The organism is Variovorax sp. UMC13 (assembly GCF_014170375.1).
Lineage (GTDB): Bacteria > Pseudomonadota > Gammaproteobacteria > Burkholderiales > Burkholderiaceae_C > Variovorax.
Window position 1 is genome coordinate 1 of record NZ_LZZW01000010.1, and the last position, 55,426, is coordinate 55,426.

At 71.4% G+C, this 55,426-nt stretch carries 56 protein-coding genes and 1 pseudogene (1 of these 57 cut by a window edge); 31 read left to right on the forward strand and 26 right to left on the reverse strand.

Annotation, left to right across the window (positions count from 1 at the left end; translation table 11 throughout):
* Positions 1-49 precede the first annotated feature (49 nt).
* Both A9977_RS04905 and A9977_RS04910 read left to right on the forward strand, forming a co-directional pair.
* Entirely contained in the window at positions 50-622 is a 573-nt protein-coding gene (locus tag A9977_RS04905; RefSeq protein WP_183023770.1) for a phosphatase PAP2 family protein, read from the forward strand.
* Between the two features lie 132 nt (positions 623-754).
* Positions 755-1,219, forward strand: coding sequence for a winged helix-turn-helix transcriptional regulator (locus A9977_RS04910; protein ID WP_183023771.1), 465 nt, complete (start codon positions 755-757; stop codon positions 1,217-1,219).
* Positions 1,220-1,240: 21 nt separating this feature from the next.
* On the opposite strand, the gene A9977_RS04915 is transcribed toward A9977_RS04910, so the two are convergent.
* A complete protein-coding gene (locus tag A9977_RS04915) occupies positions 1,241-2,593 on the reverse strand; it encodes an aspartate aminotransferase family protein (protein ID WP_183023772.1) in 1,353 nt (450 codons plus the stop codon).
* Positions 2,594-2,699: 106 nt separating this feature from the next.
* Between A9977_RS04915 and A9977_RS04920 the strand changes: the two genes are divergently transcribed.
* Positions 2,700-3,641 carry a LysR family transcriptional regulator gene (locus tag A9977_RS04920; RefSeq protein ID WP_183023773.1) on the forward strand — a complete coding sequence of 314 codons (942 nt, stop codon included), beginning with the start codon at positions 2,700-2,702 and terminating at the stop codon, positions 3,639-3,641.
* Positions 3,642-3,659: 18 nt separating this feature from the next.
* Here A9977_RS04920 and alr read toward each other — a convergent pair whose 3' ends face one another.
* From alr to A9977_RS04970, 10 genes are all read right to left on the reverse strand, one after another.
* Positions 3,660-4,745 carry an alanine racemase gene (gene alr, locus A9977_RS04925; protein ID WP_183023774.1) on the reverse strand — a complete coding sequence of 362 codons (1,086 nt, stop codon included), beginning with the start codon at positions 4,743-4,745 and terminating at the stop codon, positions 3,660-3,662.
* Entirely contained in the window at positions 4,742-6,052 is a 1,311-nt protein-coding gene (locus A9977_RS04930) for a D-amino acid dehydrogenase (RefSeq protein ID WP_183023775.1), read from the reverse strand. Before A9977_RS04930 ends, alr begins: the two co-directional genes overlap by 4 nt.
* A 151-nt stretch (positions 6,053-6,203) precedes the next feature.
* Complete coding sequence (locus tag A9977_RS04935; protein ID WP_183023776.1) at positions 6,204-7,265, reverse strand: amidohydrolase family protein; 1,062 nt, start codon at positions 7,263-7,265, stop codon at positions 6,204-6,206.
* Position 7,266: 1 nt separating this feature from the next.
* A complete protein-coding gene (locus A9977_RS04940; RefSeq protein ID WP_183023777.1) occupies positions 7,267-8,073 on the reverse strand; it encodes a cyclase family protein in 807 nt (268 codons plus the stop codon).
* Between the two features lie 46 nt (positions 8,074-8,119).
* On the reverse strand, positions 8,120-8,878 hold the full coding sequence (locus A9977_RS04945) for an ABC transporter permease (RefSeq protein WP_183023778.1): 759 nt from the start codon (positions 8,876-8,878) through the stop codon (positions 8,120-8,122).
* Entirely contained in the window at positions 8,875-9,672 is a 798-nt protein-coding gene (locus tag A9977_RS04950) for an ABC transporter permease (RefSeq protein WP_183023779.1), read from the reverse strand. Before A9977_RS04950 ends, A9977_RS04945 begins: the two co-directional genes overlap by 4 nt.
* 86 nt (positions 9,673-9,758) lie before the next feature.
* Positions 9,759-10,484 (reverse strand): ABC transporter ATP-binding protein, encoded by a 726-nt coding sequence (locus A9977_RS04955; RefSeq protein WP_310936087.1) that lies wholly within the window; start codon positions 10,482-10,484, stop codon positions 9,759-9,761.
* A complete protein-coding gene (locus A9977_RS04960; RefSeq protein WP_183023780.1) occupies positions 10,481-11,416 on the reverse strand; it encodes an ABC transporter substrate-binding protein in 936 nt (311 codons plus the stop codon). The genes A9977_RS04955 and A9977_RS04960 overlap by 4 nt, the downstream gene beginning before the upstream one ends.
* Before the next feature lie 41 nt (positions 11,417-11,457).
* Complete coding sequence (locus A9977_RS04965; protein ID WP_183023781.1) at positions 11,458-12,468, reverse strand: fumarylacetoacetate hydrolase family protein; 1,011 nt, start codon at positions 12,466-12,468, stop codon at positions 11,458-11,460.
* Entirely contained in the window at positions 12,465-13,490 is a 1,026-nt protein-coding gene (locus tag A9977_RS04970; protein ID WP_183023782.1) for an SMP-30/gluconolactonase/LRE family protein, read from the reverse strand. Before A9977_RS04970 ends, A9977_RS04965 begins: the two co-directional genes overlap by 4 nt.
* 223 nt (positions 13,491-13,713) lie before the next feature.
* On the opposite strand from A9977_RS04970, the gene A9977_RS04975 reads away from it, so the two are divergent.
* The 4 genes from A9977_RS04975 to A9977_RS04990 all read left to right on the forward strand — a co-directional run bounded on the left by A9977_RS04975 (position 13,714) and on the right by A9977_RS04990 (position 17,769).
* Complete coding sequence (locus tag A9977_RS04975) at positions 13,714-14,631, forward strand: LysR family transcriptional regulator (protein ID WP_183023783.1); 918 nt, start codon at positions 13,714-13,716, stop codon at positions 14,629-14,631.
* 167 nt (positions 14,632-14,798) lie between these two features.
* Positions 14,799-16,148 (forward strand): fumarylacetoacetase, encoded by a 1,350-nt coding sequence (fahA, locus tag A9977_RS04980; protein ID WP_183023784.1) that lies wholly within the window; start codon positions 14,799-14,801, stop codon positions 16,146-16,148.
* A 45-nt stretch (positions 16,149-16,193) separates the two neighbouring features.
* A complete protein-coding gene (locus tag A9977_RS04985) occupies positions 16,194-16,778 on the forward strand; it encodes a cupin domain-containing protein (protein WP_183023785.1) in 585 nt (194 codons plus the stop codon).
* A 40-nt stretch (positions 16,779-16,818) separates the two neighbouring features.
* Complete coding sequence (locus A9977_RS04990) at positions 16,819-17,769, forward strand: tripartite tricarboxylate transporter substrate binding protein (protein ID WP_183023786.1); 951 nt, start codon at positions 16,819-16,821, stop codon at positions 17,767-17,769.
* 1 nt (position 17,770) lies between these two features.
* Here the strand turns inward: A9977_RS04990 and A9977_RS04995 are convergent, their stop codons facing one another.
* A complete protein-coding gene (locus A9977_RS04995) occupies positions 17,771-18,676 on the reverse strand; it encodes a LysR family transcriptional regulator (RefSeq protein WP_183023787.1) in 906 nt (301 codons plus the stop codon).
* Complete coding sequence (locus A9977_RS05000; RefSeq protein WP_183023788.1) at positions 18,673-19,587, reverse strand: LysR family transcriptional regulator; 915 nt, start codon at positions 19,585-19,587, stop codon at positions 18,673-18,675. Before A9977_RS05000 ends, A9977_RS04995 begins: the two co-directional genes overlap by 4 nt.
* 107 nt (positions 19,588-19,694) lie before the next feature.
* Between A9977_RS05000 and mhpD the strand changes: the two genes are divergently transcribed.
* The 8 genes from mhpD to dmpG are packed head-to-tail and all read left to right on the forward strand — an operon-like array spanning position 19,695 to position 25,971.
* Entirely contained in the window at positions 19,695-20,504 is an 810-nt protein-coding gene (mhpD, locus tag A9977_RS05005; protein ID WP_183023789.1) for a 2-keto-4-pentenoate hydratase, read from the forward strand.
* Complete coding sequence (locus tag A9977_RS05010) at positions 20,501-21,286, forward strand: 2-keto-4-pentenoate hydratase (RefSeq protein ID WP_183023790.1); 786 nt, start codon at positions 20,501-20,503, stop codon at positions 21,284-21,286. Before mhpD ends, A9977_RS05010 begins: the two co-directional genes overlap by 4 nt.
* Before the next feature lie 43 nt (positions 21,287-21,329).
* Positions 21,330-21,794, forward strand: coding sequence for a carboxymuconolactone decarboxylase family protein (locus A9977_RS05015; protein ID WP_183023791.1), 465 nt, complete (start codon positions 21,330-21,332; stop codon positions 21,792-21,794).
* Positions 21,791-22,687, forward strand: a complete 897-nt coding sequence (locus A9977_RS05020) for an amidohydrolase family protein (protein ID WP_183023792.1) — start codon at positions 21,791-21,793, stop codon at positions 22,685-22,687. Before A9977_RS05015 ends, A9977_RS05020 begins: the two co-directional genes overlap by 4 nt.
* A 31-nt stretch (positions 22,688-22,718) precedes the next feature.
* Complete coding sequence (locus A9977_RS05025) at positions 22,719-23,699, forward strand: tripartite tricarboxylate transporter substrate binding protein (RefSeq protein WP_259651822.1); 981 nt, start codon at positions 22,719-22,721, stop codon at positions 23,697-23,699.
* 54 nt (positions 23,700-23,753) lie between these two features.
* Positions 23,754-23,978 (forward strand): tautomerase family protein, encoded by a 225-nt coding sequence (locus A9977_RS05030; RefSeq protein ID WP_183023793.1) that lies wholly within the window; start codon positions 23,754-23,756, stop codon positions 23,976-23,978.
* Entirely contained in the window at positions 23,975-24,934 is a 960-nt protein-coding gene (locus A9977_RS05035) for an acetaldehyde dehydrogenase (acetylating) (RefSeq protein WP_183023794.1), read from the forward strand. Before A9977_RS05030 ends, A9977_RS05035 begins: the two co-directional genes overlap by 4 nt.
* Positions 24,931-25,971 carry a 4-hydroxy-2-oxovalerate aldolase gene (gene dmpG / locus A9977_RS05040; protein WP_183023795.1) on the forward strand — a complete coding sequence of 347 codons (1,041 nt, stop codon included), beginning with the start codon at positions 24,931-24,933 and terminating at the stop codon, positions 25,969-25,971. Before A9977_RS05035 ends, dmpG begins: the two co-directional genes overlap by 4 nt.
* A gap of 93 nt (positions 25,972-26,064) precedes the next feature.
* Here the strand turns inward: dmpG and fahA (A9977_RS05045) are convergent.
* The 3 genes and pseudogenes from fahA (A9977_RS05045) to A9977_RS05055 all read right to left on the reverse strand — a co-directional run.
* A pseudogene (fahA, locus tag A9977_RS05045) lies at positions 26,065-27,339 on the reverse strand (fumarylacetoacetase); the annotation flags it as partial.
* A 62-nt stretch (positions 27,340-27,401) separates the two neighbouring features.
* Complete coding sequence (locus A9977_RS05050; protein WP_183023796.1) at positions 27,402-27,956, reverse strand: carboxymuconolactone decarboxylase family protein; 555 nt, start codon at positions 27,954-27,956, stop codon at positions 27,402-27,404.
* Positions 27,957-28,169: 213 nt separating this feature from the next.
* Positions 28,170-29,108, reverse strand: coding sequence for a LysR family transcriptional regulator (locus A9977_RS05055; RefSeq protein WP_183023797.1), 939 nt, complete (start codon positions 29,106-29,108; stop codon positions 28,170-28,172).
* Positions 29,109-29,377: 269 nt separating this feature from the next.
* Here A9977_RS05055 and A9977_RS05060 point away from each other — a divergent pair, with 269 nt between their 5' ends.
* Entirely contained in the window at positions 29,378-30,346 is a 969-nt protein-coding gene (locus A9977_RS05060) for a tripartite tricarboxylate transporter substrate binding protein (RefSeq protein WP_183023798.1), read from the forward strand.
* Between the two features lie 31 nt (positions 30,347-30,377).
* The gene (locus A9977_RS05065) at positions 30,378-31,223 is read left to right on the forward strand and encodes an amidohydrolase (RefSeq protein WP_183023799.1); all 846 of its coding nucleotides are present in this window, start codon (positions 30,378-30,380) and stop codon (positions 31,221-31,223) included.
* Positions 31,224-31,234: 11 nt separating this feature from the next.
* Here A9977_RS05065 and A9977_RS05070 read toward each other — a convergent pair whose 3' ends face one another.
* Together A9977_RS05070 and A9977_RS05075 are read right to left on the reverse strand one after the other, a co-directional pair.
* A complete protein-coding gene (locus tag A9977_RS05070) occupies positions 31,235-31,996 on the reverse strand; it encodes an enoyl-CoA hydratase/isomerase family protein (protein ID WP_183023800.1) in 762 nt (253 codons plus the stop codon).
* Positions 31,993-32,568 carry a cupin domain-containing protein gene (locus A9977_RS05075; RefSeq protein ID WP_183023801.1) on the reverse strand — a complete coding sequence of 192 codons (576 nt, stop codon included), beginning with the start codon at positions 32,566-32,568 and terminating at the stop codon, positions 31,993-31,995. Before A9977_RS05075 ends, A9977_RS05070 begins: the two co-directional genes overlap by 4 nt.
* 145 nt (positions 32,569-32,713) lie before the next feature.
* Between A9977_RS05075 and A9977_RS05080 the strand changes: the two genes are divergently transcribed.
* Positions 32,714-33,517, forward strand: coding sequence for an alpha/beta fold hydrolase (locus A9977_RS05080; RefSeq protein ID WP_183023802.1), 804 nt, complete (start codon positions 32,714-32,716; stop codon positions 33,515-33,517).
* Between the two features lie 265 nt (positions 33,518-33,782).
* Positions 33,783-34,793 carry a porin gene (locus tag A9977_RS05085; RefSeq protein WP_183023803.1) on the forward strand — a complete coding sequence of 337 codons (1,011 nt, stop codon included), beginning with the start codon at positions 33,783-33,785 and terminating at the stop codon, positions 34,791-34,793.
* 12 nt (positions 34,794-34,805) lie between these two features.
* On the opposite strand, the gene A9977_RS05090 is transcribed toward A9977_RS05085, so the two are convergent.
* Complete coding sequence (locus tag A9977_RS05090) at positions 34,806-35,459, reverse strand: GntR family transcriptional regulator (RefSeq protein WP_183023804.1); 654 nt, start codon at positions 35,457-35,459, stop codon at positions 34,806-34,808.
* Positions 35,460-35,622: 163 nt separating this feature from the next.
* Between A9977_RS05090 and A9977_RS05095 the strand changes: the two genes are divergently transcribed.
* The 11 genes from A9977_RS05095 (at position 35,623) to A9977_RS05145 (ending at position 46,435) form a co-directional block, all read left to right on the forward strand.
* Complete coding sequence (locus A9977_RS05095; protein WP_183023805.1) at positions 35,623-36,519, forward strand: alpha/beta hydrolase; 897 nt, start codon at positions 35,623-35,625, stop codon at positions 36,517-36,519.
* A gap of 41 nt (positions 36,520-36,560) precedes the next feature.
* The gene (locus A9977_RS05100) at positions 36,561-38,111 is read left to right on the forward strand and encodes an ABC transporter substrate-binding protein (RefSeq protein WP_183023806.1); all 1,551 of its coding nucleotides are present in this window, start codon (positions 36,561-36,563) and stop codon (positions 38,109-38,111) included.
* 31 nt (positions 38,112-38,142) lie between these two features.
* On the forward strand, positions 38,143-39,087 hold the full coding sequence (locus A9977_RS05105; RefSeq protein WP_183023807.1) for an ABC transporter permease: 945 nt from the start codon (positions 38,143-38,145) through the stop codon (positions 39,085-39,087).
* Complete coding sequence (locus A9977_RS05110; RefSeq protein WP_183023808.1) at positions 39,084-39,899, forward strand: ABC transporter permease; 816 nt, start codon at positions 39,084-39,086, stop codon at positions 39,897-39,899. Before A9977_RS05105 ends, A9977_RS05110 begins: the two co-directional genes overlap by 4 nt.
* Before the next feature lie 3 nt (positions 39,900-39,902).
* Entirely contained in the window at positions 39,903-41,528 is a 1,626-nt protein-coding gene (locus tag A9977_RS05115) for an ABC transporter ATP-binding protein (protein WP_183023809.1), read from the forward strand.
* A gap of 27 nt (positions 41,529-41,555) precedes the next feature.
* The gene (locus A9977_RS05120; RefSeq protein ID WP_183023810.1) at positions 41,556-41,993 is read left to right on the forward strand and encodes a cytidine deaminase; all 438 of its coding nucleotides are present in this window, start codon (positions 41,556-41,558) and stop codon (positions 41,991-41,993) included.
* A gap of 31 nt (positions 41,994-42,024) precedes the next feature.
* Positions 42,025-42,801 (forward strand): deoxyribose-phosphate aldolase, encoded by a 777-nt coding sequence (gene deoC / locus A9977_RS05125; protein WP_183023811.1) that lies wholly within the window; start codon positions 42,025-42,027, stop codon positions 42,799-42,801.
* A complete protein-coding gene (gene deoA / locus A9977_RS05130; RefSeq protein WP_183023812.1) occupies positions 42,801-44,147 on the forward strand; it encodes a thymidine phosphorylase in 1,347 nt (448 codons plus the stop codon). The genes deoC and deoA overlap by 1 nt, the downstream gene beginning before the upstream one ends.
* A gap of 4 nt (positions 44,148-44,151) precedes the next feature.
* Positions 44,152-45,360, forward strand: coding sequence for a phosphopentomutase (locus A9977_RS05135; RefSeq protein ID WP_183023813.1), 1,209 nt, complete (start codon positions 44,152-44,154; stop codon positions 45,358-45,360).
* A 111-nt stretch (positions 45,361-45,471) separates the two neighbouring features.
* Entirely contained in the window at positions 45,472-45,705 is a 234-nt protein-coding gene (locus A9977_RS05140) for a hypothetical protein (RefSeq protein WP_183023814.1), read from the forward strand.
* 7 nt (positions 45,706-45,712) lie between these two features.
* On the forward strand, positions 45,713-46,435 hold the full coding sequence (locus tag A9977_RS05145; RefSeq protein WP_183023815.1) for a GAF domain-containing protein: 723 nt from the start codon (positions 45,713-45,715) through the stop codon (positions 46,433-46,435).
* Between the two features lie 13 nt (positions 46,436-46,448).
* On the opposite strand, the gene A9977_RS05150 is transcribed toward A9977_RS05145, so the two are convergent.
* From A9977_RS05150 to A9977_RS05175, 6 genes are all read right to left on the reverse strand, one after another.
* Positions 46,449-47,462 carry a M48 family metallopeptidase gene (locus A9977_RS05150; protein WP_183023816.1) on the reverse strand — a complete coding sequence of 338 codons (1,014 nt, stop codon included), beginning with the start codon at positions 47,460-47,462 and terminating at the stop codon, positions 46,449-46,451.
* A 137-nt stretch (positions 47,463-47,599) separates the two neighbouring features.
* The gene (locus A9977_RS05155; protein WP_310936088.1) at positions 47,600-48,799 is read right to left on the reverse strand and encodes an MFS transporter; all 1,200 of its coding nucleotides are present in this window, start codon (positions 48,797-48,799) and stop codon (positions 47,600-47,602) included.
* A complete protein-coding gene (locus tag A9977_RS05160) occupies positions 48,796-49,623 on the reverse strand; it encodes an enoyl-CoA hydratase/isomerase family protein (RefSeq protein ID WP_183023817.1) in 828 nt (275 codons plus the stop codon). Before A9977_RS05160 ends, A9977_RS05155 begins: the two co-directional genes overlap by 4 nt.
* A gap of 35 nt (positions 49,624-49,658) precedes the next feature.
* On the reverse strand, positions 49,659-51,167 hold the full coding sequence (locus tag A9977_RS05165; RefSeq protein WP_183023818.1) for a class I adenylate-forming enzyme family protein: 1,509 nt from the start codon (positions 51,165-51,167) through the stop codon (positions 49,659-49,661).
* A 43-nt stretch (positions 51,168-51,210) separates the two neighbouring features.
* Positions 51,211-52,206, reverse strand: a complete 996-nt coding sequence (locus A9977_RS05170; protein ID WP_183023819.1) for an MDR family oxidoreductase — start codon at positions 52,204-52,206, stop codon at positions 51,211-51,213.
* Positions 52,207-52,260: 54 nt separating this feature from the next.
* Positions 52,261-53,664 carry a TIGR00366 family protein gene (locus A9977_RS05175; protein ID WP_183023820.1) on the reverse strand — a complete coding sequence of 468 codons (1,404 nt, stop codon included), beginning with the start codon at positions 53,662-53,664 and terminating at the stop codon, positions 52,261-52,263.
* 249 nt (positions 53,665-53,913) lie between these two features.
* Between A9977_RS05175 and A9977_RS05180 the strand changes: the two genes are divergently transcribed.
* A complete protein-coding gene (locus A9977_RS05180) occupies positions 53,914-54,534 on the forward strand; it encodes a TetR/AcrR family transcriptional regulator (protein WP_183023821.1) in 621 nt (206 codons plus the stop codon).
* 57 nt (positions 54,535-54,591) lie between these two features.
* Here the strand turns inward: A9977_RS05180 and A9977_RS05185 are convergent, their stop codons facing one another.
* On the reverse strand, positions 54,592-55,426 hold the 3' portion of the coding sequence (locus A9977_RS05185; protein ID WP_183023822.1) for an aldehyde dehydrogenase (NADP(+)). The gene runs 758 nt beyond the window's last position; only the last 835 of its 1,593 coding nucleotides appear in the window; the start codon falls outside the window, past its right edge; the stop codon is at positions 54,592-54,594.

Consider the following 55,426-nt stretch of genomic DNA (forward strand, 5'->3'; position numbering starts at 1 on the left):
CTTCCCCGCTGCGCATCGCGCAGCAGGTCCACCCGCCTTTTGCCCCGCCATGCACGCGCTCAACATCCAATGGCTGCAGTGGATCGCCGCTGGCGACGAGCCCGCCGCATGGCCGCTGCTCATCGCCTGGCTGTCGGCGCAGTGGGGCACCTGGGTCTGCGCCGCCGGCCTGGCCTGGGTCGTTTGGAAGCGGCGCCCCGACCGCTTCTTCCTGGCCGTCGTCGTGGCCGGCGCGGTGCTGGCCTCGCTGCTGTCGCATGCGATCGCGGCCCACTTCAACATGCCCCGCCCCTTCGTCGCCGGCTGGGTGCCGGCCTACATCAGCCACCGCGCGAGCGCGGCCACGCCGAGCACGCATGCGACCGTGATGTTCTTCATCGCCTTCGCCCTGCTGTCACGCGCGGCCCTGCGCTGGCCCGGCGGCCTGATGCTCGCGATGGCCTGCACCGTGGGCTGGGCGCGCATCTATGTCGGCGTGCACTTTCCATTCGACATCCTGGCGGGGATCGCGATCGCCGCCGTGCAGGCGGGCGCGCTGGTGCTGGCCTGGCGGCCGTACCGCCCTGCCACGGCCGTGGGCCCGCGCCCGCCGCTGGCGTCGTCCTTCGGCGGGCTGTCTTGATGGGATGCGAGCGCTTTCACCCATGAACTGATCCACTGGATCCGCAAATACCCAGTCGATTCCATTGCACTGCCGGCGATTCGCAGTGAAAATTCCGGCCGCGCCGCTGAGGCGTTCTACCGAGCAACGACGATGGAACTGGACCGCACCGACCGGAAGATTCTGGACATCCTCCAGCGCGAGGGGCGCATCGCGATGACCGAACTCGCGCAGCGCATCGGCCTGTCGACCTCGCCCTGCTCCGAGCGCGTCAAGCGCATGGAGCGCGAGGGCGTGATCACCGGCTACCACGCGCAGCTGTCGCCGCAGGCGCTGGGCAAGACGCTGCTGGTCTTCGTCGAGATCAAGCTGGCCTCGAAGTCGGGCGAGGTCTTCGACAAGGTGCGCCAGGAACTGCTGCACGTGCCCGACGTGCAGGAATGCCACCTGGTCTCGGGCGACTTCGACTACCTGGTCAAGGCCCGGCTGGGCGGCATGGACGAGTACCGCAGCCTGCTCGGCGACATCCTCAAGAAGCTGCCGGTCGCGGCAGAGTCCCACAGCTACGTGGTGATGGAAGAGATCAAGGAAAGCATGGCGCTGCGCATGGACCGCTGAGCGGCCCGTGCGCAGCCCTGTTCAGGCCGTCTCGGCCAGCGCCTCGCCCAGGGCGTTGATCAGCCGGTCGATCTCGGCCTTCTCGGTGACGAAGGCCGGTGCCAGCTGGATGGTGTCGCCGCCGCTGCGCACATAGAAGCCCTTGCGCCAGCACGCCATCGCGACCTCGAAGGGCCGGCGCGCCGGTTCGCCCGGCAGCGCGGCCAGCGTGATGCCCGCGGCCAGGCCGTAGTTGCGGATGTCCGTCACGTGCCGCAGGCCCTTGAGGCTGTGCACCGCCTCCTCGAAGTACGGTGCCAGCGTCTTCACGCGGCCGATCATGTCCTCGGCCTTCAGCACATCGAGCGCCGCCACACCGGCCGCGCAGGCCACCGGGTGCGCCGAGTAGGTGTAGCCGTGCGCGAACTCGACCATGTAGTCGGGGCCGCCCGCTTCCATGAAGGTCTGGTAGATCTCGTCCTTGGCGACCACCGCGCCCAGCGGCTGTGCGCCGTTGGTGACCTGCTTGGCGATGTTCATGATGTCGGGCACCACGCCGAAGGCCTCGGCGCCGGTCATCGCGCCGCAGCGGCCGAAGCCGGTGATGACCTCGTCGAAGATCAGCAGGATGTCGTGCGCGGTGCAGATGTCGCGCAGCCGCTGCAGGTAGCCCTGCGGCGGCACCACCACGCCGGCCGAGCCGGACATCGGCTCGACGATCACCGCCGCGATGTTCGAGGCGTCGTGCAGCGCGATCAGGTCGAGCAGGCGGTCGGCCAGTTCGGCGCCCTGCGTGGGCATGCCGCGCGTGAAGGTTTGGCCGGGCAGCAGCGTGTGCGGCAGGTGATCGGCCTCGATGCCCGCGCCGAAGACCTTGCGGTTGCCGCCGATGCCGCCCACCGACAGGCCGCCGTAGTTGACGCCGTGGTAGCCCTTCTCGCGCCCGATCAGCCGCGTCTTGCTGGCCTTGCCCTTGGCGCGCCAGTAGGCGCGCGCCATCTTGAGCGAGGTGTCGGCCGCGTCGGAGCCGGAGTTGGTGAAGAACACGCGGTCCAGCCCGGCGGGCGTGAGTTCCTTGATCTTGTTGGCCAGCTCGAAGGCCAGCGGGTGGCCGAACTGGAAGGCCGGCGCGTAGTCGAGCCTGGCGATCTGGCGGCTCACGGCCTCGGTGATCTCGGGGCGGCCATGGCCCAGGCCGGTGCACCACAGGCCCGACAGGCCGTCGAACACCTTGCGGCCCTCGCCGTCGGTGAAGTAGGTGCCCTTGGCCTCCACGATCATCCGCGGGTCGGCCTTGAAGTGGCGGTTCCCGGTGTAGGGCATCCAGTAGGCATCGAGCGACGGGGTGTCGGTGTGCTGTGGCGCGGCGGGTGGAGCGACGGTCGAAGTGGACATGGGGCGGCCCGCGGCAAACGCGGCGTGAAGGGGTGGAGAAGCCGCGATTGTTGGGCCGCGATTCACCGGCGAGAATGACGCGATATCCACGTTCACTTGCGGATCCATGAAAGTAAGTACGAAGCCCAAATCGCGCGCGCTGCTCGGCCAGCTGAGCGACATGGACCTGCGCCTGCTGCGGGTGTTCAAGACCGTCGTCGAATGCGGCGGCATGACCGCGGCCGAGCTGGAGCTCAACATCGGCGCCTCGACCGTGAGCCGCCACGTCAAGGACCTCGAGACGCGGCTGGCGATGGTGCTGTGCCGGCGCGGCCGGGCCGGCTTCGCGCTCACCTCCGAGGGCCAGCAGGTCTACGAGCAGACGCTGCGGCTGCTGGCCTCGGTCGATGCCTTCCGCAGCAGCATCGACGACATCCACCAGCGCCTGGGCGGCCAGCTCGACGTGGCGGTGTTCGACAAGACCGCGACCAACCCGCAGGCGCGGCTGGGCGAGGCCGTGGCGCGCTTCCGCGCGGCGGCGCCGGGCGTGCGCCTGTCGCTGCATGTGGCGAGCATCAACGCCATCGAGCGCGGCGTGATCGACGGCCGCTTCCAGGTCGGCATCATTCCCTCGCACCGCAGTTCCGAGAGCCTGGCCTATGCCGACCTGTTCGGCGAGACCATGCTGCTCTATTGCGGGCAGCGGCATCCGCTGTTCACGGGCTCACACACCGGCTTGAGCTGGGCCAGGCTGCGCACCCACGCCTTCGCCGGCCTGGGCTACCACTCGCCCAACATGGAGCTCAGCCACCGCGCCGAGCTGCCGCGCAAGGCCACGGGCTTCGACCAGGAGTCGATCGCCACGCTGATCCTCTCGGGCGAATTCCTGGGCTTTCTGCCCAACCACTACGCCGAGGCCTTCGAGCAGCGCGGCCTGATGCGCGCGATCGCGCCCAAGCGCTTCCACTACGCCTGCCAGTTCGTCAGCCTGGTGCGCAGGTCGCCCGCGCCCTCGCGCGCCACCCAGATGTTCGCCGACTGCCTGGTTGCGGCGCATGCGCCGGCCTGAGGCCCGGCGCGTCTTCTTCTACTCGTAGGCGACCGGCACGCGCTTGAGGTTGCACAGCAGCTCGTAGGCGATGGTGCCCGCGCGCCGCGCCACCTCGTTGACCTCGACCTGCGCGCCCCACAGCTCGACCCGGCTGCCGATGCCGGCCTCGGGCCGGGTGCTCAGGTCGACCGTCAGCATGTCCATCGAGACCCGGCCGATCAGCCGCGTCAGCGCGCCGTCGACCGCCACCGGCGTGCCCGTGCCGGCCAGGCGCGGGTAGCCGTCGGCATAGCCCGCGGCCACCAGGCCCACGCGCGTGGGGGCGTCGGCCACGAAGGTGGCGCCGTAGCCCAGCGCATCGCCGGGCTGCAGCGTGCGCACCGCGAAGACCTGGCTCTCGAAATGCATCACGGGGCGCAGCGGCTGCGCGCGCCCGTCCCCCGCTTCGCGCCAGGCCGGCGGCATCGGGTCCGCGCCGTAGAGGCAGATGCCGGGCCGCGCCCAGTCGCGCCGGGCGCCGGGCCAGCCCAGGAGGCCGGCCGAGTTGCTCAGGCTGCGGTCGCCGGGCAGGTCGCGGGTCGCGGCATCGAAGGCCGCGAGCTGGCGCGCCGTCATGTCGCGGCCGGGCTCGTCGGCCTGCGCCAGGTGCGTCATGAGCACGATGTCCGAGACCTTGCCGCTGGCGCGCAGGCGCGCATGGGCTGCCGGCATGTCGGCCAGCGCGAAGCCGGCCCGACCCATGCCGGAGTCGGCCTTGAGCCAGACCTGCAGCGTGCCCGGATGCGGATCGGCCTCGATCATGTGCAGTTGCGCCTCGTGGTGCACGACGATCCAGAGGTCCAGCGCATGGGCCGCCGCCAGCTCGTCGGCATCGAACAGCCCTTCGAGCACGAGGATGGGTGCGCGGATGCCGGCCGCGCGCAGGGTCGCGGCCTCGTCGAGGAAGGCGACCGCGAAGCCGTCGGCCTGCCCTTCCAGCGCCTGCGCACAGCGCACCGCGCCGTGGCCGTAGGCATTGGCCTTGAGCACCGCCAGCGCGCGCCCGCCGTGCAGGCGGCGCACCAGCGCGTAGTTGTGGCGCAACGCACCGAGGTCGATGCGCGCCCGGGATGGCCGGGTCATGCCGAGGCCGGGGTCGAGGCGGCCGAAGGCTGCAGCGCGCGATGGCGCGCGCCGTCGCTCGCGTAGCGGTCGATGCCCAGGCCGCTGCTGCTGATCTCCGGGCGCTGGCCGGTCACCATGTCGGCGATCAGCTTGGCCGAGCCGCAGGCCATGGTCCAGCCCAGCGTGCCGTGGCCGGTGTTGAGGAACAGGTTCGGGTACTTGGTGGCGCCGATCACCGGCGTGCTGTCGGGCGTCATGGGCCGCAGGCCGGTCCAGAAGCTCGCGGCCGCCACGTCGCCGCCAGGGAACAGGTCGGTCACCACATGCTCCAGCGTCGCGCGGCGCCGCGGGTCCAGCCGCAGGTCGAAGCCGCCGAGCTCGGCCATGCCGCCCACGCGGATGCGGTCGTCGAAGCGCGTGACCGCGATCTTGTAGGTCTCGTCGAGCACGGTCGACTGCGGCGCGAAGGCCGGATCGACCAGCGGCACGGTCAGCGAGTAGCCCTTGACCGGGTAGACCGGCAGGTCGATCTCGGCCGACTGCAGGAAACTGCGCGAGTAGCTGCCGAAGGCCAGCACGTAGCGGTCGGCCTTCAGCACTTCGGCGCCCACGCGCACGCCGGTGATGCGGCCGCCCTCGGTGAGCAGCCCGTCGACCGACTGGCCGAAGCGGAAGTCCACGCCCAGGCCGCGCGCGAGTTCGCACAGCGCGGTGGTGAAGCGATGGCAGTCGCCGGTCTCGTCCTTGGGCAGGCGCAGCCCGCCCGCGAGCCGGTCGCGCGCCTGCGCCAGGCTGGGCTCGACGGCAGCCAGCTGGTCGGCGCGCAGCAGCTCGTAGGGCACATTGCATTCCTCCAGCACCGCGATGTCGCGCTGCACCGCATCGACCTGCGCCTGGGTGCGGAACAGCTGCAGCGTGCCGCCGGTGCGCTGCTCGTACTGGATGCCGGTGTCGGCGCGCAGCTGCTGCAGGCAGGCGCGGCTGTACTCGGCCACGCGCATCATGCGTTCCTTGTTGATCGCATAGCGCTCGGGCGAGCAGTGGCGCAGCATCTGCGCCATCCACTGCAGCTGGAACAGGCTGCCGTCGAGCCGGATCGCGAGCGGCGCGTGCTTCTGGAACATCCACTTCATGGCCTTGAGCGGGATGCCCGGCGCGGCCCAGGGCGTGGAATAGCCGGGCGAGACCTGGCCCGCGTTGGCGAAGCTGGTTTCCAGCGCCGGCCCCGGCTGCCGGTCGAGCAGCGTGACTTCGGCGCCCGATTTCGCGAGGTAGTAGGCGCTGCTGATTCCGATGACGCCGCCGCCGAGGACGATGACTTTCATGACGAGACCCTGTGTGTGATCGGTGGAGTGATCCCACAAATTTAGGGCCGGAGGCCCCGCAAGTTCGATCGAACTTCGGGCCCCTTGCAGTGAATCTTGCTGGCGCGCGCCCGCAAAGGCGGCGCCGGGAGTGAAAGGCGCGGCGCGCCCCCTAGCCGAGCCCAAACAGCCGCCGCGCATTGCCCCCCAGCAGCTGCGCCCGCTCGGCCTCGGTGATGCCGGGGATGGCCGCCATCAGCGCATGCGGCGCGTAGTGGCCCATGTCGAAGGGATAGTCGGTGCCCATCAGCACCTGCGAGGCGCCGACGGCCTCGATCAGGTGGCGCAGCGCCATCGGCTCGTGGACCACGGTGTCGAAGAACATCTCGCGCAGGTAGTCGCGCGGCGCCCGCGCCATCGTCGCGGCCTCGGGGCGCACGGCCCGCGCATGGGCCGAGCGGCCGAGGCAGGTCGGCAGGTAGCCGCCGCCGTGCGCGGCCAGGATGCGCAGGCCCGGATGGCGGTCCAGCACGCCGCCGAAGATCAGCCGCGACAGCGCCACCGTGGTCTCGAGCGGCTGCCCGATGGTGTTGCTCAGGTAGTGGGTCGCGAGCCGCGATCCGAGCTGGGTGCCGAAGGGGTGGATAAAGATCACCGCCTGCAGCGCGGCCGCCATGGCCCAGAAGGGGTCGAGCGCCGGATCGTCGAGCTCCAGGCCCGCGGCCGAGGTCGAGATCTCCACGCCCTGCAGCCCCAGCCCCTGCACCGCGTGCGCGAGCTGGGCCGCGGCGCGCGGCGGGTGCTGCAGCGCCACCGTGCCCAGCCCCCGCAGCCGATCGGGGTGGGCCGCGCACAGCGCCGCGATGTGCGCGTTCTGCAGCGCCACGATCTCCTCGGCCAACGCCGGCTCGGCCCAGTAGTGGTACTGGTGCGGCGAGGGGCTCAGGACCTGCACGTCGACGCCCATCGCATCCATGTCGGCCAGCCGCTGCGCCATGTTCATGAGCCGCGGCAGGGCCTGCGGCAGCATCACGGCCTGGTTGTGCGCGGCCGAGGCCGGGCCCATGGCCGCCTGCATCGCCGCCGCCTCGGCGCGCCGGTCGGGATGCCCGGCCACCAGTGCCTCGACCGCCAGCGTCACCACATGGCAATGCACGTCGACCGTGAAGGGCCGGGTGACGGGCGCGGGTGCGCAGCAGGGCGCGCCGCCCTCGCCGCAGAGGTGCACCCACATCTCAGTGCGCGGCCTGCAGGCGCCGGTCGAAGATCGCGACCGCGCGCGTCCAGCCAGCCGAGGCCGCGCGGATCTTGTGCGGGAAGCAGGCGATGTGGAAGCCGGTGGGCGGCAGCGCCTCGAGGTTGTGCAGCTTCTCCAGGTGGCAGTAGCCGATGTCGCGGCCGGCCTTGTGGCCTTCCCACAGGAGCCGCGTGTCGCCGGTCTCGGCGAACTTCTGCGCGGTGTAGCTGAAGGGCGCGTCCCAGCTCCAGGCATCGGTGCCGGTGAGCCGCACGCCGCGCTCCAGCAGGTACATGGTGGCCTCGTAGCCCATGCCGCAGCCCGCGTTCACGAAGTCGTCGTGGCCGTAGCGCGAACCGGCGCGCGTGTTCACCACCACGATCTCCAGCGGCGACAGCGTGTGGCCGATGCGCGCGAGCTCGGCCTCGACCTGCGCGGCCGTGACCACATGGCCGTCGGGCAGGTGGCGGAAGTCGAGCTTCACGCCGGGCTGGAAGCACCAGTCGAGCGGCACTTCGTCGATGGTGATCGAGGGCCGCGCGCCGCCGAGCTTGCCGTCCATCGTCGAATGGAAGTGGTAGGGCGCGTCGAGGTGGGTGCCGCTGTGGGTCGTGAGCCGCACCCATTCGGAGGCCGCGGCCTCGCCGTCGGGATAGTCCTCGGGCCGGGTGCCGGGCAGCAGGCGGGTGAACTCGTCCACGGTTTCGGCGTGGGCCTTGTATTCGATGCGGGGCGCCAGCGGCGGCGGGTCGGAGAGCACGTCGTTCTCCAGGTAGATCGACAGGTCGACGAAGGTGGTGGTCATGGTGGGTGGCTCGTGGGAATGGGGGAAGAAGGAAGAAGGCGCGGGCTCAGGGCCGCTGCCAGCGCAGCAGCCGGCCCTCGAGCAGCGCCAGCAGCGCGTTGCTCACGAGTCCGACGCCGCCCAGCAGCACGACACCGGCGAACAGGTCGGCCGCGCGGAAGCTGCGCGCGGCCTGCACGATGGCCGTGCCCAGGCCCGACTGCGAGGCCAGCATCTCGCCGACGATGGCCAGGATCAGCGCCACGGTGAGCGACAGCCGCATGCCGCCCAGCACATCGGGCAGCGCATTGGGCAGGCCCACCTTCCAGATGAAGCCCCCGCGCGACAGCCGCAGCACGCGGCCGACCTCGAACAAACGCGGCTCGACGGCCGCGAAGCCGTGCACCGTGGCCAGCAGCACCGGCCAGACCGCGCCGAAGGCGATCACGCACAGCACCATCGACTGCGACAGGCCCATGAGCGCGATGGCCAGCGGCATGAGGGCCGAGGCCGGCAGCGGCCGCACGAACTCCAGCGTGGGCTGGACCCAGGCGCGCAGCGCGGCCGAGGTGCCGATCAGCGCCCCCAGCAGCACGCCCGCGATCGAGGCCAGCAGCCAGCCGTAGACCATGCGCTCCACCGTCTGCAGCAGCAGCGCGAGCAGTTCGCCCTGGCGCAGGCCGTCGCACAGCGCCTCGGCCGTGGCCAGCGGGCCGGGCAGGAACACCGCCGAGACCCACTCGAAATGCGCCACCGCGCCCCACAGCAGCACGAAGGCCAGCACCACGCCGACGGCGCCCAGCGCCTCGCCGAAACGCGGCTTCATCGCCCGGCTCCCGTGGCCGCGAGGCCGCCGAACCAGCGCCGCTGCAAGGCCAGGAGGCCCGCGTTGAGGCCCCAGCCCAGCAGCCCGACCCAGGCCAGCACCGCCAGCATCAGTTCGGGCGCGAGGCTCTGCTGCGCCGAGAGCAGCGCATAGCCCAGGCCCTGCGGGTTGCTCGCGATCTCGGTCGTGACCGCCACCACCAGCGCGATGCCGATGCACAGCCGCAGCGCGACGAACAGCCGCGGCAGCGCGGCCGGCAGCACGATCTTGCGCACCCGCGCCGCCACCGGGAGGCGCAACATCCGGCCCACCTCGAGCAGGCGGGCCGGCACGGCCTGCACCGCCGCATGGGACAGCATCAGCATCGGGAAGAAGACCGAGAAGCCGACCACGAAGATCTCCAGCCGGTAGCCGAAGCCGAACACCAGCATCGCGACCGGGATCAACGCCACCGCCGGCAGCGGGCGCAGCAGCTCGACCAGCAGCGCGCCGCGCGCGGCCACCCGGCGCGACAGGCCGAACCAGACGCCCACCAGCAGGCCCAGCGCACCGCCCGCGAGCAGGCCGCCCAGCATCGCGGCCAGGGTCTGCCAGGTGGCGCTCCAGAGGCTGCCGTCGGCCAGCGCGCGCACCAGCGCCTCGGCCACCGCGCTGGGCAGCGCGATGGCGTCGCTCTGCACCGGGCGCCAGCGCAGCAGCGCCTCGGCCGCCCCCAGCGTGCCCAGCGGCAGCACCCATGCACGCCATGCGTGCCGGGCGTGGGTCGGCGACACAGCGAGGATCGCGGCGGCCATCAGTGCGCCTCCAGCAGGTAGTCGTAGGCCTGGCGGCGCAGCCGCAGGAACTCGGGGTCCTCGCGCGTGGCCAGCTGGTTGCGCGGCTAGGGCAGCCGCACGGTGAAGGTCCGGGCCAGGCTCGAGGCCTCGCCGGGGTTGGCGCGCAAGGCCACCACCGTGTCGCTCAGGTAGATCGCCTCGTCCAGGTCGTGCGTGATGAACAGCACCGTGGTGCCGGTCTCGCGCACCAGCCGCAGCATCTCGTCCTGCAGGTCCTGGCGGGTCATGGCGTCGAGCGCGCCGAAGGGCTCGTCCATCAGCAGCACCGCGGGCCGCTGTGCCAGGCAGCGCGCGATCTGCACCCGCTGCTGCATGCCGCCCGAGAGCTGGCGCGGAAACTTCTCGGCATGCGCGGCCAGCCCGACCTTGGCCAGCAGTTCGGCGATGCGCGGGCCGCGCTGCGCGGCCGGCACCCTGGCCGCCTCGAGCGCCAGGCTCACGTTGCCGGCGACGGTGCGCCAGGGCAGCAGCGCGTTGGCATAGTCCTGGAACACGATCGCCACGTCGGGCGCCGGGCCGTCCACCGCCACGCCCTCGCGCCGCACCGCGCCGCGCGTGGGCGACACCAGTCCGGTCACCAGCCGCAGCAAGGTGGTCTTGCCGCAGCCCGAGGGGCCGACCACGCTCACGATCTCGCCGCGGCCGATCGAGAAGCTCAGGCGGTTGAGGATGCGCCGGCCGCTGAAGTCCAGGCCCAGCTCGTCGAAGGCGATGAGCGGGGCGGCGGCCTCGGCCGGTGCCACGACCCGCAACAGTCCACCCGCGCTCATGGCAGGATCACCGAGCCCAGCATGGGCTGCTTCTTGAGCATGTCCTGGGCGCGCATCGTGTCGACCCAGAAGCGCAGGTGCTCGTCGGTGAGCGTCGTGACCCAGTTCGGCCAGGGCGTGGCGCGCAGCACCGGCGGCGGCACCTTGAAGTACTTGCCGATGTCCTCGTAGCCCTGATCCTTGTGGGCGTTGCCGAAGACGACGGCCTCCTGCACCGCGTCGCGGAAGGCCTTGACCGCGGCCGGGTTGGCCACCGCCCACTTGCGCGTCGACACGTAGAGCACCGACGAGAAGCCATTGGCCAGCTCGTTCGAGAAGGCCGGCACCGCGCTGCCGATCTGGCCCTGCACGATGCGCCCGACGAAGGGCTCGGCCGTGGCCACCAGGTCGACGCTGCCGCCCTTGAGCACATCGGGCATCTGGGGAATGGCGACCTCCACGAACGTCACCTTCTTCGGATCGACGCCGTGGTCGAGCAGCCACTTGCGCACCAGCAGGTGGAGGGTGGCGTTGAAGCCGGGCACGCCGACCTTCCGGCCCACCAGATCGGCGGCCGTGTTCACGCTCACACCGTTGCGCGCCACCAGGCCCACGCCGCGCGAACTGGTTTCGTAGACGCCGCCGCCGGCCACGGCCACCAGGTCGAGACCGCTGTCGGTGGCCTGCAGCAGCACCGGCGGCGTGGTGCCGCCGATCTGCACCGAGTTCGACACCACGGCGGCCGGCACGTTGGGACTGACCGGAATCAGCTGCAGCTTGACGTCGAGCCCGTGCTTGGCGAAGAGGCCCTGCTCCTTGGCGATGAAGATGGCGCCGAACTCGGGCGTGGCGGTGTAGCTCACGGTGAGCGGGATGGCTGGCGTTGCGGCCTGCGCAGCGCCGAGGGCGAGCGTCAGCGCGAGGCCCAGAAGGCTGCGTCGTGGGATGGACATGGCGTCTCCTTGTCGTTCGTGGATGTCTGCGTGGCGGCCGTTCAGCGCTCGGCGGGCGCGGCCGCCAGCACCTGCTGGTCGATCGCGCCGAAGGGCGCGGGCACGGCCGCGTCGGGCCCGGCCTCGTCGAAGCGCGCTTCCATGCGCACCCGGTCGCCGAAGCGCATGAACTCGGTGCGCGGCGCGCCGTGCGCCAGGATCTCCAGCACGCGGCGTTCGGCGATGCACGAGGAGCCCGCCTCCGACGCCGCGTTCGACACCGTGCCCGAACCGATCACGGTGCCGGCCGACAGCCGCCGCGTGCGCGCCGCATGCGCGATCAGCTGGCCGAAGTGGAAGTTCATCGCGCCGCCATGCGCCTGGCCGAAGCGCTCGCCGTTCCAGCCGACGTGCAGCTTCATGTGGATGCGGCCCTCGTGCCAGGCGCTGCCGAGTTCGTCGGGCGTGATGGCCACGGGCGCGAAGCTGGTCGAGGGCTTGGCCTGCAGGAAGCCGAAGCCGGCCTTCATCTCGCGCGGACCCAGCGCGCGCAGGCTCCAGTCGTTGATCTGCACCAGCAGCCGCACATGGGCCAGCGCGCGTTCGGGGGCGATGCCCATCGGCACGTGGTCGACGATCACGCCGAACTCGCCCTCGAAGTCGATGCCCTGCGCCTCGTCGGGCAGCCGCACCACCTCGCGGGCGCCGAGGAAGTCGTCGCTCGCGCCCTGGTACATCACGGGCACGGTGTCGAACTCGGGGATGGGCGGCGTGTCGAAGGCGCGTTCCATCAGGCGGCCGTGGTGCAGGAAGGCCGAGCCGTCGCACCACTGGGGCGCGCGCGGCAGCGGTGCCATCGCGAGCGCGGGGTCGAAGTCGAAGGCCGCTTCGACGTCGCCGGCGTTGAGGGCGGCATAGCGCTGCTGCAGCGCGGGTGCATGCCGGTCCCAGGACTCGAGCAGCGCCAGCAGCGTCGGTGCGATGTCGCGCGCATCGACGGCGCGCCGCAGGTCGCGGGAAACGAGGACCGGCCGGCCGTCGCGGCTGCCGTCGTGGAGGGTGGCGAATTTCATGGTGTCTCCGTGGTGGATGGATGGTGTTCTTCGTCCCAATGGACCATCGGCAGGCCGGCCACCGGCGCGCGGAAGCTGGGCAGCGTGCTGCCGCGCAGGCTGCCGAGGTAGACGGTGCGCAGGTCGGGCCCGCCGAAGGTGATGCTGGCCATCCAGGGCGCGAGGCTGCCGTGCGTGGCCTCGAGGATCTCGGGCGTGAGCTGGCCGGCGTCGAAGGCGCCCAGCAGCCGCGCCTTGGTGGCGGGATGGCTGTCGTCGAGCAGGGTGAGCAGTTCGCCCTCGGGCGTGATCGCCACCAGCTCGTCGCTGAAGATCAGCGTGATCCAGAGGTTGCCGAAGGCATCGAAGGCGAAGCCGTCGGGAAAGCCCGGCAGGCGGGCGGGACCGTAGACCTCGCGCGCGCCCAGCGTGCCGTCGTCGGCCACGCGCAGCCGCGTGATGCGCTGGCCGGTGCTCTCGACCACGTAGAGCCATTCCTCGGCCGCATCGAAGCGGATCTCGTTGGTGCCGCAGAAGCCCTCGGCCACGATGCGCAGGCCCTGCGCGTCGAGGCGCGCGATGTAGCCGTCGGCGCTGCGCGTCTGGAGCTGGCGCGTCCAGGGCTGCTCGCGCGTGGTCACGGTGAGCCACACGCGGCCGCGCCGGTCGCGCAGCACATGGTTGGCCTTGCCCAGCGGCCGGCCGTCGATGCGGTCGTGCAGGGTCCGCAGCACGCCATCGCGGTCCATGCGCTCCAGCGCATCGGTGCCCCAGTTGGCGATCAGCAGGTCGCCGTTGGCGGCGAAGGCAAGGCCGTTGGGCAACGAGACGACATCGCCGCGGCCCTCGACGCGCGGCGCGACCAGCCGCTGCGAGCGGTCCGGCGCGATGCGCATCACGCCGCCGCGTGCATCGGCCGCCCACAGCGTGCCATCGCGTTCGGCCAGCACGCACTCGGGCCGCTGCAGCCCCTGCCCCACGTGGCGGATGGCGGCACGGTCGACCTGCCATCCCTTCAACGGATTGCGGGACGCATCGCTCATGGCAGCACGGCAGAAAACGAGGGCGGGATCGGCATGGGCGGCGATCCTACGGAGGCCCCCGCGCATCGGGAAATCGACTTTGGCGATCGCTGACATCGGCATCGCCGATAGTGGTAATCCCTAGGTCCGTCGCTCGCTCGAGGCCTGTCCATGGCATGCATGCCACGCGGCCGCGCAGCGCATGGCGCGCCGTATCATGCGCTGCCCTTCACTTGCCTGAGCCATGCGATACCAACGCATCGATTTGAACCTGCTGGTCGCGCTGGATGTCCTGCTGGCGGAGCAGAACGTGACACGCGCCTCCGAGCGCCTGCACATGACGCAGTCGGCGACCAGCGGCGTGCTGGCGCGATTGCGCGACTACTTCGGCGATCCGCTGCTGGTGGCCGTCGGCCGCAGCATGAAGCTCACGCCGCTGGCCGAGAGCCTGGTGCTGCCGGTGCGCGACATCATCCTGCGCATCGACGCCACCGTCTCGATCAAACCCGACTTCGATCCCGCGCTGGCGCAGCGCCACTTCATCATCATCGCCTCGGACTACGTCGCGCGCGTGCTGCTGGCCGAGGTGCTGCGGCGCGTGAGCCAGCTCGCGCCGGGCCTGAGCTTCGACCTGCGCCCCACGCACCCGGGCATGGCGAGCGACCTCGACCAGGGCCTGGCCGATTTCCTGATCACGCCCGCGCACCTGACCGCCGACCAGCATCCGCAGGCCGTGCTGTTTGAGGACACCTACCAGGTCATCGCCTGCGCCCAGCACGCCACGCTGGGCGAGACCATCGACCTCGCGCAGTACACCGCGCTGGGCCACGTGGTCTACCAGGACGACCGCGGCGGCAACCCCTGGTTCGAGCAGTGGTACGCCAACGAATACGGCCGCACGCGGCGCATCGAGGTCATTACGCATGCCTTCACCCTGATGCCGCGCTTCCTGGTCGGAACGCAGCGCATCGCCACCATCCAGACCCGGCTGGCGCAGCAGTTCGCGCAGTCGATGCCGATCCGCGTGCTGGCGCCGCCCATGCCCACGCCGCGCCTGACCGAGGTGCTGCAGTGGCACAGCCTGCGCGAGAGCGACCCGGGCACCGCGTGGATGCGCGACCAGCTGCTCGAGGCCGGGCAGCGGTTGCCGGTGCTGGGCTGAGCCGGCCGCCGGTCCCTGCGCGGTGATAGCTGCCTTCACCGCCCGCACCTAGCTGCGCGCGTGCGCGCTGCCTACCATCCAGCGCAACGGCCGGACGTCTTCCTGCGCCCTCGGCAGAAGGCATCCGGCGCCCTCGGACGGACACCTCACGCGGCCTCGACCCCACCATGCCTGGACTCAGCACCTCGCCTCCCCTCCCCGCCCCCCGCGCCTGCGCCGCGCCGCTTCGCAGCTGGGTGCAGAGCGCCAACCGCGACGACGCGGATTTCCCGCTCGCCCACCTGCCGCTGTGCGTGTTCCGGCCGGCGGGCACGGATGCGATCGCGCGCATCGGCGTGGGCATCGGCCAGGAGGTCTTCGACCTGCGGCGGGCCTGGCGGCTCGGCCTGCTCGACACCCTGGCGCCCGAACTGCGCCGGGCCTGCGCAGCCCCCTCGCTGAATGCGCTGTTCGCCGCCGGACGCGCGGCGTCGCGCGCCCTGCGCGCGGCGCTCACCACGCTGCTGCAGGAAGGCACGCCCGACCAGGAACGCAGCGCGAGCTGCCTGTTGCCCCAATCGCAGGCCGCCTTCGACCTGCCGGCGCAGGTGGGCGACTACACGGACTTCCTGGCCTCGTACAACCACGCGCACAACGTCGGCTCGCTGTACCGGCCCGACAACCCGGTGCTGCCGAACTTCAGCTCGCTCCCGGTGGCCTACCACGGACGCGCCTCGTCGCTGGTCGTCACGGACGAGCCGGTGTGCCGGCCGCAGGGCCAGTTCCGCGCCGCGCCGCAGGACACCGCGACTGTCTTCGGTCCCAGCCGCAAGCTCGACTTCGAGATGGAACTGGGCGTCTTCGTCGGGCCGGGCAACGCGCGCGGCCACGCGATCGCGGTCGACGAGGCCGACGCGCACATCGCGGGCTTCTGCGTGCTCAACGACTGGTCTGCGCGCGACCTGCAGGAATGGGAATCGCAGCCGCTGGGCCCCTTCCTGGGCAAGAACTTCGCCACCACGCTGTCGCCCTGGGTGGTCAGCCCGGAGGCGCTCGAGCCCTACCGGGTCGAGATCGCACGGCCGGCCTCGCCGCTCCTGAAGGACTACCTGCGGCACGCACCGTCGAGCCGCCGGGCCAGCTTCGAGATCGTGACCGAGGTCAGGCTGTGCACGCAGCGCATGCGCGCGCAGGGCCAGGCCGCGCAGCTGATCGCCACGGCCCTGTTCAGCCGCGACATCGTGTGGTCCTTCGCCCAGATGATCGCGCACCACACCGTCAACGGCTGCACGCTGCGCCCCGGTGACCTGCTGGGCAGCGGCACGGTCTCGGGCCCGACGCCGGGCAGCGAGGGCTGCCTGCTGGAGCTGACCCGCGGCGGGCGCGCGCCGCTGACGCTGGCCAACGGCGAGACCCGCACCTATCTGCAGGACGGCGACGAGATCGTCCTCACGGCCTTCTGCGCCCGCCCGGGCCTGCCGCGGATCGGCTTCGGCGAGTGCCGCGGCCGGATCGTCCCGGCCCTGGCGCGGGACTGAGCCCTCGTCACCCCCACACCCGCCCTACCGAACCACCGCATCGCCATGAAAAACTTCGAGATCCTTCCGCCGCCGCAGCGCGTCGTCACCGGCCACGACGAAGCCGGCCAGTCCGTGTTCCTCTCGGCCGGGCCCGCGCCCCAGTTCCATGGCCGGCAGAAGGAGCGGGTGCGCTTCTTCGAGATCTGGAACAGCGCGCGCACCCCCGCGCCGCTCGCGGCCGGCGAGCCCGAGGAGCCGAACCTGCGGCTGCCGCTGCGCATTCCGCCCGACCCGAACGGCTCCATCATCCGCATCCTCGACATCTATCCCGGCCATGTGCAGGCCCTCGCGCCGCGCGCCGACGGACGCCATCCGGGCATGCACCGCACCCAGACGCTGGACTACGGCATCCTGATCCAGGGCGAGCTCCACCTGATCCTCGACAACGAGGCCGAGGTCAAGCTGCGGGCCGGCGACATCGCGGTGCAGCGCGGCACCGACCACGCCTGGGAGAACCGCTCCGACCAGGTCGCGCGCATCGCCTTCGTGCTGCTCGATGGCCAGTTCACCGGACCCCTGGCCGCGCAGCTGGCCGGCGCGCAGCTGATGCACGAGACGCTGTCGCTGCGCAGCGAGCACGACAGCTGAGGCGCTTCGGACATCCGGCCAGAAGAACGAGGAGACACACATGAAGCCATTCCTGCCGGTGCTCGCCGGCCTGCTGATCGCCGCCGCGGCCCAGGCCCAGGGCCCGGCCGGCACCTACCCGGACCGTCCGGTCACGGTGCTCAACCCCTACAGCGCGGGCGGGCAGAACGACGCCATCACCCGCGCGCTGGCCGCGAACCTGCAGGAGCGCTTCAAGCAGCCCTTCGTGGTCGTGAGCCGCGAAGGCGCCTCGGGCGTGGTGGCCATGACGGCCCTGAGCCGCGCCGCGCCGGACGGGCTCACGCTCGCCTACTCCGTGCTCACGCCGCTGACGATCCAGCCCCACCTGGTGCCAGGCCTGGCGCTGGGCCCGGCCTCCTTCGCCCCGGTCTGCGGCCTGACCGAGAACATCCTCGGCATCGTGGTGCGCGCCGACAGCCCGATCCGCTCGGTCGACGACCTGCTGCGTCGATCGGAGCCGGCGAAGGTCCTCAACTACGCCTCCGGCGGCGTCAACTCGGCGCCCTCGCTCGGCGTCGAGGCGCTGGCGCGCCTGCACCAGCTGGCGCTCACCCATGTGCCGCTGCGCGGCGACAGCGGCGCGCTGCAGGAACTGCTGGGCGAGCGCGTGGATTTCGCGGCGGTCGTGACCGCCTCGGCCACGCCCTTCGTGAAGAGCGGCCGCCTGCGGCTGCTGACCGTGATGTCCGCCCGGCGCGATCTGAATTTCCCGGCTGTGCCCACCCTGCGCGAGCTCGGCCAGCCGGTGGAACAGGTGGCCTACGCGGGCCTGTTCGCGCCCAGGCAGACCCCGGGCCCGATCCTCGATGCGCTGGAGCGCGCCTGCCAGGATGCCGCGCGCAGCGAGGGCCTGAAACAGGTGGCGGCCACCCTGCAGACGGCGGTCCGCTACCAGTCCCGCAGCGAATTCACGCGCGCCGTGCAGGCGCAGTTCGAACTGCAGGGCCGTGCACTGAAGGCGCAGAAGTAGCTCAGGGTGCGCGCACCAGCTGCTGGATCAGCTGTGCCACGACGCGCGTCGCGCCGCTGACCGGCCCCCGGGGCGAGAAGTGGAGGTCGATGTGCTGCACCAGCTCGGGCTGCACGACGCGGCTGGCCTGGAGCCGGCCGCTCGCCACATCCTGCGCCACCGCGCTGTGGTTGAGCAGCAAATAGCCGCTGCCGGCGGCCGCGAGGTCGCGCTGGATGCCCAGCGAGCTGACCTCGAGCTGCACGTCGAGCGTCAGGCCCTTGGCTTCGGCCAGCTGCTGCAGGTGCCGGTGCAGCACGCCTGCCTTGCGGTGCAAGATCAGGGGCAGCCGCTCGAGCGCCGCGAAGGCGACGGTCGGCGCGGCGGTGACGGGATCGCCGGCGCGCGCGCAGAGGTAGACGTCGGTGTCGACCAGGTGCAGCCCGTGCCTGTGCGGCACGCCATCGAAGCGCAGCGTCAGCGCCAGGTCGGCCTCGCCGTTCTGCAGCCAGGCCTCGAGCTGGTCCGCATAGCCTTCGGCCAGGTGCAGCCGGATGCCGGGGTGGCCCTCGCGCAGCGTCGACACCAGCGCGCCCATCAGCGGGCTGCTCAGCGACGGCAGCATCGCCAGGCGCACGTCGCCGGCCGGCGTGCCGGCCATGGCGCTGAACTGGTCCATCATCGCGTCGCCTTCGCTCAGCCAGGCATCGATGCGCGGCACCACGCCGCGGCCGAACTCGGTCAGCAGCATGCCGCGCCCGGTGCGCTGGAACAGGCGCGCGCCGAATTCCTGCTCGAACTGCGCGATCACCTTGCTGATGTAGGGCTGCGAGGCGCGCTCATGCAGCGCGGCCTTCGACAGGCTGCCCAGGCGCGCCACCGCGGCGATGAGGCGCAGCTTGTCCGGATCGGGGCGGGTTCGGCTCATGCGGCATTGTCACGCCGCTGCACGCTGCCCCTGCGGTACGCATCCACCACGTCGAGGAAGGCCAGCAGCACCGGCGAGCGGTCGTCGCGGCGGTAGAGGCAGCTCAGTTCCACGTCGTTGAGGTCGCTGGCGCGCAGCGGCCGGTACACCATGTTGGGCAGGCGCAGATTCATCGCCGGCTCGGTCGTGATGCAGACGCCGAAGCCGGCCGAGACCAGCGCCACGCAGGTCAGCACGTCTTCCACCTCCTGTTCCACCCGCAGGCGCAGCTTGGCGCGCTGGAAGGCCGCGGTGACGGCCTGCGCCAGGCCCGCGATCGGCAGGTTGGGGTAGAGGATCATGGGCTGGTCCTCGAGGTCGCGCAGCGAGACGGTCTTGCGCGCGCACAGCGGGTGCTTGTCGTAGAGGCCGACCACCAGCTTCTCGCGCCGCACCGGCTCGACCGCGATGTCGGGCGCCTCGGGCACCAGGCGGTTGAACCCGACGGTGATGCGCCGCTCGCGCAGCGCCTCGAGCTGCTCGATCTTGCTCATGGTGTGCAGGCCGATCTGCACGTCGGGCCGCTGCGCATGGAAGCGCGCGAGCAGCTGCGGGATCACGCTGAGCACGCTGGCGGTGAAGATGCCGATCTCGATCTTGCCGCCCAGGCCGCGCGCCGCGCGCAGGGTGCGCTCCTCGGCCAGGCGGGCCAGCGACAGCACGTTGGGCACCTCCTCCAGCAGCGCCTGGCCGGCGACCGTGAGGTCCACGCCCTTGGCGGTGCGCACGAACAGCGCCACGCCCATGCCCTCCTCCAGCGCGCGGATCTGGCGCGTGAGCGGCGGCTGGGTCATGTGCAGCTTCTCGGCCGCGCGCGAGAAGTTCCGCTCTTCGGCGAGCGCAAGGAAAAGGCGCATCTGTCGCAGGTCCATGGGTTCTCCTGTTCAATACCCAAAGGGTATCAAACCTGGAAAAATCGGTATTTGACCGTATCGAAGGTGCTGCGGATGATCAGGCCCCACAAGGAGACCTCGATCCCATGACACCCCAGCAACACCTGCAGGCCGCGGCCGCGCTGCGCGACGCGGCGCGCACCGGCCACTTCATCGCGCCGCTGCGCGAACAGTTCACCGACATCACCGGGGACGATGCCTACGCCATCCAGAAGATCAACACCGAGCTGCGCGTGCAGCAGGAAGGCCGGCGCGTCGTCGGCTGCAAGATCGGCCTGACCTCGCGCGTGGTGCAGCAGCAGCTCGGCGTCGACCAGCCGGACTTCGGCGTGCTGTTCGACGACATGGTCTACGGCGACGGCGAGCCGGTGCCGGCCGAGGTGCTGCACCAGCCCAAGGTCGAGGCCGAGATCGCCTTCGTGCTCGGCCGCGACCTCGACATGGCGCTGCCCGGCCACACCGACCTGATCCGCGCCATCGACTACGCGCTGCCCGCCATCGAGATCGTCGGCAGCCGCATCGCCGCCTGGAACATCAAGTTCGTCGACACCGTCGCGGACAACGCCTCGGCCGGCGCCTATGTGCTGGGCACCACGCCGCGCAAGCTGGCCGACTTCGACCTGCGCCTGGCCGGCATGGCCATGCTGCGGCGCGGCGAGCCGGTGTCGACCGGCGCCGGCGCGGCCTGCCTGGGCCATCCCCTCAATGCCGTGGTGTGGCTGGCTCGCACCATGGCCCGGCTGGGCGCACCGCTGCGCGCGGGCGACCTGGTGCTCTCGGGCGCGCTCGGCCCGATGGTGGCCGTGGCGCCGGGCGACATCTTCGAGACCCACATCAACGGCCTGGGCAGCGTGCGCGCAGCCTTCGCGGCAGCCCCTGGCGGAGACAAGGCATGAACGACACCACGACCCCTTCCATCGAGCACTTCGCCGAGCTGCTCGACACCTGCGCGCGCGAGGCCCGCGAGCTGCCGCAGATCGATCCCGAGAACCGCCTCGGCCTCGACGAAGCCTATGCGATCCAGGCCGCGTCGATCCGGCGCCGCATCGCGCGCGGCGAACGCCGCGTGGGCGTGAAGATGGGCTTCACCAGCCGCGCCAAGATGCTGCAGATGGGGCTGTCGGACGTCATCTGGGGCCGGCTCAGCTCCAGCATGCAGGTGGAGGAAGGCACGGCCATCGACTTCTCGCGCTTCGTGCATCCGCGCTGCGAACCCGAGCTGGCCTTCGTGCTCAAGAAGCCGCTGGCGGGCGACGTGACCGGGCCGGAGGCGCTGGCCGCGGTCGAGGCCATCGCGCCGGCGCTGGAGATCATCGACTCGCGCTACCAGGACTTCAAGTTCACGCTGCCCGAGGTGATCGCCGACAACGCCTCGTCGAGTGCCTTCGTGGTCGGCCCCTGGAGCGATCCGCGCCGGGTGGACTTCGGCAACCTCGGCCTCACGCTGAACATCGACGGCCGCGTGGCGCAGGTGGGTTCCACCGCCGCGCTGCTGGGCCACCCGCTGCGTTCGCTGGTGGCGGCCGCGCGGCTCTCGGCCGCGGCAGGCGAGCCGTTGCAGGCCGGCTGGATCGTGATGGCCGGCGGCGCCACGCCGGCCGAATGGATCCGTCCGGGCCAGTACGTCTCGGTCGAGATGGAAAAGCTCGGCCAGGCCGGCTTCCACCTGAAGGGCTGAGGCCGCCTTTCTTTCGCCCCCACAACACCAGGAGACAGACACCATGAGTTCCACCCCCGCCAAGCCCTTCGATCCCTCCGTGGTCCAGCGGGTCATCGGCCCCTACCTCGAAGGCCAGCAGAGCCCCGAGGAACGCGGCCAGGTCTACCGCGACCTGCTGGGCTACGTGCCGCCGCGCATCCAGTCGCGCTTCCATGTCACGGGCGCGCTGGACCCGAAGATGCTCGACCTGCAGGAGCAGATGCGCACGCACGCCATGTACACCGACGTGCTCGACCCCAAGACCGTGCAGCTGATGCTGTTCGGCATGCTGCTGATGGACATGAACGACGCGGCCACCACGCACGGCCTGGCGGCGCGGCGCGCGGGCGCGGGCTGGGACGAGATGCAGGCCGTCATCAGCCTGTGCTTCCTGTTCCGCGGCCTGCCCGCGGCCAACCGCGGCGCCGACATCCTGGCCGATCTCGCCCAGCGCGAGGACGCCGCCTCGAAGGCCGCCGCAGCGTGAGCACGCCCACCACCGCGGGCGTTGCGGCACCGCCGTGCCCGGGCCCGGACCGCAACCTCCGTCGGCCGCGCTTCACGCTGCCGCGCGGCGCTGTCGACACGCATGCGCATGTCTTCGGCCCGCAGGCGCGCTACCCCTTCTCGCCCGAGCGCAGCTACACGCCCGAAGACTGCACGGTCGACCAGTACCGGACGCTGCTCGACACGCTGGGCATCGACCGCTGCGTGCTGGTGCAGGGCGGCGCGCACGGCACCGACAACTGCGCCACGCTCGATGCGATCGAGGCGCTGGGCCCGCGCGCACGCGGCGTCGCGGTGATCCGGCCGGGCCTCTCGCCAGAAGCACTGCAGGCGCTGCACGACGGCGGCATGCGCGGCTGCCGTATCTCGACCGTGGTGCGCGGCGGCGCGAACTTCGAGCACCTGGAAGCGCTGGCCGAGGCCACCCATGCGTTGGGCTGGCACCTGGTGCTGCACCTGCGGCACTCGGCCGAGCTGACGGCGCTCGCCCCGCGGCTGCGCGCCCTGCCCAACCCCTTCGTGCTCGACCACCTGGGCCATGTGCTGGGCAGCGAAGGCACGCAGAGCGAAGGCTTCGCGGCCGTGATGGACCTGCTGGACACCGACCGCTGCTGGGTCAAGCTGGCCAGCCTCTACCGCTCGTCCTCGCTGCCCTACCCGCACCCCGACATGCTGCCGATGGTGCACGCGGTCGCGCAGGCGCGGCCCGACCGGCTGCTGTGGGGCACCAACTGGCCGCACCCGATCCATGCGGGCGCGATGCCCAACGACGCCGACACCGTCGACCTGATCCCGCTCTGGGTCCCCGACCCCGAGGTGCAGCAGCAGATGCTGGTGCGCAACCCGGCACGGCTGTACGGCTTCGACGACTGACCCCCGAACAGCAGACAACTGGAACAGAACAATGAAGACAAACCCGATTCGACACCTCGCCCGCCTGCTGGCCTGCGGCACGCTGATGGCCTTCGCCACGGCCGGCATGGCACAGAGCTTCCCCAGCCGCCCGATCACCATCGTGGTCCCGTTCCCGCCCGGCGGCACCACCGACATCCTGGCGCGCGCCGTGGCCGAGGGCATGGGCCGCGAACTCAAGCAGACCGTGATCGTCGACAACCGGCCCGGCGCCGGCGGCAACGTGGGCACCGAGGTGGTGGTGCGCGCCAAGCCCGACGGCTACACGCTGCTGGTCAGCACCGCGGGCCCGCTGAGCATCAACCAGCATCTCTACAAGCGCCAGGGCTACGACCCGGTCAAGGACCTGTCGCCGATCGGCATGCTGGCCTCGGTGCCGATCGTGCTGGTGACGAACCCCGCGCAGCCCTACAAGACGCTGGCCGAGTTCATCGCCTATGCCAAGTCGCATCCGGGCAAGCTTTCGTACGGTTCGCAGGGCAACGGCACCACCAGCCACCTCACGATGGAACTGCTCAAGTCGCAGGCCGGCCTCGACCTGGTGCACGTGCCCTACCGCGGCAGTTCGCCGGCGGCCAACGACCTGATGGGCGGCGCGATCCAGGTGATGTTCGACAACTCGCCTTCGACCCTGCCCTTCGTCGAGTCGGGCCGCATGCGCGGCCTGGGCGTGGCGACGGCGCAGCCGGTGGCGGCCATCAAGGGCCTGCCGGCCATCGCGGAGAGCGTGAAGGGCTTCGAGTCCGTCGCCTGGTTCGCGATCGTCGGCCCGGCCGCCCTGCCCGCCGACGTGCTGCACAAGCTCAATGCGGCGGTCAACACCACGCTCAAGCGGCCCGACCTGGTGCAGCGCTTCGCGGCCACCGGCGTGGAACTGACCGGCGGCGAGCCCAAGGCACTGGCCAGCTTCATGCAGGCCGAGAGCCTCAAGTGGGGCAAGGTGGTGCAGTCCGCCGGCGTGAGCCTCGACTGACCCGCCTCGCCTTCCCCACCCCAGAAATTTCATCACCATCCACAAGGGAAACCCATGCCCATCGTCCACATCCAGATGCTCGAGGGGCGCGACGCCGCCACCGTGAGCCAATGCCTGCGGGAGGTCGCGCGCGTCGTGCACCAGACGCTCAGCGCGCCGCTGGAGACCATCCGCGTCGTCGCCACCGAGGTGCCGCACACCCACTGGGCCATCGGCGACCGCACGCGCAGCGACATCGAGGCCGAGAAGAAGGCGGCCAAAGCGGAGCCGGCATCGTGAGCGCCCGGCTCAAGGTCGCGATCATCGGCCCCGGCAACATCGGGACCGACCTGATGATCAAGGTGATGCGCAACAGCCAGCACCTGGAGATGGGCGCGATGGTCGGCGTGGACCCGGCCTCGGAAGGCCTGCAGCGCGCCGCCCGCCTGGGCGTCGCGACCACGGCCCAGGGCCTGGACGGCCTGCTCGCGCTCGACGTCTTCCCCGACATCGACATCGTCTTCGACGCCACCTCGGCCGGCGCGCATGCCCGCCACAACGAGGTGCTGCAGCAGCACGGCGTGCAGGTGATCGACCTGACGCCCGCGGCCATCGGCCCCTATGTGATCCCGGCGATCAACCTCGAGGCCGAGAACGCCAGCAACATGAACATGGTGACCTGCGGCGGGCAGGCCACGATCCCGATCGTGGCGGCCGTCTCGCGCGTGGCCAAGGTCTACTACGGCGAGATCGTGGCCTCGATCTCCAGCAAGTCCGCCGGCCCGGGCACGCGCGCCAACATCGACGAGTTCACCGAGACCACGCGCGCCGCGATCGAGAAGCTGGGCGGCGCCCAGCGCGGCAAGGCCATCATCGTGCTGAACCCGGCCGAGCCGCCGCTGATCATGCGCGACACGGTGTTCGTGCTGTCGGAGCCCGCCGACCAAGCCGCGGTGGAGCGCAGCATCGAGCAGATGGTGGCGAGCGTGCAGGCCTATGTGCCGGGCTACCGCCTGAAGCAGCGCGTGCAGTTCGACGTGGTGCCGCCCGAGGCGCCGCTCAACATCCCCGGCCTGGGCCTGCGCCACGGCCTCAAGACCTCGGTGTTCCTCGAAGTCGAGGGCGCCGCCCATTACCTGCCCGCGTACGCCGGCAACCTCGACATCATGACCTCGGCCGCCCTGGCCTGCGCCGACATGATGGCCCGGCGCCGCATCGCCGCCGGCATCGCGCGCGGCCTGAAGGAAGCAGCATGACCACCGCCAAGAAACTCTACATCTCCGACGTGACGCTGCGCGACGGCAGCCACGCGATCCGCCACCAGTACAGCCTGGCCAATGTGCGCGCCATCGCGGCCGCGCTCGACGCCGCCGGCGTCGACAGCCTCGAGGTCGCGCACGGCGACGGCCTGGAGGGTTCCAGCTTCAACTACGGCTTCGGCGCCCACACCGACGTCGAGTGGATCGCCGCCGCCGCCGAGAGCGTCAAGCAGGCGAAGATCGCGACCCTGCTGCTGCCCGGCATCGGCACCACGCACGACCTGCGCAATGCCTACGACGCCGGCGCGCGCGTGGTGCGCGTGGCGACCCACTGCACCGAGGCCGACGTCTCGCGCCAGCACCTGGAGTACGCGCGCGAACTGGGCATGGACCCGGTGGGCTTCCTGATGATGAGCCACATGACCACGCCGCAGAAGCTGGCCGAGCAGGCGAAGCTCATGGAGAGCTATGGCGCCACCTGCGTCTACGTGGTCGACTCCGGCGGCGCGCTGGGCATGCAGGACGTGCGGGATCGCTTCCGCGCCTTCAAGGAGGTGCTCAGGCCCGAGACCGCCACCGGCATCCATGCGCATCACAACCTGAGCCTGGGCGTGGCCAACTCCATCGCCGCCGTCGAGGAAGGCTGCGACCGCATCGACGCCAGCCTGGCCGGCATGGGCGCGGGCGCGGGCAACGCGCCGCTGGAGGTCTTCATCGCCGCGGCCGCGCGCCTGGGCTGGAACCACGGCTGCGACCTCTACCGCCTGATGGACGCGGCCGACGACCTGGTGCGTCCGCTGCAGGACCGCCCGGTGCGCGTGGACCGCGAGACGCTGGCGCTGGGCTATGCCGGCGTGTACTCGAGCTTCCTGCGCCATGCCGAGGCCGCGGCGCAGAAGTACGGCCTCAAGACCGTGGACATCCTGGTCGAGCTGGGCCGGCGCAAGATGGTCGGCGGCCAGGAAGACATGATCGTCGACGTGGCGCTGGACCTGCTCAAGCCGCGCGAACAGGCGGCGGCGCATTCCAGCTGAGCCGGCCTCAACGGCGCGCGGGCAGCACCATGCCCTGGAGGCGCCGAAGCCGATCGGCACGAAGCCCGGCGCGGCACTGCGCGCGGAGATCAGCACCTCGTCGCCGTCTTCGAGGTAGGTGCGCTCCTCGCCATTGGGCAGCGTGACGCCGCGCCGGCCCGCCCGCGTCAGTTCGAGCAGGCAGCCCAGCCGATCGTCCGTCGGGCCGGAGACGGTGCCGCTGCCCAGCAGGTCGCCGGTCTCCAGCCGGCAGCCGTTGCTCGCCTGGTGCGCGAGCATCTGGCCCACCGTCCAGTACTGGTCGGCGAAGCGCGGGCGCGCGAGCACCGCCGGTGCGCTGCGGGCGCGCCGCATCGCGGGCGTCCGCAAGCGGATCTCCAGGTCGATGGACAGCCCGCCCCGCAGCCGGTCCGACGCCTCGTCCAAGCAGGGCAGCAGGGGTGCTGCGCCTGGTTCGCGCGGCGCGGCCGGGACCTGAAAAGGCGCCATCGCCTCGGCGCTCACGACCCAGTCGCCCACCGTGGAGAAGAAGCTCTTGGACAGGAAGGGCCCCAGCGGGCTGGACTCCCAGGCCTGCAGGTCGCGCGCCGACCAATCGTTCAGCAGGCTGAAGCCGAACACATGCCGCGGCGCATCCTGGAGCGCGATGCGATCGCCCAGCGCGCTGCCCTGCCCCACGTACACGCCCAGTTCGCATTCGAAGTCGAGCGCCTGGCTGGCCTCGAAGACGGGCACCGATTCGCCCGGCCGCAGGAACTGTCCCATGGGCCGATGGAACGCGGTGCCGCTCGCGCCCAGCGTGGAGGCGCGGCCGTGGTAGGCCACCGGGTGGGCATGGAAGTTCGGCAGCACCGGGTTGTCGGGGCGCCGCAGTTGCCCGCAGTTCCGCGCATGGTGCAGGGAGGTGTAGAAGTCGGAGAAGTTGCGCACGTCGACCGGCCGCAGCATCGTGAGCCCGTGGCGCGGGAACAGGCAGGCATGCAGGCGTCTGTCGATGCACGCATCGGCGCGCAAGGCCCGCGAGAGATCGCGGCGCAGTGCCGATGCATGGCCTGCCGGCAGCGCCATCAGGCCGTTGAGCCAGCCGTCCCGGCAGGCGCGCACACCCTGCGCTGCCGCGCCGCCCAGCACGCCCGCATCGGTCGCGGCCACGAGGTCCAGCACGGCGTCGGCGATCGCGACCCCGAGCGTGGGCCGGCCGGTGAGCGGCGAGACGAAGCGGCCGAAAGGCAGGTTCTGGATCGGAAAGTCGGCGGCGTCCGCGGCGCTGGCGGGGACCCAGCTTCGCAGGGCCGGGTCGTGGGTTTCGTTGAGCATGGAATGGCTTTCGGTCGAGAGGACGGGCGCGACACGGCGCCGCGGCGCCATGCCTGCGATGCCGGATCGGGAGTGCGATGGAGCGGCGCGCGCGGCCGCGGCGCCGGACGGCCTCAGACGCCGTCGAAAGGGTCGGCCACGCCGGGCGGCAAGGCCACCCGATGCGCCACCAGCGTGATCGCCACGTTGGTGTAGTGGCCCAGCAGCGCGGTCAGGTCGACCAGGCCCACGGTGCCCAGCGCCTGCCAGGCACGCGCGTAGGTTTCGTCGTCGACCTGGCGCGTGGCGAGCAAGGCGGCGCAGTAGCCGTGCACCGCGGCATCGAGCGCATCGTCGAAGGCCGGCACCCGGCCGCGCCGGAGCGCGTCGATCACGGCCTCGGACAGGCCCGCCTCCCGTGCCGCGGGCGCGTGCGCCAGCCACTCGAAGCCCGCCCGCCAGTGGCGCGCCACCAGCAGGATCGTGAGTTCGCGCGCACGCGCCGGCAGCCCCGAGGCCTTGAGCGCATCGCCCAGCCCGGCCCAGGCCTGGGCAAGCGGCAGGTCGTGGACCAGGATCGTCCGGGGGCCGACGACCGCACCGAGCGCCGCGGCCGTGCGCTCGAGCAGGCGTCGCTGGGCCGCGTCCAACGCCTCGGCCGGCGGCGCGGTGATGCGGGGCGCATTCATCGGCGGCCTCCCTGCGGGGTGGCAGCGCGGGCCTGCAAGGGGGTCGGGGAAGGAATGAGCAGCATCAATGCGCGCGTGTCATGCATGGCGATGGGGATGGGGATGGAAGCGGCGCCGGAATGGCGATGGCGCAAGGCTAAGGCTTCGGCGCGTCGAGGCCACCGGCACGCGCGCATAGCAGGCATAGCGCGCTGGGCATCGCCGGGCCCGCCCTCAGCGCGGCGCCACCGACCAGGTGCCGCGCTGCTCGAGTTCGCGCGCCAGCTGCAGCACCAGCGCGCGCACCTCGCGCGTGGCGCGGGTGCTGTTGCGCGTGGCGTTCTCGCCCAGCACCACGGTGCGCACGATCGCAGGGTCCTCGATCGGCGCGGCCTGCAACTGACCGGCCTCGACCTCCCAGGCCACCGCCTGCTGGACCAGCACGGTGTAGGCCGCGTGATGCATGACGATCTGCTTGAGGATGTGGATCGACTCGGCCTCGGCGATCACGTCGAAGGCCACGCCGCGCTCGCGGGCGATCGCCTCGAGCCGGCTGCGCAGCCCGTTGGGGCGGCTGGGCAGCACCAGCTGCAGCCCGTCGAGCCGCTCGAATGGCACCGCGGCGCCGGCCGTGAGCGCATCGCCCCGCGGCCCGACGAGAAAGGCCTGGGCCAGCGCCACCTGCTCGGTCTTGTGCTCCAGGTTGCGTCCGTCGTCGAACAGCAGCGCGAGGTCGAGCTTGCCGTTGGCCAGCCACTCGTCGAGCTGCCGGTTGGAGCCGTCGGTGAACTGCAGCCGCACACCGGGCATCCTTTTCTGCACCAGCCGGCACAGCGGTCCCACGATGTGCTGCGTGGTGGACGAGAGGATGCCGATGCGGACCTCGCCCGAGGGCAGGGCCGCGCTGGCGTGGATCTCCTCGAACACATCGGCGGCTTCGCGCAGCAGCGACAGCACGCGCGGGTAGGTGCGCTGGCCCAGGTCGGTCAGCGCCACGCCGCGGCCATTGCGATGGAACAGGGCGCCGCCGCATTCGCGCTCCAGCGCATGGATCTGCCGGCTCACGGCCGGCTGCACCGTGCCCAGCGCGATCGCGGCCTTGGTCAGGCTCCCGGCCTCGGCCACTTCCACGAACACCTTCCAGCGGGTGAGATCGAGATGCAAGAGTTTCATAAGAAGGCGGCGCGCGGCCGAAACCGCGGCTCCGGCGTGACGACGACGTCGTTCGCATCGCGTCAGGAATCGGTCGGCGATCTTATCAAGCGAGGGGGGCGAAAGGCCCCGCCGATCCAGTGCCGCACAGGCATAGCTGGTATCGCCCGCGGCCGGGGCCAGGCGACACGATGGCGCCTAGAGTCGCGCTGTACCCCGCGTCGGACGACCGGCGTCCCGGCACCGCGCCAAGCTGCCGCGAGTCCGCCAGACCATCCAGGAGATAAGAAATGAACCCCCTTCGCCGCGCACTGCTTGGCACCGCCGCGCTGGCCCTCGCCATGGCCGCGCATGCCCAGGGCAGCTACCCCTCGCAACCGATCCGCATCATCGTGCCCTTCCCGCCCGGCGGGCCGGCCGATGCACTGGCGCGGGTCGTCTCGAACAAGCTCGCGCCGCTGCTCGGCCAGCCGGTGCTGGTCGACAACCGGGCCGGCGCTGGCGGCACGCTGGGCGTGAACCTGGTGGCCAAGTCCAGGCCCGATGGCTACACCCTGGTGCTGGTCGGCCCGGGCCCGCTGGTCGTGCTGCCCTCGGTGGCGCGGCTGCCCTACGACCCGCTGCGCGACCTGCAGCCGATCACGCAACTGGTGACCGCGCCCATGGTGGTGCTCACCAGCGGCGCCTCGCGCTTCAATTCGCTGGGCGACGTGATCAAGGCAGCGCGGGCGCGCCCCGGCACGCTGAACTACGCCTCCTCCGGCGCGGGCAACTCGAACCACATCGCCTCCGAGCTGCTCAAGCGCGAGACCGGCATCGACATGCAGCACGTGCCGTACAAGGGCGCCGGCACCGCGCTGACCGCGCTGATGGCGGGCGACACCGAAGTCGGCATCCTCGACATGCCGGGCCTGCCGGCGCAACTGCAGGGCGGCCGCCTCAAGGCATTGGCCGTGACCAGCGCGCAGCGCTCGCCCATGCTGCCCGAGGTGCCGACCACGGCCGAGGCCGGCTACCCGTCGGTGCAGGCCACCAGCTGGTTCGGCCTGTTCGCGGCCGCGCAGACGCCGCGCGAGGTGGTGATGAAGCTCAACCGGTCGGTGGTGAGCGTGCTCAAGGAGCCCGACGTGCAGGAGGCGGTGACCAAGCTGGGCGCGCAGATCGTCGCCGGCTCGCCCGAGGCCTTCGAAGCCTTCGTGCGCAGCGAGGCCGGCCGCTGGGGGCCGATTGCGGTGTCGGTCGGCATCCGGCTGGAGTGAGCATGAAGTCCATGCGCCCGAGTCCTTGCGGATGAGCCCCCTCCCTCCCACCACGGAATCACCTTCGGGCGTCACGGAGAACGCAGGCTGGGACTGCCATGCCCACCTGTTCGGCCCCTACCGGCGCTACCCGCTGGCCCCGCACAGCACGCACACCCCGCCCGAAGCCACGGTCGCGCAGTACTTCGCGCTGCTGCAGCGGCTGGGCCTGTCGCACGGCGTGCTGGTCCACCCCGGCGCCTACGGCGAAGACCATCGGCTGCTGCTGGACACGCTGGCGCAGCATCCCGCGCTGCGGGGCGTGGTCGTCGTGCGACCCGGGATGGCGCTGACGCTGGCAGGACTGCGTGCGCGGGGCATCCGCGGCGCGCGCTTCAGCCACCGGCACGGCGCCAACCTGCCCGGCAGCGCCTCCTTCGACGATCTCGGCCGCATGGCCGGCACGCTCGCCGACCATGGCCTGCATGCGGAGCTCTGGACCGACAGCGCCAGCCTGCCCGGCGTCGCGGCGCGGCTGAAGGCCTTGCCGGTGCCGGTGGTGATCGACCACATGGGCGGCTTCGACCTCGGCGCGGGCGTGGACGGCTCGGGCTTCCGCTGCCTGCTCGAGCTGCTCGAATGCGGCCATGTCTGGGTCAAGCTCTGCGTCTACCGCAACGTGCTCGGCATGACCGACCTCGAAGCCGGCCGCCCCTTCCACGACCGGCTGGTGCGGGCGAACCCGCAACGCCTGCTGTGGGGCAGCGACTGGCCCCACCTGCGCGTGAGCCCCGCGCCCGATGCCGCCCGGCTGCTGCGGACCTTCACGCAGTGGGTGGGCGACGACGCGACCGTGCAGCGCATCCTGGTGACGAACCCCGCCGCCCTCTACGGCTGAGCGCAGGCGGCTCAGCCGCCGCGATCGGTCGCGGCCAGGCCCTCGAGCGCCAGGCCGTAGCCCAGCAGGTCGTGCATGCGGCGGCGCAGGTCCTGCGTGAGCAGCACGCGGGTGTAGCGCCGCACCAGCCGGGGTTGCTGCAACAGCTGCCGCGCCAGCGCCCAGGCGCGCGGCAACAACTCGTCGGCCTGAAGCACTTCATGGACCAGCCCCCATTCCTGCGCCTGCCGCGCCGACAGCGTCTGGGCCGTGAGCAGGAAATAGCGCCCGCGGTTGCCGCCCAGCAATGCGGGGAAGACCACATGCATGCCGTCGCCCGGCACCAGGCCGCCGTTGAAGTGCGCCGAGTCCTGGAAGGCGGCCTGCTCGGACGCGAGCACGATGTCGCACAGCACCGGGATCTCGGCATGCCGCACGGCCGGGCCGTTGACGGCGGCGATCATCGGCACCTCGATGTCCAGCAGGTTGTGCAGCAGCCGCTTGCCTTCCCAGTAGAGATGGTCCCAGGTGGTGGGCGTCATGGTGCCGCTGAGCCGATGGCCGCCGGGCTGCACCGCCGGGCCCGAGAACGCGTCGCCGCAGCCCGTGAGGATGACCACCTCGTTGTCCTTGTCGCGGCCCACGTCGAGGAAGGCCTGCTCCAGTTCGCCATGGGCCTGGAGGTTCCAGCGCAGCGGCCCGCCCTCGGTGTGCAGCATCATCTCGAGGATGCCGTCCTCGCGCCGCATGCGGATGAAGCGGTAGCGCGTCGCATAGTCCTCGAAGCGGCTCATGGCTGCGCCTTAGCGCCGGCCGCCAGCGCCAGCGGCTCGGCATCGATCAGCACGAACAACAGCCGGCAGGGCCGCTCGCTCCGGTTGCTCCAGGCGTGGTTGGTGCCGCGCTGCACCAGCAGGTCGCCGGTGCGCATCAAGGTCTCGCCTTCGTCCATCAGCGCCCACACCTCGCCGTCGAGCACCACCGCATAGTCGAGCGAACGGGTGCGATGGAAGGCCGGATGGCGCAGGCGTTCGCCCGTCAGCGCCTCGGGCGCGCCATAGACCTCGAACACCTGCTTGAGCTGGGTGAAGTCGCGCTGCGTGTCGGGCGGCAGGTCGATCACCCGCAGCACGGTGCCGCCCTCGGGTGGCGCCAGCCGGAAAGTGTCGGCGAGCGACGGCGAGAAGCCCGCATCGTGGTTGGAGGCCGGCGTCCGCGTGCTCTGCCAGATCTCGTGGATTGCATGGGCGGGGTTCTGTCCCGGGTGGTAGGGCGCGGTCATCGGGGCATCGGAGACGAAGCAGGAACGCCCCTGGGCGTCATGGCCGGTGACGAGGCGTCGGATGGGGGGCAGCGGTACGGGCACGGCAGTGGATCCTTGTGGGGGGAGTGGGTCGAACACGCACACGAGTCTGGCGCCCGGCACCCGTGGCTGCTCCCTGCGCGCAGGCGGTTCAGCTATGCGATCGCCGCTATGGCATGCGCGGTTGGCGTTCCTAGAATCGCGGCCCATGACGAACTGGATCGAAGCCAACGGCGCGAGTTTTCGCTACGACCTGCAACGCCGCGGCGCGGCGCGCACGCTGGTGCTCGTGCACGAGATCGGCGGTGCCATCGAGAGCTGGGACGAGGCCCTGCCGGTGTTCGCGCAGCGCTTCGATGTGCTGCGCTACGACCAGCGCGGCTTCGGCCTGTCGGAGAAGTGCGATGCACTGGACATCGACGGCATGGTGGCCGACCTGCGCGCGCTGCTGGACGCGCTGGCGCTGACCGCACCGGTGTGCCTGACCGGCGCGGCCATGGGCGCGGGCATCGCGCTCGCATTCGCGCATGCGCACCCCGGGCGCACGCAGGGGCTGGCGATCGCCAGTCCGGCGCTGGGCTATGCGCCGGGCACGGCGCCGGCCACGCTGGAGCGGCGTGCGGACACCGTGCTGCGCGAAGGCATGCGCGCCACCACCGACCTGGGCTTCGAGCGCTCCTACCCCGCGGCGCTGCGCACGCCGCAGGCGGCGCGGCTGCGCTTCGAGCGCTACCGTCGGCGCTGGCTCGGCAACGATCCGCAGGGCGTGGCCGCGATCAGCCGCGTCGCCTCGCGCATGCACCTGGCGCCGCTGCTGGGCACGCTGCAATGCCCCACGCTGGTGATGGGCTGCACGCACGACGAGATCCGGCCGGCCGCGCAGAGCCGCCGCATCGCCGAGCAGATCCCCGGCGCCCGCTTCGTCGAGATCGCCTCAGGCCACTTCGCCGCGGTGCAGACGCCGGCGCTCTTCGCCCACACAGCCTCCGACTTCCTGCTGCCGTTGGCCTGAGCGCGCGCCGCCTGCATCGCCGGCGCCCTCTTCCGTTCCACCCACGCCGCCGCCGCCGCCGCCGCCGCACCGCTTGCGGAAGCGGCGCGCCGCGCATGGGCGCGCGCCCCGGCCTCCGATGCGCCGCCGGTCATAACTGCATTGCATCGCACGGTGTGGCTCGACGCGCTCCTTTGCCTAACCTGCTCCACGCCCGACAGAGGGCAAAGCCATCGACAAGAAACCGGAGACCACCTGCATGCGCATCCCCCATTCACCGCTCGCCATGAGCACCATCGCCCTGTGCACCTTCGTCGCCGACGCATCCGCGCAATCGAGCGTCACGGTGTTCGGCGTCATGGACCTGGCGCTGCGCCAGACCCATGTGTCAGGCACCTCGAGCAGCACCACGCTGGCCTCGGGCGGACTGGCCGGCAGCCGCTTCGGCGTGCGAGGCGCGGAAGACCTCGGCGGCGGACTGGCCGCATCGTTCTGGCTCGAAGCCGATGTCGCGGCCGACACCGGCGCCACCGTCGCATCGGCCTTCTGGAGCCGCCGTTCCACCGTGTCGCTCTCCAGTGCCGACTGGGGCGAGCTGCGCCTGGGCCGCGACTATGTGCCGATCTTCGCGCGGCAGTATTCCTTTCTCTCGCCCTTCGGCCCCAACGGCGTGGCCTCCAACGGCAACCTCTTCTTCGGGCCGCCTTCGCTGCTGGGCTCGGGCTCGGGCGGCGGCGTGCGCACCGACAACATGCTCAAGTACGTGCTGCCGCCCGACCTGGGCGGGCTCTACGGCGAAGTCATGGCCAGCATGGCCGAGGGCCGCAACGAGAATCGGCACCGCGGCGGCGTGATCGGCTATGCCGCCGGCCCGCTGATGGTGAACGCGGGCTTCGGCCGGACCGACGACGTGGCGGGACGTGACGCAATCCGGCTCACGACCCTCGGTGCCGCCTACGACGCGGGCTGGGCGAAGTTCATGGCGCTGGCCCAGCGCGGGAGCTACGGCGCGCGCCGCCAGACCACGGTGGAGGTCGGTGCGGCCGTGCCCCTGGCCGGCGGGTCGCTGAAGGCCAGCCTCCGCCGCGCCGACCAGAGCGGCGCGGGCACGGAGGCCAACGATGCGCGCCAGCTCAGCCTGGGCTACGTCTATGCGCTGTCCAAGCGCAGCACGCTGTACGGCAGCTTCTCGCGCATCGACAACCAGGGTGCGCAGGCCTTCGGGCTCGGCGGCACGGTGCCGCCCGCGGGGCGTGGCGTGCGGGGCCTCGAGCTCGGCATCAACCACCTGTTCTGAGCGCCGCCCTCTTCACCCCGCGCGCTTCGAATCGGGCTGCAGGATGTGCAGCCCGATCAGCCGCGTGAGTTCCGCGGCGTCGCGCGCCGCGATCGCGTCGACCATCTGGAAATGCTCTTCGGCCGAGCGTTCGATGCGTGCCTGGGTCCACCACTGGACCACCGGCGTGGTCGGGATGTTGCCGCGCACGTCCAGCGCCAGCTTCGCCAGTTCGCGGTTCGGGCAGAGCTCCGTGAGCCGCACATGGAAGTCGCGGTTGGCCGTGAACTTCTGCGCCGCGTCGCCGTCGCGGATGCAGGCCGCGAAGCGCGTCGCCAGCGCGCGCAGGTCGGCGATGTCGGCCTCGGTCGCGGCGGCGACGATGCCGGGCGCGGTCGCGCTCTCCAGCACCACGCGCACCTCCACCAGCTCGCGGTGGCGCGCCTCGTCGATCACCGCCACGTAGAAACCACGGTCGGGAATGCGCTGCACCACCCCCTTGACCGCCAGCTTCTCCAGCGCCCGGCGCACGTCCGCGCGCGAGCAGCCGTAGCGCTGCTCGAGGTCCACCTGCTTGAGCCAGGTGCCGTTGGTGAGGCGCCCCGCGGCGATGTCCGAGGTGATGGCGTCGGCGACGGCGTCCGCGCCCCTGGGCGCCTCCTTGATGTCTTGGGTCTGGGTGTTCATGGCCATTCGTGGTGCACGCGCGCGGCGGGCGGCGCGCCAAGCATAGCGGCGCGGCATGGCACCGTTCCTGCGTCGCGACATGCGTGCCGTACCGGCGACGAAACTGGTTGCGAAGCTCGATTCAAGTCCATAGAATTCGCCGAAACCATTTTTGGATCTAATTTTGGATCACTCATTCTATCCCCCCGCCCGCCCCGGTGCAGCGCCCGCCGCGCCGCCGGCCTTCGGCTACTACGACCTGGGCGCCACCACGGTGTATGCCGCCTCGGCCGATCCCCGCTTCCACTACTGCCTCTACGTGCCGCCGGGCTACCAGGCGGGCGCGACGCCGGCCGAGATCCTGGTGGTGGTCCACGGCAGCCCGCGCACGTTCATGGACTTCCGGGACCAGTTCGCCGACTTCGCCGAGGCGCAGCAGGTGGTGGTGGTCTGCCCGCTGTTTCCGGTGGGCCTGGGCGACGACGCCAAGGGCGACGACTACAAGTACCTGAGCCAGGGCGGCATCCGCTACGACGAGGTGCTGCTGGGCATCGTCGAGGACGTGCGGCGGCGCTACGCGCTGGCCGCGCCGCGCTTCGGCCTGTTCGGTTTCTCGGGCGGCGCGCAGTTCGCCAACCGCTTCCTGCTGCTGCAGCCACAACACCTGTGGGCCGCGTCGCTGGGCGCGCCGGGCTCGGTCACGCTGGTCGACGACAGCCAGGACTGGTGGGTCGGCACGCGCGACATCGCCGCCTGCTTCGGCCGCCCGCTGGACCGCGCGGCCCTGCGCCAGGTGCCGGTGCAGCTGCTGGTGGGCGCCGAGGACCTGGACGGCCGCGAGATCACGCACCGCGAGGGCGGCCGCTTCTGGATGCCCGGCGCCAACCAGGCCGGCGCCTCGCGACCCGAGCGGCTGGAGACGCTGCGGCGCTCGCTAGTCGCGGCCGGCCTCGCGGTGACGCACGAAGTCATCGCCGGGGCGGGCCACGATGCGGCACCGGCCATCCGGCATGCCAAGCCCTACCTGGCCGAACAGCTCGCGCGGCACCGCGCGGCGACCCTGGCCATGACGACGCCCTGAGGCCCTGAGGCCATGCCCCCCAACCCTGGACCGGACCGACGATGAAACCCCTGCTCTTCACCACTGCGTTGCTGCTCGCATTGCCGGCCGTCGGCACGGCCGTCGCCGCCACCCGCATCACCGTCGCGCTGCCGGCGGACATCCGCAGCACCAACCCCGGCGTCAACCGCGACGACAACACCGACGGCGTGATCGCCAACGTCGTCGAGGGCCTGGTCGGCTACGGCGAGGGCGGCGACGTCAAGCCGCTGCTGGCGCGCTCGGTCACGGTCTCGCCCGACGGCCTGAGCTACACCTTCAAGCTGCGCACCGACGTGCGCTTCCACAACGGCGAGAAGCTCACGTCGGCCGATGCGCTGTGGAGCTGGCAGCGCTACATGGACCCGAAGACCGAGTGGCGCTGCCTGGCCGAATTCGACGGCCGCAACGACCTCAAGGTGACATCGGCCGAGGCGCCCGACGCGCAGACCTTCGTGCTGCGCATCAACCGCCGCAGCGCGCTGCTGCTCGACACGCTGGCGCGCACCGACTGCGGCATGACGGCCATCCTGCAGAAGGCCTCGGTCAAGCCCGACGGCAGCTGGGACCGCCCGATCGGCACCGGCCCCTACCAACTCACCGACTGGAAGCGCGGCCGCGGCGTGACGCTCACGCGCTTCGAGGGCTACCAATCGCCCGAAGGAACCAAGGCCGACGGCTACGTGGGCCTCAAGACGCCCAGCGTCGACCAGGTCGAGCTCCAGGTGATCCCCGACGCGGCCACGGTCAAGCTGGCGGTGGCCGCGCGCTCGATCGACATCGCGCAGCTGCTGTCCTCCGACGTGGCCGAGACCCGCGGCAACCCGCAGCTGGTGACCATGCCCGAGCCCGACTCGTCCAAGCACGTGCTGCTGTTCCAGACCCGCGACCCGCTGATGTCGGACCCGAAGTTCCGCCGCGCGGTGGCCGCCGCGCTCGACTACAAGCAGCTGGTCGACGTCGCCAGCGACGGGCTGTCCAAGCCCAACAACTCGGCGGTGTTCGAGCGCTCGGTCTACATGGACGCGGTGCAGCGCAAGGGCTTCAAGACCGACCTCGCGCTGGCCAAGTCCCTGCTCAAGGAGAGCAGCTACAAGGGCCAGACGATCAAGCTGGTGGCCAACAAGCGCGCGCCGATGCCCAGCTTCCAGGTGGCGCTCGTGACCCAGGCCATGCTGCAGGCCGTGGGCATCAAGGTCGAGATCGAGGTGCTCGAATGGGCTACCCAGCTCGACCGCTACAACGCGGGCAACTACCAGATGATGTCCTTCTCCTACTCGGGCCGGCTGGACCCGGCGCTGAGCTACGAGCAGTTCGTGGGCGACAAGACGCGCCAGCCGCGCAAGGTCTGGGACAACCCCGAGGCGCTGGCGATGATCGAGGGCGCCAAGGTGGTGAGCGACCCGGCCGAGCGGCGCAAGATCTTCGACCGGCTGCACGAGCTCTCGCTGGTCGACGTGCCGCTGATCACGCTCTACAACGGCCTGACGGTCTGGGTCCGCGCCAAGCGCGTGAGCGGCTTCAGCCCGTGGGAAGGCAAGCCGCGGCTCTGGACCGCGCGCGTGGGAGCCTGAGCATGCGGCCCCGTACCGAGGACCCCTCGCGATGATGCGTTTCGTCTCCCGCCGGCTCGCCACCGCGCTGCCCACGCTGTTCATCAGCGCGGTCGCAGTGTTCTTCCTGATCCGCCTGATCCCGGGCGACCCGGCCGCGCTGATGCTCGGCGACCAGGCCGACGCCGCCAGCCTGGCCGACCTGCGCCATCGCCTGGGCCTGGACCTGGGCCTGGCCGCGCAGTTCGGGCGCTGGCTGCTGCAGGTGCTGCAGGGCGACCTGGGCGCCTCCATCCGCACCGGCGAGCCGGTGCTGCCGCTGGTGCTCGAGCACTTCGTGGTGAGCGCGCGCATCGTGTTCATCGCGGTCGCGCTGGCGGCCGCGATCGCCGTGCCCGCGGGCATGCTCGCGGCCTGGCGCCAGAACGGCAAGCTCGACATCGGGCTGGTCGGCACCGCGACCGTGCTGCTGTCCATCCCCAGCTTCTGGCTCGGGCTGATGCTGCTCTACGTCTTCGGCCTCAAGCTGGGCTGGCTGCCGGTGGTGGGCTACGTGGCCTTCGCCGAGGACCCGGTGGCCGCGGCGGTCTACATCGTACTGCCCATCGCCACGCTGGTGCTGCACGAGACCGGCATCCTGATCCGCATGGCGCGCGCCAGCACGCTCGAGGTGCTGCGCCTCGACTACATCACGCATGCCCGCGCCAAGGGCCTGTCCGAATCGGTGGTGCTCTGGCGCCACGCCTTCCGCAACGCCTTCGGCCCGACCTGGACCCTGATCGGCCTGGTGCTGGGCAACCTGCTCGGCGGCATCGCGGTGGTGGAAACCGTCTTCACCATCCCCGGCCTGGGCCGCCTGCTCGTCGACTCGATCTTCGGGCGCGACTACCCCGTGATCCAGGGCTGCCTCCTGTTCGTTGCCTTCGTCTACATCATGATCAATCTCGTGGTCGACCTCTGCTATCCCTTCTTCGACCCGCGGGTGGGCGAGGAATGAAAGCCGTCCCCCTCAACGCCGCGATCGGCGCCACGCTCGTGGGCCTGCTGGTCGCCACCGCCGTGACCGGGCTCTTCTGGACCCCCTTCGATCCGCTGGCCATCGGCTACAGCGGCCGCCTTGCGGCGCCCAGCGCCGCCCACTGGCTGGGCACCGACGAGTTCGGGCGCGACGTGCTGAGCCGGCTGATGGCGGCCGCGGCCACCAGCACCCGCATCAGCCTGCTCACCGTGACGCTGGCCGTGTGCCTGGGCACGGTGGCGGGCGTGCTCGCCGGCTACCTGCGCGGCTGGACCGACCGCGTGCTGATGGCCTTCAACGATGCGCTGCTGGCCTTCCCCGGCATCCTGCTCGCGCTCGGCCTGCTGGCCGTGTTCGGCGCCAGCGAGTACGGCATCGTGGTCGCGCTGGGCATCGCCTACGCGCCTTCGGTGGCGCGCATCGTGCGCGGCGCGGTGCTGTCGCTGCGCGAGCGCGACTACGTGGCCGCCTCGCGCGTGATGGGCAACTCGGAGCTCTACACCGTGGCGCGCCACATCCTGCCGAACTGCATCGCGCCGCTGATCGTGCTCGCGACCTCGATGTTCGGCTGGGCGCTGCTGGCCGAGAGCGCGCTGAGCTTCCTCGGCCTGGGTGTGCCGCCGCCGGCGCCGACCTGGGGCAACATGCTGGCCGCGAGCCGGCCCTTCATCGCCAACGCCGCCTGGCTCGCCGTGCTGCCGGGCCTGTGCATCTCGCTCACCCTGCTGGGCATCAATCTGCTGGGAGACGCCGTGCGCGACCGACTCGATCCCCACATGCGGGGCGCCTGAGCCATGAACAGTCCCGCATTGCTCGAGGTCCGCGACCTCGCCCTCGCCCTGCGCAACGGCACGCCGCTGGTGCACGGGATCGGCTTCGAGGTCCGGCCCGGCGAGATCGTCGGCATCGTCGGCGAATCCGGCAGCGGCAAGACGCTGGCCGCGCGCTCGGTGATGGGCCTGGCGCCACCGGCCATCCAGCGCACCGGCGGCGCGATCCGCTTCGAAGGCCAGGACATCACGCAGCTCGCGCCCGCGGCACTGCGCAAGCTGCGCGGCGCGCGCATGGGCATGGTGTTCCAGGAACCGATGACCTCGCTCAACCCGTCGATGCCCATCGGCCGGCAGCTCGACGAGGGCCTGGCGCTGCACACGCGGCTCACGCCGGCCGAGCGCCGCGCGCGCATCTTGGAGATGCTGGCGCGCGTGCGCATCGACGACCCGATCGGCGCGCTCGCGGCCTACCCGCACCGCTTCTCCGGCGGCATGCGCCAGCGCATCATGCTGGCCTCGGCCATGCTGCTGCGCCCCGCGCTGCTGATCGCCGACGAACCCACCACCGCGCTCGACGCCATCGTGCAGCGCGACGTGCTGGAGCTGATGGTCGGGCTCACGCGCGAGCATGGCACGGCCGTGCTGATGATCAGCCACGACCTGCCGATGATCGCGCGCTACACCGACCGCATCGTCGTGATGCACCACGGCCGCATCGTCGAGCAGGGGCCGACGGCCGCGCTGGTGACGGCGCCGCAGGAGGCCTACACGCGCAAGCTGCTGGCCGCGATGCCGCAGCGCGGCGCCACCCGCGCGCCCAGCGCCGCGCCGCCGGTCCTCGAGGTCGACGGCCTGGTCGTGGACTACCCCGGCAGCGGCGGCCTGTTCACGAAACGCGAAGCGCGCCGCGCGCTGCACGGCATCGACCTGCGCGTGGGCGCGGGCGAGGTGGTGGCGCTGGTCGGTGGCTCCGGCTCGGGCAAGACCACGCTGGGCCGGACCATCGCCGGCCTGATCCGGCCGAGCGCCGGCAGCCTGCGCTTCGAGGGCAAGCCGATCGTGCCGGGCGGCGAGGGCTGGGCGCGCTACCGCGCGCAGTGCCAGATGGTGTTCCAGGACCCGGTCTCCTCGCTCGACCCGCGCATGACGGTGGCGGCGCTGATCGGCGAGGCGCTGCGCACGGTGCCGGGCCTGACGCCCGCGGCGAAGCAGGCGCGCATCGCCGAGGTGCTCGACGAGGTCGCACTGTCCGCCGACGTCGCGCAGCGCTATGCGCACGAGCTCTCGGGCGGCCAGCGCCAGCGGGTGGCGATCGCGCGCGCGGTGGTGCGCCGGCCGGCCTTCATCGTGGCCGACGAACCGGTCTCGGCGCTCGACGTCACGGTGCGGGCCCAGATCCTCACGCTGTTCGCGCAGCTGCAGTCGCGCCATGGCTTCTCCTGCCTGTTCATCAGCCACGACCTGGGCGTGGTCGAGCAGATCGCCGACCGGGTGGTGGTGATGCGCCAGGGCGCGATCGTCGAAGCCGGCCTGCGCGACCAGGTCTTCGACCGCCCCGCCGACGCCTACACGCAGGAGTTGCTCGGCGCCGTGCCGCGCCTGCACACCGCGCTGGCCCAGCGCGTGCTGGCCGACCAAGCGGCCTGACCCCGATCCGCCCTTCCGCCCACGCCCATGTCCGACATCCCTTCCTTCCTGACCGGCGACCTGCAGGCGCAACTGCAGGCCGCGGCCCGCGACGCCCAGGCCCGTGCCTACGCGCCCTATTCACGCTTCCAGGTCGGCGCCGCCGTGCTCGACGAGCAGGGCCGCATCCATGCGGGCTGCAACGTCGAGAACGCGGCCTATCCCGAAGGCACCTGTGCCGAAGCCGGCGCGATCGCCGCGATGGTGCTGGCCGGTGGCACGCGCGTGCGGGCCGTGCTGGTGCTGGGCGAGGGCGCAGCGCCGGTCACGCCCTGCGGCGGCTGCCGCCAGAAGCTGCGCGAGTTCGCCGACGCCGCGACGCCGGTGCTGGTGGCCGACCGCCAGCGCCTGCGCGCGCACTTCACCCTGTCCGAACTGCTGCCCGCCAGCTTCGGCCCCGACCACCTGGCGCGGCCCGACGCCTGAACGCGCGCCCTCTTCCCAACTCAAGGATTCCATGACCCCGCCACTCGACCCGGGCACCGCCGCGCGCATCGCGCTGGCCTGCCTCGACCTCACCAGCCTCAACGACGCCGACACCGAGGCCGACATCGAACGCCTCTGCACTCGCGCGCAGGGGCCGCACGGCCACGTGGCCGCGGTCTGCGTCTGGCCGCGCTTCGTGGCACAGGCGCGGCGCCTGCTGCCCGAGACCATCGCCGTGGCGGCGGTGGCCAACTTCCCGGCCGGCGGCACCGACACCGCGCGCGCGGTCGAGGACACGCGGGCCATCGTCGCGGCCGGCGGCAACGAGGTCGACGTCGTGCTGCCCTACGCCGCGCTGCGCGCGGGCGACGAGACCGCCGTGCGCGCGCTGCTGGACGCGGTGCGCGCGGCCGCGCCCTCGCTCACGCTGAAGGTGATCCTCGAGACCGGGGCGCTGGTCGACGAGGCGCTGATCGCCCGCGCCTCGGTGCTGTCGATCGCGGCCGGCGCCGACTTCCTCAAGACCAGCACCGGCAAGACGCCGGTGAGCGCCACGCCGGCGGCCGCCCAGGCGATGCTGGCCTGCATCGCCTCGACGCCCGCGGCGCGCGCGGTCGGCTTCAAGGCCTCGGGCGGCGTGCGCACCGTGGCCGACGCCGCGAGCTACATCGCGCTGCAGTCGCAGCTGCTGGGCCCCGAGAGCCTGGTGCCGCGGCGCTTCCGGATCGGCGCCAGCAGCCTGCTCGACGACATCGAGGCCGTGCTGGACGGCCGCGGCAGCGCGGCGATGCCGAAGGGCGGCTACTGATGGGTGCGCAGGCCACCCCGCCACCCGCGCTGGCGCAGGAGATCATCCGCGGCAAGCGCGACGGCCAGGCGCTGGCGCAGGCCGAGATCGAGGCCTTCGTCCAGGGCCTGGTCGATGCCTCGTGGAGCGAATCGCAGGCCGCGGCGCTGGCGATGGCGATCTACCTCAACGGCATGACGCCGGCCGAGACCATCGCGCTGACGCACGCGATGGCGCGTTCGGGCGAGATGCTGAGCTGGGCCGACGCGCAGCTGCCCGGGCCGATCCTCGACAAGCATTCCACCGGCGGCGTGGGCGACAAGGTCAGCCTGCCGCTGGCGCCGATCGTCGCGGCCTGCGGCGGCTACGTGCCGATGATCTCGGGGCGCGGCCTGGGCCACACGGGCGGCACGCTGGACAAGCTCGACAGCATCCCGGGCTACCGCAGCACGCCGCCGGTCGAGCAGCTGCGCGCGGCCCTGCAATCGGCCGGCTGCGCGATCGTCGGCCAGACGGCCAGGCTGGCGCCGGCCGATCGCACGCTCTACGCGATCCGCGACGTGACCGCGACGGTCGAGTCGCTGCCGCTGATCACCGCCAGCATCCTCTCGAAGAAGCTGGCGGCCGGCCTGCACGGGCTGGTGATGGACGTGAAGACCGGCAACGGCGCCTTCGCCGCCGAACGCGCGCAGGCCCAGGCACTCGCGCAGTCGCTGGTCGGCGTGGCGCAGGGCGCGGGCCTGCCGACGCGGGCCTGGATCACCGACATGAACCAGGTGCTGGGCCACAGCTGCGGCAACGCGCTGGAAGTGCACGAGGCCGTGGCCCTGCTGCGCGGCGAGCCCTGCGAGCCGCGCCTGCTGGAGATCACGCGCATGCTGGGCGCGGAGATGCTGCTGCTCGGCCGGCTCGCGTCAAGCACCGACGAGGCGCTCGCGCGCATCGACGCCGCGCTGGCCAGCGGCCAGGCGCTGGAGCGCTTCGCGCGCATGGTGAGCGCGCTCGGCGGCCCGGCCGACTTCGTCGATCGGCCTGCGCATTACCTGCCTGCCGCGCCCGAGCAGGCGGTGGTGCGGGCCGCGCACGATGGCTGGGTGGCGCGCATGCACACGCGCGAGATCGGCCTGCGGGTGATCGACCTCGGCGGCGGCCGGCGCCAGTCTTTGGACCGCGTCGATCCGCGCGTCGGCTTCTCCGAGATCGCGCCGATCGGCCGCCAGGTCGCGCGCGGCGAAGTGCTGGCGCGCGTGCACGCGGCCACGCCCGACGCGGCCCAGGCGGCCGCGGCCGCGCTCGCCCGGCTGATCGAGGTCGACGAGGCGCCGGTGGCACCGCGGCCCGTGATGCTCCAGCGTTCGGCGGACTGAGGCCATGGCACGCGCATTGGTGATCGTGCTCGACTCGCTGGGCCTGGGCGCCACGCCGGACGCGCCGGACTTCGGCGACAGCGGCGCGAACACGCTGGGCCACATCGCGCGGTGGTGCGCCGATGCCGGCCGGCCGCTGCGGCTGCCGACCTTGTCGAGGCTCGGCTTTCCGCAGGCCGCCCACGCCGCGAGCGGGCAGTGGCCGGCCGGCCTGGCCGTGCACCCGTCCCCCGAAGGGGCCTTCGGTGCCGCCTGCGAACGCAGCCGCGGCAAGGACACGCCCAGCGGCCACTGGGAGCTCATGGGCTGCCCGGTCGAATTCGACTGGGGCTATTTCCCGGCGCCGGCCGAAGCCGGAGCCCCGGTGTTCCCGGCCGACCTGATGCTGCGCTGGTACCGGGCCTGCGGCCTCGAGGGCAGCCTCTGCAACGGGCATGCGAGCGGCACCGAGGTGCTCGCGACCTTCGGCGATGCGCACGTCGCCACCGGCCTGCCGATCTGCTACACGAGCAGCGACAGCGTGTTCCAGGTCGCGGCCCACGAACAGCACTTCGGGCGCGAGCGCCTCTACCGGATCTGCGAGCTCGCCAAGCCGCTGTTCGACGAGCTCGGCATCGCCCGCGTGATCGCGCGTCCTTTCGAGGGCGCCTCGGGCCATTACCGCCGCACGGGCGGGCGCCACGACTACACCACGCCGCCGCCCGGCCCGACGCTGTTGGACGTGCTGGCGGCGGCGGGCCGCGAGGTGCATGGCGTCGGCAAGATCCGCGACATCTTCGCCGGCCGCGGCGTCACGCACCACCACCCGGCCGACGGCAACGCCGCGCTGTGCGAGGCGACGCTGGAGGCGCTCGAGGCCTGCGCCGAGGGCGGGCTGGTGTTCACCAACCTGGTGGACTTCGACATGCTCTACGGCCACCGGCGCGACGTGGCCGGCTACGCCGATGCGCTCGAGGCCTTCGATGCCTTCCTGCCGCGGCTGCTGGCAAGGCTGCAGCCCGGCGACCTGCTGGCCCTGACCGCCGACCATGGCTGCGACCCGACCTGGCCCGGCAGCGACCACACGCGCGAGCAGGTGCCGCTGATCTTCTGCGGTGCGTCCGTGCCGCGGGCCCTGGAACTCGGGCAGCGGGACAGCTTCGCCGACCTGGGCCAGACCGTCGCGGCGCACCTGGCGGTGCCGGCGCTGGCCGCGGGCCGGCGCTGCTGGTAGGGCATGCCGGTCCCCGCATCGCGGGCGACGCGAGTATCCTCCTCCCTGTGGTCCACCGAAGCGCTCTTCCAGCGCCGCGCTCTCGCGAGGTGGGCCGAGCCTGGAGGCCGCATGAAATTCGTGATCATTCCCGAGCAGCGAAATCGTTGGTCATGGGAGCTCCGCAATGCAGAGGGCGTGGCGCTTTCCAGAAGCGTCGGCAGCTACAGCGAACGCATCCAGGTCGAGCACGCGATCCAGGCGCTGCGGCGCGGGGTGGCCAACGCACGCGTGCTGGGGCCGACCGGCGCGAGTCTCGACGAACTGGCGGGACGGTCGGCATCGAACGAAAAGGCATCCAGGTGAATTCTCCATGCGCGTAGCCGTTTCCCTCGACGCCACCGGCCGCTGGCGTTGGGAGCTGCACAGCCCCGACGGGCTGGGCCTGGCGGAGAGCTGCGGCACTTTCGCCACCTATTCGCTCGCGGTGCTCAATGCCGACGCGGTCTGCCGCTGCATCCCCGATGCCCCGGTCGAGGTCGAGGTCCCGCCGGCCCCGATCGCCACCGGCCCGAATGCCCGCATGACCCAGGCCTTCGCGCAGGTCTGCGGCGCGCTGAGGACGCGCGGACTCGATGCGGCGCTGGAAGTGCTCAACCGGCCGCTGGGCCATCGCTACAGCGCGGTCTACGCGATGGCCGATGCGCAGCGGCTGGTGAACGTCGGCTTCTTCGACAAGCACGGCGAAGCCCTTCCGTCGAACCTGCAGTCGGTGGCCTACAACCAGAGCTTCTGCCAGTTCGCGATCCGCGACGGTCAGTTCCGAACCGAGAACTCCGCCCACGACACGCGGCTGGACGGGAACGTCTACCAGGGCGTGCTGAACTCGTACCACGCGGTGCCGCTGGTCTCGATGCAGGGCCAGGTGCTCGGCACCCTCTGCCACTTCGACACGGCCGCGCTGGCGCTGGCCGACGAGGACTTCGAACTGCTGCAGCTGGTGGCCGAGGTGTTGGTGCATTGGCTGCCGAGGCCGTCCCTGGCCGTGGCCACGACGATGCCCCTGACGCCAACCACCGGCTCGGCCCCAGGCTGAGGCAGGCGCGCCTTCAACGGCCGGCCTCGAGCGGCCGGCCCGTGATGCGCTCCACCGCCCGCCGGCTGGCGTTGCGCGAAGCTGGCGTCAGGCCCGGGTCCTGCGCGCTGCGCACCAGGGACGCCAAGGCGACATTCGGCGCACGCGAATAGCGGTAGCTCAGGATGTTGGCGGCCACGGCACCGTCCTCCTGCCCGGTCTGGCCGAAGAAGTAGCCCAGGTTGATCCAGGCACTGGCGCGCCGGGGCGCGAGGGTGAGCGTCGTGACGAGTTTCTGCGCGCCCTCGGCCAGTTGGCCGCGCATCAGCAAGGCATAGCCGAAGTTGTTGACCGCCTCTTCGTTCCCGCCGTCGGCGTCCGCGGCCTGGCGGAACAATTCCGTGGCCTCGTCGAGCCTGTTCGCCCGGAACCTGGACAGCCCCTGGTCGTTGAGCGCCCTCGACCACGCGCGGTCCACGGGCCTGACGGGCTTGGGCAGGGCTTCCAGCCGAAGGACGGCACGCTCGGCGGCCTCGAGGTCGCCGCTGAGCGCGCCGTTGAGCGCCGCATCGATCCAGTCCGTGGGTGCCATCGCGCGTGCCGCCGGCGGTGCCGATGGTGCCGATGCGGACGGCGGCGCGGGCGGCGACGGTGGCCGCAGCGGCTCCGATGGCGGCGCCGCGGGTGCGCGCAGTTCGGCCGCGGAAAACGCGCTGCATTGGAGCGCCTCGACCGTGTTGCGCTCGACCGTCAACGCGAGGGCGTCCGGGTCCTTGGTGTGCAGCTTCGGCCCCACCACGTCGACCACGCGCCGGATCACGCCTTGGCGGTACACCGGGTCCTGGCAGGATTTCAGGCGCAGGTAGTGCACCGAACCGCCCGCGACCTGCTTGGCGACCTGCTGCAGGGCGGCCTTGATGAAGACCTCCATGTAGCCGCCGCTCTTCTTCGCCTCCCCTTCCGCATTGGCCGCCAGGACCTGGACCGGTATGCAGACCACGGCCCACATCATCAGGACGGCCGTGCGTTGGAAGCAGCGTGTGTGCATGATCGCCCCTTGGTTTGAACCAAAGTATTCATCATGTCCGCGCAAAATGCCAGCGTGTGCCGTGCAGCAGGCCCTGTCCGGAGGGCCGCTGCCGGAGCCGCTTCACCGCGGGCACGGCAGGCGCTCCCCACCCCGGCTCATCGCCGCGGCCGCAGCAGAGGCCTGAAGAAGAGAAGGCCCAGCACCGGCCCAGGCAGCAGCAGCCATGCCACGGCGTCGCCCATGCGGTGGAGGTTCGAGGTCACGAGCGTGATCGACAGCACGGTGACGAAGAAGCCCACGCTGTTCTGGATCGCCAGGGCGCTGCCGACGGCATGCGGCGGGCAGGCGCTGGCGGCGATCGCGGAGAACTGGGCCGAGTCTGCGATCACGGCGAAGCCCCAGACCAGCAAGGCCAGCACGCAGAGGGCCAGGCCGGCCCGGCTGGCGAAGGGGTAGAGCAGGCACATCGCGCCCGAAGCCGCCAGGGCGGCGGCCGCGACCCGCGGGCTGCCGAAGCGCCGGCTCAGGCCGCCGGCCAGGATGCAGCCGAGCGCGCCGACCGCGATGATCGCGAACGACAGCAAGGACACCAGGCGCGGCTGGAACGCGGCCGAGACCCCGGAACGTTCGACCGCGCGCATGACCAGGAAAGGCACCACGGTCCAGAAGGCATACAGCTCCCACATGTGTCCGAAATAGCCGAACGCGCTGGCGCGGAAGGCGCGGTCCTTGAAGACCGCGAGCGCCTCGCCCCAGCGCGCCGCGCGCGGGCCGGACGGCAGCTTCGCATTCAGGTAGGGCCCGTCGCCGAGCAGGAAGACCGCGGCCGCGCCGGCCAGCGCCAGGAAGGAGGAGCTCAGGATCACGCCCTGCCACGACAGGTCGCCCCCGGCCGCGCGGATCGCATGCGGCAGCGCGGTGCCGAGCGTCAGCATGGCCACCAGCAGGCCCAGCGTGGCGCCGGCGTTGCCGCGGCTCCAGGTGATCACCATCTTCATGCCCAGCGGATAGATGCCCGCCAGGCACACGCCCACGGCCATCCGCAGCGCCAGGCCCTGGCCGAAGCCCACCGGCACCAGCGCGAAGGCCGCGTTCAGGGCCGCGCCGAACACGCTGGAGACGGCGAAGATCCGGCTCGCGGAGAAGCGGTCGGCCAGGCCCGACATCGCGAGCAGGAGGGTGCCGGCGATGAAGCCGATCTGCACCGCGCTGGTGAGCTGGCCGAAGGCGGCCGGCGTCAGCGACCAGGCGCGCATCAGGTCGTCGGCCGCGCTGTTCGGGCTGAACCACAGCGAGGTGCCGAACAGCTGCGCCACCACGATGGTGGCCACCGGCCAGCGCCCGAGCCCCTTCACTCGGCCTCGAAGCGCTGGGCGCGCCAGGCGAGCGCGGCCTGCAGGCCCTTGTCGCGCGCGATGTCCATGAAGGTCACCTTGTCCGGCGAGCCATGCGACTCGATCGAGTGGTCGATGTCCAGCGCGGTGGCCAGCGCCGATTCCAGGCCCTGGATGTCATAGGTGCGCTGGATCGCCTTCTTGGTCTGCTGCACGAGCTCGGGGTCCATCTTCGCGATGTTGCGCGCGACCTTCATTGCCGTCTCGAGCTGCTGGCCCACCGGCACCACCTCGCTGACCAGTCCCATCTGCATGGCCAGCGCCGCGCCGACCTTGTCCTGGCCGCTCAGGATGATGCGCTTGGCGTGCTTGGGCGAGGTGATCCAGGGCAGCAGCATGGTCACGATGCCGGCGCCGAAGCGCAGTTCGGGCTCGCCGAAGGTGGCGTCCTCGGCGGCGATCGTGATGTCGCAGGCCAGCGCCATCTCGAAGGCGCCCGCCACGCAGGGCCCGTGCACCGCGGCGATGGTCGGCTTGGGGCTGCGCCAGAAGCGCATCGTGGTGTGGAAGTCGAGGTCCAGGATCTCGCGCCAGACCTGCGAACCCTTGGGGTTGCGGGCCATCTGGTCCTTGAGATCGAAGCCCGACGAGAAGCCCTTGCCGGCGCCGCTGAGCACGATGGCGCGCACCTCGGGCTGCGCCTCCGCAATGTTCATGGCCGCATCGATCTCCATCAGCATCGTCTTGGACAGCGCGTTCAGCCGCTCGGGCCTGAACAGCTGGATGTGGGCCACGCCGTCGGCGACCTCGAAGCGGATCGTCTGGTAGGCGCTTGTTTCTTGCATGGGGTGACTCCAGGTGGGTGAAGGGTGCCGCGCGATCAGCGCGACCAGGCCGCCAGGGGCGGCAGGCTGTCGGTGCGCAGCAGCGTTTGCAGTTGGCTGCGGTCGATCTTGCCGGTGCGGCCGGTGGGCAGCTCAGTGCCGACATAGCAGACGTCGGGATGCTTGTACTTCTCGAGCCTGTCCGCCAGCTCGGCCCGCAGCGCCGATGCATCGATCGTCGCGCCGGCTTCCGCGACCAGCAGCGCATGGATGCGCTGCCCGAGCACCGGATCGGGAACGCCCGCGACCAGCGCGGCACCGACCCCGGCGCAGGCGCACAGCGCGCGCTCGACCTCGATCGGCGTGATCTTGTTGCCGCCGCGCACGATGAGTTCCTTGAGCCGTCCCACGATGCTGACGAAGCCCTCGGCGTCGCGGGCCGCGAGGTCGCCGGTGCGGAACCAGCCTTCGGCGAAGGCGGCCCGGCTCAGTTCCGGATCGCCCAGGTAGCCGGCCATGATGTAGGGCGTCTGCAGCTGCAGCTCGCCCGAAGCGCCGTCGGCGCATGCCGCGCCCGCGTCGTTCACGATGCGGCAGCGCACGCCCGGTGCCGGACGGCCGATGGTGGCCGGATGGCCGGGGTAGTCGCGCGGCGCGAGCACGAAGTCGCTGGTCGAGGTCTCGGTCAGGCCGTAGATGTCGTAGAGCCCCGCGGGCGCGATGAAGGCCCGCAGCCGGGCCGACAGCTCCGGCCCCAGCGGCTCGCCGCCGATCACCACGTCGCGCAGGCGGGCCGCGGCGCGGATGCGTGCGGCCGCGGCATCGAGTTCGGCCGGCGACATCGCACCGAAGGTGGCGCGCACCATGGTCGGCACCACGCCCACGCGCGTCACGCCTTCGTCGACCAGCAGGTCGACGAACAGCGGCGGGCTGAAGCGCGCGCAGGTCACGACCTTGCCGCCCTGCATCAGCGTGAGCAGCGCCATCCAGATGCCGAAGCTGAAGGTGTTGTTCAGCACCAGCAGCGTCACCTCGTCGGCGCCCAGCCCCAGCAGGCGCTGGTTCTGTTCGAGCTTGCCGGCGAAGGCCTCGTGGCTCAGCACCACGCCTTTGGGCAGGCCGGTGGAACCCGAGGTGAAGATAACCAGGGCCGCGCCCGCGAGCAGCGCGCGGTCGGCGGCCTCGTGCGGTGCCGGCGCGTCCATCGGCCGGATGCAGGCCTCGAGCGCGCCGTCTTCGAGCAGGTCGGCGTGGAAGCGGCACCGGGCCTTGGCCTGGATCGCATCGACCACGCCCGCGGGCGAGCTGCGATGGACCGGCACGGCCACGGCCGAGGCCATCCAGACGCCCAGCAGGCAGGCGAAGTCCAACGGATGGTTCGACGACTTCACCATCACGGTGTCGTCCGCGGCGACGCCCGCGGCCACCAGCCGCTCGGCGACCGCGCTGGCGCGCGCCCACAACTGGTCGTAGCTGAGTTCCAGGCCTTCGCCGCTGAGCGCGGTGCGCCCGGCGTTTGCGCGCACCGCGCGTTCGAGGGAGAGTGTGAGGAGCCGATGTGTCATGGGGGAGCCGTTCGGAAGGTGGAGCGCCGTCGCATGGGCAGCATCAGTTCACGTCGACCAGCACGCGGCCGCGGAGCTGGCCGCTCAGCATGTCGGTCGCGGCCGCCTTCACCCCGGCCAGCGGGACGGTCTTGCCGGTGATCGTCTCCAGAACGTCCATCGGCAGCACCTCGACGATGCGCTCCCAGGCCGGCAGCCGGGCCGGCGTCGGCCGCATCACCGAATCGACGCCGACCAGGTTCACGCCGCGCAGGATGAAGGGCATGACGCTGGTGGGCAGGTCGGCGCCGCCGGCGAGGCCGCAGGCGGCCACCACGCCGCCGTAGTTCATCTCGGCCAGCACCCGCGCCAGCACCTTCGAACCCACGGTGTCGACGGCGGCCGACCAGCGCTGGGTTTCCAGCGCGCGCGGCGGGTCCGACCACTCGGGGCCGTTCGCGATGGCGCTCGCGCCCAGGCCCTTCACGTACGCTTCCTTGGCCGGATTCCCGGTGAGCGCGGTCACCGCATAGCCCAGCCGGCTCAGGATGGCCGTGGCCACGCTGCCGACGCCGCCGGCCGCGCCGGTCACCAGCACCGGGCCCGAGGCCGGCGTCACGCCCGCGGCCTCGAGCGCATCGATGCACAGCATCGCGGTGAAGCCCGCCGTGCCGATCATCATCGCCTGCCGGGTCGTGAGGCCCCGCGGCAGGGGCACCAGCCACTCGCTGCGCACGCGCTGGTACTGGCTGTAGCCGCCCCAGTATTTCTCGCCCACGCTCCAGCCCGTGAGCACGACCTGCGTGCCCGCCGGCAAGGCCGGGTTGGCCGACTCGACGACCGTGCCGGCGAAGTCGATGCCGGGGACCAGCGGCCAGGTGCGCACGATCTTGCCCTGGCCGGTGACGGCCAGCGCGTCCTTGTAGTTGAGCGTGGAGAAGTCGATCTTCACCAGCGTGTCGAGCGCCGGCAGCGCGGCGAAGTCCAGGTCTTCGACCTCGGCGCGGGTCGCCTTGCCCTCCTCGCGCAGGACGAGGGCTTTGAACGATGCATTGGACATGGGGATTTCCTTTTTTTCGGGGAGAAGTGGTGCCCGGCCTTCGCCGGGCGAAGCTCAGACGTGGGGATACAGGAGCAGCATCCCGCCCATCACGGTGACCATGGCAAAGAAGATGATCAGCGTGAAGCCCATGACGCGCCCCATGCCGACGCCGGCGATGGCGAGCAGCGGGATCACCCACATGGGCTGGATCATGTCGGCGGCGCCTTCGCCCAGCGCGACCGCGATCGCGATCGAGGCCTGCGGCACGCCCAGCTGCACTGCGGCGGGCACGGCAAACGGCGCCTGGACCACCCAGTGGCCGCCGGCGCTGGGCACGAAGACGCTGATGATCAGCGAGGAGACGAAGGTCCAGAACGGCAGGGTCTGCGGCGACGCGTGGTGCACGAAGGCCTGCGACATCACGTCGGCCAGGCCGGTGGCCGACATGATCCCCATGATGCCGCCGTAGAGCGGGAACTGGATCAGGATCGGGCCCGCGATGCGCGCGGCGTTGTTGACCGCACCGAGGTAGGCCTTGGGCTTCCAGTGCAGCAGCATGCCCAGCAGCAGGAAGATCAGCACCAGCATGTTGAGGTCCAGCTTGAAGGTGCCGGCCAGCACCTTGGTCGCGATGTAGGCGCCGCCGACCCCCACGATCGTCAGGTTGATCAGCCAGGCATGGTCGAGCCAGCCGGCGATGGTCCGGGGGGCCGCGGGCTCGACCTGCACCGTGTCCTCGCGCATCAGCTTCGCCGGATCGGCCGCGACCATGTCCTTCGCGCTCGGCATCATCAGCCGGAAGATCACCGGCAGCGCGAGGCCCAGCACGATCAGCGGCACGTAGTTCAGCGGCGACAGCAGGAAGGCCTTCATGGGCAGGATCTGCCCGGTGTGCTGTTCGATGATGTTCATCGGCGAACCGGCGCTGGCGCTCACCAGCGCGATCGAGCTCGAGATGCCGCAGACATAGAAGGACCAGCCGGCGTACGCCGCCGCGACCAGCCAGGCGAAGTCGACGCGCACCCGCTTGGCGACTTCCCGCGCGAACAGCGCCGAGATCACCAGGCCCACGGCCCAGTTCAGCAGCCCGCCGACCATGGAGACGAAGAAGGTGAGCGTCATCGCGCCGGTGGGCGTGGTCGCGAAGGACGCCGTCCGGGTGAGCAGGCGCGCCACCGGTTTCGAGGTCGACAGCGCATGGCCGGTCACCAGCGTCAGGGCGACCAGGAAGGCGAAGCTGGCGATCTTGAAGACGCCGTCGTACCAGCCGCCCAGGACGGTGTCGACCCCGCCCTTGGGCGCGATCGCGAACGCCAGCACGCAGGTGAAGGCGGTGAGCAGCACCGCGATGACGAACGGATCGGGCATCACGCGCTCGACCAGCCGCACGCAGAGCCTGCTGAGTTTCTGAACCAATGTGCCGCCGATGGCGGGCTCCGCCTGAACGAGCGGGATCTCGACCCCCGGGTGATGCATGCGATGTCTCCAGTTTTGGGTGGCTGGCCTGACGAAGCGGATGCTTTGCCCGCTTCACTAGTTGACCAGTCGTCTAGTTATAGGATTCACGCCGACGCCCGTCAACACAAAACTGCAGAAGCAGGGTTTGCACCGAGAAGCGCCGGAAATCTCAATAGTTGACTAGTCGGCTACCGACCTCTAAAGTCAAGCCGGACTTTCCCGCGACAGGCCCGTGCCCGCCGCGGCCCCGCACTTCCCGAGGCCTCCATGCAAGCATCCCCTCCCAAACGCGATTCGGCCAAGAAAGAGATGCTGGTGCGGATCGGTGTCGCCGTCTTCACCGAGAAGGGCTTCCACAACACGCCGATCGACGAACTCGTGGCGCAGGCCGGCGTGCCCAAGGGCTCCTTCGCCTATTACTTCGGCAACAAGGACGCCTACACGCTCACGGTCATCCAGAGCTACGCCGAATACTTCAACAAGAAGCTCGACCGCTGCCTGGGCAACGAGGCGCTCGGTCCCATCGACCGCATCAAGGCCTTCGCCGACGAAGCCACCGCCGGCATGGAACGCTTCGCCTTCCGGCGGGGCTGCCTGGTCGGCAACCTGGGCCAGGAATTGGGCGCGCTGGACGAGACCTTCCGCACCGCCCTGCTGAGCGCGCTGGTCGGCTGGCAGACACGCATCGAGGCCTGTCTCGAAGAGGCCAAGAAAGCCGGCGAACTGGCGCCGGAGGCCGACGCCGCAGCGCTCGCGAAGCTGTTCTGGTACGCGTGGGAAGGCGCGGTGCTGGGCGCGAAGCTGGAGAAATCCCGCGCGCCGCTGGATGGCGTGAGCGCGGCCTTCATCGGCCACCTGCGTTCGCTTGCGCCCATTCGCCGCGGCTGAAGCCGCACGGAACAGCCGCGGGCGCGGCGCTCCTCACGCCGCACCGGCGGCTCGGCCTCAGCCCGCGGCCGCCTGGCTCGGCGCGCCGTCGACCAGGCGCCAGAGCTGCAGCGGGTTGGCGGTCTGCACCGCCTCGGGGCGCAGCGCGTCGGGGAGGTCCTGGTAGCAGACCGGACGCAGGAAGCGGTCGATCGCGCTGGCACCTACCGAGGTGTACATGGCGTTCGAGGTCGCAGGGAACGGGCCGCCGTGGACCATTGCATGGCACACCTCGACACCGGTCGGGAAACCGTTGGCCAGGATGCGTCCGCATTTGCGCTCGAGCACCGGCAGCAGCGCGCGGGCCGCGTCATGGTCCGCATCGTCCAGCAGCAGGGTCGCGGTGAGCTGGCCTTCGAGCCGCCCGGCCACCTGCACCAGCTCGTCGATGCTGCGCGCCTTCACGATCACGGACGCAGGCCCGAACATCTCCGACTGCAGCGCCTCGCTCTGCAGCAACTGCTGCGCGTCGGTCACGTAGAGCGCGGCCTGCGCGGCATGGGCCTGGTCGCCCGCCCCGGCGCCCAGGCCCACGGGTGCACCCGCTTCGGCCTGCACCTGCGCGCGCGCGCTTTCGTAGGCCGCGTGGATGCCGGCGGTCAGCATCGTCTGTGCAGGCTTCGCACCCAGGGCTGCGGCCGCGGCGTCCACGAAGCGCGCCAGGTCCGGGCCGTCGATGGCGAGCACCAGGCCGGGGTTGGTGCAGAACTGGCCTGCGCCCAGTGCCAGCGAATCGACAAAGCCCTGGGCCAGCGCCTGCGTGCGCGACGCGAGCGCATGCGGCAGCACGAAGACCGGGTTGATGCTGCTCATCTCCGCATAGACCGGGATCGGCTCGTGGCGGCTGTTGGCC

Coding starts and splice junctions, on each gene's coding strand:
- A9977_RS05025 (WP_259651822.1), top strand. CDS start 22,719: ATGAAGACAAACCCGATTCGACACCTCGCCCGCCTGCTGGCCTGCGGC.
- A9977_RS04970 (WP_183023782.1), bottom strand. CDS start 13,490: ATGAGCGATGCGTCCCGCAATCCGTTGAAGGGATGGCAGGTCGACCGT.
- fahA (WP_183023784.1), top strand. CDS start 14,799: ATGCCTGGACTCAGCACCTCGCCTCCCCTCCCCGCCCCCCGCGCCTGC.
- A9977_RS05135 (WP_183023813.1), top strand. CDS start 44,152: ATGGCACGCGCATTGGTGATCGTGCTCGACTCGCTGGGCCTGGGCGCC.
- mhpD (WP_183023789.1), top strand. CDS start 19,695: ATGACACCCCAGCAACACCTGCAGGCCGCGGCCGCGCTGCGCGACGCG.
- A9977_RS05180 (WP_183023821.1), top strand. CDS start 53,914: ATGCAAGCATCCCCTCCCAAACGCGATTCGGCCAAGAAAGAGATGCTG.
- A9977_RS04985 (WP_183023785.1), top strand. CDS start 16,194: ATGAAAAACTTCGAGATCCTTCCGCCGCCGCAGCGCGTCGTCACCGGC.
- A9977_RS04910 (WP_183023771.1), top strand. CDS start 755: ATGGAACTGGACCGCACCGACCGGAAGATTCTGGACATCCTCCAGCGC.
- A9977_RS05110 (WP_183023808.1), top strand. CDS start 39,084: ATGAAAGCCGTCCCCCTCAACGCCGCGATCGGCGCCACGCTCGTGGGC.
- A9977_RS05105 (WP_183023807.1), top strand. CDS start 38,143: ATGATGCGTTTCGTCTCCCGCCGGCTCGCCACCGCGCTGCCCACGCTG.
- A9977_RS04950 (WP_183023779.1), bottom strand. CDS start 9,672: ATGGCCGCCGCGATCCTCGCTGTGTCGCCGACCCACGCCCGGCACGCA.
- A9977_RS05140 (WP_183023814.1), top strand. CDS start 45,472: ATGAAATTCGTGATCATTCCCGAGCAGCGAAATCGTTGGTCATGGGAG.
- A9977_RS04920 (WP_183023773.1), top strand. CDS start 2,700: ATGAAAGTAAGTACGAAGCCCAAATCGCGCGCGCTGCTCGGCCAGCTG.
- A9977_RS04905 (WP_183023770.1), top strand. CDS start 50: ATGCACGCGCTCAACATCCAATGGCTGCAGTGGATCGCCGCTGGCGAC.
- A9977_RS05100 (WP_183023806.1), top strand. CDS start 36,561: ATGAAACCCCTGCTCTTCACCACTGCGTTGCTGCTCGCATTGCCGGCC.
- A9977_RS05070 (WP_183023800.1), bottom strand. CDS start 31,996: ATGAGCCGCTTCGAGGACTATGCGACGCGCTACCGCTTCATCCGCATG.
- A9977_RS04940 (WP_183023777.1), bottom strand. CDS start 8,073: ATGACCACCACCTTCGTCGACCTGTCGATCTACCTGGAGAACGACGTG.
- A9977_RS05015 (WP_183023791.1), top strand. CDS start 21,330: ATGAGTTCCACCCCCGCCAAGCCCTTCGATCCCTCCGTGGTCCAGCGG.
- dmpG (WP_183023795.1), top strand. CDS start 24,931: ATGACCACCGCCAAGAAACTCTACATCTCCGACGTGACGCTGCGCGAC.
- A9977_RS05160 (WP_183023817.1), bottom strand. CDS start 49,623: ATGCAAGAAACAAGCGCCTACCAGACGATCCGCTTCGAGGTCGCCGAC.
- alr (WP_183023774.1), bottom strand. CDS start 4,745: ATGACCCGGCCATCCCGGGCGCGCATCGACCTCGGTGCGTTGCGCCAC.
- A9977_RS05115 (WP_183023809.1), top strand. CDS start 39,903: ATGAACAGTCCCGCATTGCTCGAGGTCCGCGACCTCGCCCTCGCCCTG.
- A9977_RS04930 (WP_183023775.1), bottom strand. CDS start 6,052: ATGAAAGTCATCGTCCTCGGCGGCGGCGTCATCGGAATCAGCAGCGCC.
- A9977_RS04960 (WP_183023780.1), bottom strand. CDS start 11,416: ATGTCCATCCCACGACGCAGCCTTCTGGGCCTCGCGCTGACGCTCGCC.
- A9977_RS05165 (WP_183023818.1), bottom strand. CDS start 51,167: ATGACACATCGGCTCCTCACACTCTCCCTCGAACGCGCGGTGCGCGCA.
- A9977_RS04945 (WP_183023778.1), bottom strand. CDS start 8,878: ATGAAGCCGCGTTTCGGCGAGGCGCTGGGCGCCGTCGGCGTGGTGCTG.
- A9977_RS05080 (WP_183023802.1), top strand. CDS start 32,714: ATGACGAACTGGATCGAAGCCAACGGCGCGAGTTTTCGCTACGACCTG.
- A9977_RS05170 (WP_183023819.1), bottom strand. CDS start 52,206: ATGTCCAATGCATCGTTCAAAGCCCTCGTCCTGCGCGAGGAGGGCAAG.
- A9977_RS04965 (WP_183023781.1), bottom strand. CDS start 12,468: ATGAAATTCGCCACCCTCCACGACGGCAGCCGCGACGGCCGGCCGGTC.
- A9977_RS04915 (WP_183023772.1), bottom strand. CDS start 2,593: ATGTCCACTTCGACCGTCGCTCCACCCGCCGCGCCACAGCACACCGAC.
- A9977_RS04975 (WP_183023783.1), top strand. CDS start 13,714: ATGCGATACCAACGCATCGATTTGAACCTGCTGGTCGCGCTGGATGTC.
- A9977_RS05150 (WP_183023816.1), bottom strand. CDS start 47,462: ATGCACACACGCTGCTTCCAACGCACGGCCGTCCTGATGATGTGGGCC.
- A9977_RS05000 (WP_183023788.1), bottom strand. CDS start 19,587: ATGGACCTGCGACAGATGCGCCTTTTCCTTGCGCTCGCCGAAGAGCGG.
- A9977_RS05060 (WP_183023798.1), top strand. CDS start 29,378: ATGAACCCCCTTCGCCGCGCACTGCTTGGCACCGCCGCGCTGGCCCTC.
- deoA (WP_183023812.1), top strand. CDS start 42,801: ATGGGTGCGCAGGCCACCCCGCCACCCGCGCTGGCGCAGGAGATCATC.
- A9977_RS04995 (WP_183023787.1), bottom strand. CDS start 18,676: ATGAGCCGAACCCGCCCCGATCCGGACAAGCTGCGCCTCATCGCCGCG.
- A9977_RS05145 (WP_183023815.1), top strand. CDS start 45,713: ATGCGCGTAGCCGTTTCCCTCGACGCCACCGGCCGCTGGCGTTGGGAG.
- A9977_RS05030 (WP_183023793.1), top strand. CDS start 23,754: ATGCCCATCGTCCACATCCAGATGCTCGAGGGGCGCGACGCCGCCACC.
- A9977_RS04935 (WP_183023776.1), bottom strand. CDS start 7,265: ATGTGGGTGCACCTCTGCGGCGAGGGCGGCGCGCCCTGCTGCGCACCC.
- A9977_RS05055 (WP_183023797.1), bottom strand. CDS start 29,108: ATGAAACTCTTGCATCTCGATCTCACCCGCTGGAAGGTGTTCGTGGAA.
- A9977_RS05175 (WP_183023820.1), bottom strand. CDS start 53,664: ATGCATCACCCGGGGGTCGAGATCCCGCTCGTTCAGGCGGAGCCCGCC.
- A9977_RS05010 (WP_183023790.1), top strand. CDS start 20,501: ATGAACGACACCACGACCCCTTCCATCGAGCACTTCGCCGAGCTGCTC.
- A9977_RS04955 (WP_310936087.1), bottom strand. CDS start 10,484: ATGAGCGCGGGTGGACTGTTGCGGGTCGTGGCACCGGCCGAGGCCGCC.
- deoC (WP_183023811.1), top strand. CDS start 42,025: ATGACCCCGCCACTCGACCCGGGCACCGCCGCGCGCATCGCGCTGGCC.
- A9977_RS05065 (WP_183023799.1), top strand. CDS start 30,378: ATGAGCCCCCTCCCTCCCACCACGGAATCACCTTCGGGCGTCACGGAG.
- A9977_RS05085 (WP_183023803.1), top strand. CDS start 33,783: ATGAGCACCATCGCCCTGTGCACCTTCGTCGCCGACGCATCCGCGCAA.
- A9977_RS05090 (WP_183023804.1), bottom strand. CDS start 35,459: ATGAACACCCAGACCCAAGACATCAAGGAGGCGCCCAGGGGCGCGGAC.
- A9977_RS05050 (WP_183023796.1), bottom strand. CDS start 27,956: ATGAATGCGCCCCGCATCACCGCGCCGCCGGCCGAGGCGTTGGACGCG.
- A9977_RS04990 (WP_183023786.1), top strand. CDS start 16,819: ATGAAGCCATTCCTGCCGGTGCTCGCCGGCCTGCTGATCGCCGCCGCG.
- A9977_RS05120 (WP_183023810.1), top strand. CDS start 41,556: ATGTCCGACATCCCTTCCTTCCTGACCGGCGACCTGCAGGCGCAACTG.